Source organism: Propionispira raffinosivorans DSM 20765, from assembly GCF_000381065.1.
In the GTDB taxonomy this organism is placed as follows: Bacteria; Bacillota; Negativicutes; order Selenomonadales; family Selenomonadaceae; genus Propionispira; species Propionispira raffinosivorans.
The window spans coordinates 57,672-115,342 of the sequence record NZ_KB905849.1 but is presented as its reverse complement, the minus strand read 5'-3'; the positions used below and the strand labels follow the sequence as shown (position 1 = coordinate 115,342).

Here is a 57,671-nt window from a genome sequence, read left to right as displayed (position 1 = left end):
CCCTTGAAAAAAAGCATTTCCCGCGACAAAACTCCCCATCACTTTGTAACTATTTTCTTTAGAATCCAAAAACTGTAAATTACTACCACTAAATTTTGCTCGTTCTAATTCTTCATTGGCAAATGATTTCACAACCCGAATTCCAGACAAACTATCTTGTACACTTGAATTGACACCCGCAATTTTTTTCCGATTATCCATAAAAACTGCTTTCATTTTCCTGTTTTTATGAATACTGAAGGCGACCATACATACTGTAATGACAAATAAAATCAATGTCATTTGTACATTAAGAAACAGCAACAGCAAAAAAGACCCTAATATTTTTACAGTAGAAATAAAAATGTTTTCCGGACCATGATGCGCCAGTTCCGAAATATCAAATAAATCCGATACCAATTTGGACATCATCTCGCCCGTGTTATTTCTATCATAATACGAAAAAGACAGCCGCTGATAATGGTTGAACAAATCCTGACGCATATCACTTTCCATACGCGCCCCCATAATATGTCCCCACGTTGTAATATAATACTGACACACATAACGAATACTGTACATTACAAGCATCCCAATACCAACCCAGCTTATAATATGCCAGATTCCACTCGTTGTAGGGGTAAAGATTCCATGCGTAAGAAAATACAGTAACTGTGGAAACGCCAAATCAATAACGGATACTACAAACGCACAAAATAGATCACAATAAAATAAACGTTGATATGGTTTATAATATTGAATAAATGTTTTAAAAATAGACATAAAACCCTCCGCCATTTATAAACTTATATGGTTTTACAGAGATCCTTTAGCTGGATCTGCGAAAAATGTTGAATAAAACCATCCATATTAGTCTATCATGATAATAGTTCTTATTCCACTTTCTTTTCAAGAAGACACTGCATTTTTTTCGCTACCGCCTCAACCTGTTTCATTTTGACCCAGTTCCGGATTTCAGTTCCTTTTAATTCAGTCGGCACAACTTCACCTTTGGGCAGAGCCATATTATCCTTAAATTCTTGTAATTGTGGAATATTAAAAGCAACGGCCTGCGTAATCAAATCAAATTCTGTTACATCTAACGCACCCCGCCGCAGCTTTAAAATCATATCAACAAAATCAGCGGGTCGTCTCTGCACGAGAATACGAATGCCTTCACTGAACGTACTCGCTGCCTCAACCCAGTCTGCTGGCAAACTCATCCGCTCTGACCACGCAGAAAAACCTTCTTTTGGCAAAGCAAAACCTAGTGCAGCAAAACGAACTTTTGGATTCTGTGAAATATTGGCAACTGCATCCAGCCCCAGCATACTCGCAGAAAATTTATCCATTGGTAGTGCAGCAAGTTCTGCAAAAACAGCAGATAATAGGGACAAATCTTGCAGCACCTTAAAAAATCGGCTTGGCTCTTTCGCTTCAGACATCACCGTCACAAGTTCTGGCATCATTTCAGGAGATGCTATCTGCAGTAAATCATTTTGAACCGTTCTTGCCAACACCAGCGTGTCTGCTTCAATCGCAAACCCGAGTTGAGCGGCTTGTCCTGCCAAATGCAAAGCATTCAACGGATCATTTGTAAAAGCCGGGCTTGTTGCTTTAAGTGTCTTCGACACTATAGCCATTTGCCCCTGATATGGATCAATAATTTCTCCAGTCAAACTGTCTTTGGCCATCGCATTAATCGTGGTGTCACGACGCAATAAATCTGCTTCAATTCCAACTTTAGGTTTTGCTGATATGCGAATCTGTCCATCGTCTGTTTTCTGCTCTGTTCTGGCAAATGCGACTTCACTACGGATACCATCAACCATTAAGTAAAAAACAGGAAATGGCGTCCCGCTTTCTTTGGCTTGCGGAAACAGTAATTTAAAGTTCTTCTTGACCATTCCAACCACGGTAAAATCAATTTGCTTCGTGCGAATCCCCAATAAGCTGTCACGGACACAAGCTCCCGTCCGAAACAGGCGACCACCATTTTCCGCAATCATTTCAGCAAAATTTTTCTCTGTTAATCCAGTTGTACTCATTTGTTCTTTTTCCCCAACTTTCCTAAAAATCATCCATCTATAATGCATTAAAGAAATTACATCAACCTAATCAGTCTGTCAGGAATTGGATATAGGGCATCGTTTGCTTCCTCCGTAACGCCACGGAGCCCTATACCCAATTCCTGACGATTACCATATAAAATATTTAATGCAACTTATATATATTTTTTCTTATTTACAAAAAAAACCTACTTCTTTAATCGTATGAATTTTCCCTTTAATTTTGCTTTTTAGTAACTGCTGCATGACAAGTGCTCCTTTATCGCCTAATATTTCAACATAAGAACAGGTATCTTGTATCGTAATAATACCAATATTTTCAGCATGGACACCTTCAATTGCAGTAATCGCCCCTAAAATATCGCCCGGACGCATTTTGCTTTTTTTCCCAGCATTAATACGAAGCCGTGTAATCTGCTTATTTAATTTTTCACTGATATCCGCTTTTAAAACCGGAGCTTTTTGCGCCCTTTGTGCAAAAATTTGTTTTCCCGCTTCCACTGTTTCATAATCAGGCGGTTCAAGTCGCGGTATCGTATGATCTATATATTTCTCAATCGCCTGCAGCGCCTTATATTCATGGGAAGTCACCAATGTAACAGCCGCCCCCAAATGACCGGCTCGTCCTGTTCTGCCAATGCGATGAACATAACTTTCTTCGTCAGCAGGCATGTCATAATTGATTACCAAGGATATGTCATCAATATGCAGCCCGCGCGCAGCAACATCAGTTGCCACAAGGAATTGAAACCTGCCGCGTTTGAAATCACGGATCGAATCAAGACGGTCGATTTGCTCCATCCCGCCATGTAAAGTACCACACAAAAAGCCCTTCTGTTTCAGCTTATCCGCTAAGAGATCCACCGTATCACGGAGATTGCAAAATACAATGCAGCTTTCCGGTCGTTCCAGATATAAGATTTTTGTCAACAGGCCAAATTTATTGCCTGCTTCAATTTCATAATAGCCCTGACGAATTGCATCAAACGCAAGTTGCTTCGACTCAATTTCGATTTTCACTGGATCTTTCATATGTTTTTCACAAATCCGTTGAATTTTGTCTGGAATTGTCGCCGAAAACAATAAAGTTAACCGATTTTCCGGTAATCCTTTGATAACCGCATCTACCTGTTCGATAAACCCCATATTAAGCATTTTATCGGCTTCATCAATAATTAAATATTGTATTTCATCCAGAGAGATATTGCCGCGTTCAATATGATCCAGCATCCGCCCCGGTGTACCAACGACAATATGCACCCTTTGCTGAAGTTCACGGCGCTGCGTCTCCATCCGCTGGCGACCAAAAACGGCTGCACAACGTATCCGTTTGAATCTGCCTATATTGGAAATTTCCTCCTTCAATTGAACTGCCAATTCCCTAGTCGGTGTCAAAACCAATACTTGGGGTTTTTTCTGTTCAATTACAAGCTTTTCACAAATTGGAATCGCAAAGGCAGCCGTTTTACCACTCCCGGTCTGTGACTGAACAATACTATCTTTTTGCGCAAAAACTAGGGGTATCACCGCCTGTTGAACTTCTGTAAGCGTATCATACCCCAAATCTTGTAATGCTTTTTTTATTTCTTGGCTAAGCCCATATTGTTTTGTTATTTCCTGATCATCCATTATTGTAGCCCTCATTTTCCTCGACGATCCTGCTTATAGGTTCTTATTCGTCTCGCTCTATCTATATCATACCATAGCGACAAAGATTTATTATATAGTTGCATTAAATATTCTATATGACAATCGTCAGGAATTAGATAGGTGGTTCGTCACAGGCTGCGAATGGACTCTCGCTCCACAAGCTGAGGCGCAAATTTAACTGCCGTATTAATTTTTTCCATATGCATTAATTTTAATAAATTGATTGCCGCCATTTTTCCCAGATCCTGCTTGGGATGCGAAAATGTTGTGAGTCCGACAGGATTTCTGGTAGCTAAATCCGAATTATCAAAACTGATAATGGAGATATCTTCAGGGACTTTATATTTATACTTACGTAAAACTTCAATTACATAAATTGCAATTTTATCATTATAACAAACAACCGCACTGCATCCTGCCACTCGCTGCAAAAGAAGCTGCTCAAATGTTTTGGTACAAAAAAATTCTAAATCCTCTGTTGTAAACCAGATAAGATTTTCTTCATGCAGCAAAATGCCTCTTTTCTTTAAAGCACTCGTGCAACCTGCATAACGCAAATGACCTTGCCGATCATCAAATTTAAAAACGCCGGCAAATCTCTTATGATTTTTACTGAGCAAATACTCAGCTGCTGATCTACCACAGGCATAATCATCCATCATTACAAAAGGAAAAGCCAGCTCCTCATAATATGAATTAATAAAAATACAAGAAATACCTTTTTTATGAATCTGTTTATATAAATCCAGATTAAGCAACGGCAGCGCACTTTTTGTCGGTTCAATAATAAGACCATCAATGCCGTTTTCCATAAATACGTTTAATATTTTCATTTCATTTTCTATTTTATTATACGTAATCGACAATTGGATAGAATACCCTTGCTGCGTCAAAACACCATCAATTCCTTTAATAATACCCGGAAACAAATAATCATCTAAATAAGTTGTAATAATACCAATATTTTTCATGCTAGTCCTGATTGGTGTTCTGCTTAACGCAATATAAGTACCACTCCCCTGGCGGCGTTCTAAAACGCCTTCATTTTCCAGAATACTCGTCGCCTGCCGAACCGTCTGACGACTGAGAGAAAAATATGCGCCGAGTTCTTTTTCTGACTGTAATCGTGCCCCAGTTTCTAACGTGCCTTGAGCAATCTGCAATTTGATCCAATTGACAATTTCTAGATATTTCGGCACTTTTTTATTATTCATGAAAGCAAAATTCCTTTCGTTCCACTATTTTCAAAGCATTGCCTCCGGCTCCTCATTAAAAAAAGTTTTCATTTTCCGAAACTAGCTTGCTGTCAAACAAAATGTTTTATATAAGAAATAACGCCAATAATTGCAAATACACCCGCAAATTTAAGCAAATACCCTCTGTATTTTTTTAATTGCTTAATGAAAAAATCAATATAAGCACAAAAAATTGCGAGTGCAATAAAAATATCACCTGCCATAAGCCAACTGAAGCCATTCGGTATGTCACTAATTACATTATTCAAAAGCAGGGCTGCGCCAATTAACGCTAAATATTCAAACTTCATAGATTATCGCCTCAATCTTTTCCAGTTAAAACACTGAATTAATTTTCCTATTTTAGAAAAAAATCTGCCTTTTTATTAACTATCGCAGTTATAAAAGGCAGATTTTAATTTTCATAAAAGAAACATATCTTTAAATGTTAAGCACTTTTACGTTTATTATATAAGTCGAACGTAACAGCAGCTAAGAGCACAAGGCCTTTAACAACGCGCTGGATATCAACCGACCAACCGATCAAAGACATCCCATTGTTCAAAATTCCCATTACCAAAGCACCAATAACAGCACCTGTAATCGTCCCGCTGCCACCTTGTACAGCCGCACCACCGATATAGCAGGCCGCAATTGCATCAAGTTCAAAGGTATCACCAGCCTTTGGCGTCGCTGATGCATTACGTGCCGCCAAGACAATCCCAGCTAAAGCTGCTAACAGTCCCATATTGGTATAAACCCAAAACATGACCTTATCCGTATTGATCCCTGATAGTCTAGCTGCATTTACGTTACCACCAACCGCATATACCTGGCGCCCAGCCACGGTATCATTGGTGATAAAAGAATAAATAATGATCAATGCCAGCATAATGAGTAAAACAAGTGGTAATCCCATATAAAGAGCCAACTTAGCGGTAATAAAATTCAATACACCGATAATAACAACCATCTTAGCAGTAACCTGCCACATTGGTGCTACAACGAAATTGTGTTTCAGTTTATTACGTCTTGACCTGATTTCTAATAAAACAAGCACTACGGAAGCCAATAGACCACCTATTAATGCTAAAATTTCTATTTTAGTACCACCGACCTGCATAAAGATCTGTGGCAGATATCCAGCGCCAACCTGCGTGAAATCCTGCGGCAGAGGACCTTTTGTTTGACCATTTAATATAACCATAGTCAGCCCGCGGAAAACCAGCATATTAGCCAGTGTAACAATGAATGGCGGAACTTTAAGCACAGCTATAAAGAAACCCTGCCACATTCCTACTAAAATACCGATAAGCAATACAATTGCGAAGGTAACTGGAACAGCAATATGATAATCTAACACCATAATAGCTGCCGCCGCCCCACAAAAAGCGACAATCGAACCAACGGCCAAATCAACATTTGCTGTCAAACAACATAATAGCATCCCGATGGAAAGAATAACAACATAACTGTTTTGCATAACCAAATTATTAATATTCATCGGTGCTGCATTTTTGCCATCAGATAAAATAAGAAAGATTACATAAATAACGAATAAGGCAATCATCATACCATATTGTTTGAGATTCGCCATGGCTAGTTTTCTTTGATTCATTGTAGTTTCATTGCTCATTGTATTATTTCTCCCTTCCGATGTGATTCATAATAATCTTCATGATACGTTCCTGTGAAAACTCATCTTTGTGTAATTCACCAGCAATTTCGCCTTCATTAATGACGTAGATACGATCACAAATACCCAATAATTCCGGCATTTCGGAAGAAATTACAATAACCGCTTTACCCGCATCAGCCAACGAGTTAATTACTGTATAAATTTCATACTTCGCCCCAACATCAATTCCACGCGTCGGTTCATCTAAAAGCAATACATCTGGTTCCGATAACATCCATTTTGCCAGAACAACTTTTTGTTGATTCCCGCCCGACAATGAACCTACAATTTGTTCAATCGAATTTGCTTTTATATTGATTTTTTTTCGATACTCTTCCGTTAAGTGAATTTCATCGTTCGAATCAATCACGGAATGTTTGGAAAACCTAGAGGCCAAACTTGACAAGGACATATTCCATTTCAAATCATTAATCAAAACCAACCCGTATTTTTTACGATCTTCCGATACATACGCAATTTTATGATTGATTGCATCTTTAATGCTTTTTAAATGGAGTTCCTCACCATTTTTGATCATGGTTCCAGATATATTTTTTCCATAAGCTTTACCAAACAAACTCATCGCAAGTTCCGTCCGCCCTGCTCCCATCAAACCCGCAAAACCAACTACTTCACCGCGGCGAACATGCAAGGACACATCATTGATTACTTTTCGTTTTGAATCCAATGGACTATAAGCCATCCAATTTTTCACTTCAAAAACTACTTCACCGATTTTACTATTGCGGTCTGGATAACGATTTGTAAGTTCACGACCTACCATGCCTTTGATAATTCGGTCTTCTTCAATTGCTTTATCTGTTTTTTCGATTGTTTCAATCGTATGCCCATCACGAATAACCGTAATCGAATCAGCGACCCGGCTGACTTCATTTAATTTATGTGAAATCATAATACAAGTAATACCCTGTTTTTTTAAATTCAGCATAAGCTCTAGTAAGATATTACTTTCCTCATCATTCAGTGCGGCCGTCGGTTCATCAAGAATCAAAAGTTCGACTTTCTTTGTCAAGGCTTTGGCAATCTCAATCAACTGCTGCTTACCAACACCTAAGGTCTGAACTTGTTGGCTTAAATCTTCGCTGCCCATACCAATTGTGCTTAAAACATCGCGAGCTTTGCGATCCGTTTCGTCCCAATCAATAACCCCTTTAAGGGTTGTGTTTTCATTACCCAAAAATACATTTTCGGCAATAGAAAGTGCCGGAATGAGTGCTAATTCCTGATGAATAATAACAATACCCTTTTTTTCGCTGCTGCGGATTGTATTAAATTCACAAGTTTCACCTTTATAAATAATGTCCCCCGTATATGTTCCATAAGGATATACTCCTGAAAGAACATTCATCAAAGTTGATTTCCCCGCACCATTTTCGCCGCATAATGCATGAATTTCACCTTTTTTGATTTGTAGATTGACATCATCCAGAGCCTTAACACCCGAAAAATCTTTCGTTATATGTCGCATTTCCAGTATGATTTCAGCCATAAATTTTGTTCAACTCCCTCGATAGTAGTAGTCGGCTGAAAAAGATAGACTCCCATTCAGCCGACAACCATCTAAAACTCTACGTTACTATTCAAGTTCAGCTTTTTTATAGTAGCCTGAATCAATCAATTCTTTTTGCAGATTTGATTTATCAACAGGTACTGGGCTGCATAAATAGGCTGGAACAATTTTCTTATTGTTATTATACGAAGTTGTATCATTGATTTCAGGTTGTCCACCTTCGAGCACAGCCTGCACCATTTTCACGCATTTGTCAGCGAGTATACGAGTATCTTTAAAGATTGTCATGGATTGTTTACCAGATAAGATATTTTTGGAAGCCATAAGTTCAGCATCCTGACCACTAATCATTGGCCATTTTTGACCAACTTTATAACCAGCACCTTCTAAAGCTGCTGAAATACCATAACTAATCCCATCAAACGGACTCACTACGATATCAAGGTTTTTCCCCGTACTGTAGTAACCGGACAAAATATCTTCCATACGTTTTTGAGCAGTTTCTTGCGACCAGCGTAATGTACAAATCGCATCGAAACTAGTTTGACCTGATACGCATACGAGTTGTCCACTTGTCAAATAAGGCTGCAACACTTCAAATACACCCGTATTTAAGAAATGTGCATTGTTATCATCTGGCGAACCAGCAAAAAATTCAATGTTATAAGGGCCTTTGCCTTCTTTTAAGCCCATTTTGTCTTCGATATATTTACCAATGGCTACACCTACGCCTTTATTATCAAATGTTGCATAATAAGAAACGCTATCTGTATCCATTAATAAACGATCATAGGCAATGACTGGGATGTTATTCGCTTTGGCTTGATCTAATACATTAACGAGTGCATTCGAATCAATCGAAGCAACGACCAAACAGTTTGCACCATTGGTTATCATGTTTTCGATTTGGGAAACCTGAGCTTGTACATCATCTTCTGCATATTGCAAATCAACTGTATAACCTAGCTTTTCCAATTTTTCTTTCATGTTTTTACCATCTGCGATCCATCGCTGGGAAGACTGTGTCGGCATGGCTACCCCGATTTTTTTACCACCGGTTTGAGCTGCACTACTGCTACTACTGCTTGACGCCGGGGCGTTATCGCCACCGCCGCAGCCAGCAATTGCTAAGACCATAATACAAGATAATACAAGAGCTAACATTTTTTTCATGAAAGTGTACCCTCCTATTTCTTCATTTAGCCAATATTATATATAAGCTGATAAATAGATCAAACCTTTGTGGCTGACTATTCCCCCTCTATTGTTTTATTTTGATTATTTATTTTGCTCTATATAATAAAAACTGCTTCAAATTATTGACCACGTGCCAAAACAAACGCTATTTTTTTAACCATAAATCTGCATCATAAAAAATAAAACTCGATTCCATTGTTTTGCGTTCTTTGAAATATGTAAATATTCTAATAATTCTTTATTGAAATCATGAAATATAATCCCGCCCAAAACATTTATCTTACAACTTGAATCGATTCGTTTAATTTATCATATAACTTATGAATTCAGTATATACTGAATAGATTTAAAATTCAATCTATTTTTTAAAAATTTTTATTATTTTAATGTCTTGCTTTTTTATATAAACTAAACTCCTGCTAAAGTAGCATACTATGAACAATTACCCTTACTTTTTCACAAAAATATCAATTGAATACCGACCTTAGAAATGACCATGAAATGATTTTTAAGCGGACTCCTTTTGTTCTTAAAATGCATGCAGCAACGATCTAAAGTTATCATACAACAAGCTAAGAAAATGGCTTCGGCTTCACCTATCCAAGAAAAAAAGCAAGGATTTGTGAATCATGGTACAATAATTCTTATCCATCTAATATTTCAATTGAACCGAGAATCGATTTCTCTTATAATTGATATGCAAGCTATATGCAGACAATAGGGAATTCGTTTTACTGCTCAATGCTTTCTGGTTTTATAAAACGGTATATCATGATCAACACCCGTGATATGAATACCCGTCACGTGCAATAAAATTTATAACCGGAGGGAACAACATGATCGATCAACGCCGCATCCGCATTATACAGACTATAAAAAATTCAGCTCAAAGCGGTCCTGTCGTGTACTGGATGAGCCGTGACCAGCGTGCCGAAGATAACTGGGCACTCTATTATGCCCAGCAAACAGCAAGAAAGCAAAACCAGCCATTGGTTGTTTTATTTGCGTTAGCACCGGATTTTATTGGTGCAACACTGCGACAATACGGTTTTATGCTGCGAGGGTTAACAGAAACTGCTCAAAATTTAACTAAAAAAAATATTCCTTTTTATTTACTGATCGGTTCACCATCAAAAGTCATTGCGACATGGTTACAGACAAATTCCGCAAGTACTTTAATCATCGATTTTGATCCTCTAAAAATAAAAGCATTATGGAAAAAAGAACTTTTGCAAAAAATCAAAATCCCTTGTTATGAAGTTGATGCTCACAATATCGTCCCCTGCTGGACAGCTTCAACAAAACTTGAATACGCCGCCTATACGATCCGCCCTAAAATACAGCGTTTACTGTCCGAATTTTTATTGCCAGTCCCCGAAATATCAGTTCATCCAGCTTCAAACTTTTTCATCCAACCCTTGCCTCCGATTACGGACCTTTTAGCGCAATTAACGGTTGATACAACTGTTTCTGAAATCACCTGGCTAAAGCCCGGGAGCAAGACCGGCAAAAATACTGTCCTTAACTTCATCCAAGAAAAGCTTCAATATTATGACAAACAAAGCAACGATCCCACAAAAAATATGCAGTCGAACCTTTCCCCCTATTTGCATTTCGGGCAAATCTCTGCTCAAAAAATTGTCTTGCTCATTAAGGAAATGCACTCGACTTCCTCTGCCACCGAAAGCTTCCTCGAAGAACTTATCATTCGGCGAGAATTAGCCGATAATTTTTGTTTCTATCAAACAAATTATGACAACGCAGCAGCATTTCCAGCCTGGGCACAAAAAACCCTGCAAGAGCACCTCGACGATTCCCGTGAGTATCTATATAATGCCGAAACCCTCGAGCAGGCACTTACCCATGACCCACTATGGAATGCCGCCCAGCGTCAAATGACAGAAACCGGGAAAATGCATGGCTATGTACGCATGTATTGGGCAAAAAAGATTCTCGAATGGTCACGAACACCAGCCGATGCGATGTCTACAGCAATATATCTCAACGATAAATACCACCTCGATGGTCGTGATCCTAATGGTTATGCGGGCATCGCTTGGAGCATGGGCGGTCTCCACGATCGTGCTTGGTCAGAGCGAAACGTATTCGGTAAAATCCGCTATATGAATTTCAACGGCATGAAACGTAAATTTCCCATCCAAACATATATAGATACGTATCCACCGTTTGATCAGCCCACCATGTTTTAAAACCCTCATTCAAAAAATAAGACTCATAAAGGAAGATCTGTATTGAGAATATCCCCAGAATTTATTTGTTTGATAAAAAAATAACTTCCCAATTGAAGGGAAGTTATTTTTATGTTTTTTTATAGAAACTATTTAATTATAAGTTAAACAAAAGATTCGCGCTGGCGATCAGCCGCAAGAAACTCCCGACAAAACGTTACCCCATTCGTATGTAGATAAGTGCTGCCGTGTCATCGTTTAAACGACTAATTTATCAGGAAGTGGAATATCTGCCAAATCTTCTTGTCCTAAAACCTTTTCCGGATCCAATATAATAATCAGACGTTCGTCAATTTTGCCAATACTCTTAATATAATGATTCGCAAAACCGTTCACACAATTCGGTGGTATTTCTAAATTTTCATCATCCATCTTCACAATGTCTGTAACTTCATCTACAATCCATCCAGCAATCGAATCATAAATATTCAACATGATAAATTTGCTTTCATCTGACATCGCTTCATCCGGTAAATGAAATTTATTGCGCAAATTATATAAATACTTAATTTGTCCACGTAAATTTATAATGCCTTCAATCGTTTTTGGCATACCTGGCAATAATTGAATTTTAAATTTTTTTGCACGCAAAATTCCATTTACTGCCAAAACATCAATACCATATTCTTGATCATCTACGGCAAATACAACTAATTGTATACTAGCCAATATGGCTCCCTCCTTTACTTTTTTATTTTTCTGTTGCCAGCACCGTGAGTTCATCTGTTAAACTGTTGATTTCTTCAACACTGGCCGTAACTTCTTCAATCGCTGCGGCTTGCTGTTCAATGGTTTCCGTTGTAGCATTCCCCATAACCACTGTTTTCTCTACCGACTCTTTAATAATGGTCGTAAGTTCTTTAATTCGGCCCACCGTTTGTTTCGAATCATCCGATAATTTTCTGATTTCCTGTGCCACGACCCCAAAGCCCAGTCCTGCTTCACCGGCTCTAGCAGCTTCGATCGCTGCATTTAAACCTAAAAGTCTGGTTTCATCCGCAATATCTTTTATAAAATCCATCACTTCATCTATTTTTCCAGTAACTGTGTTTACATTTTTAATTTCGTTGTTTAAATTCGTTTGTGTATGGCTTACCGTAGATGCCGATGCTGCGAGTTCCTGCATGGTTGCCGATATTTGGCCGATCCCATCACTCAGTGTTTCAGATGCCGTCTGCAATTTCATTTTCTGATAAGCTTCGCGAGACATATTATTGGCTACAATAAAAAGTACATTGGCTGCAGCTTCAATCCGTTCTCTCGACAAGATCCGCACATCTTTAACCGCTTCAATAAACCCTTCTTCAGCAACACCTATTTCTTTCGCAACTTTCCGATATTTATCCTCAATTGGTTCTTCTGCCAAAACCTGCCCGCCTAGAATCGTTCCAATATGATGTCCCTCAAGCATAATTGGAGCCGCAAAATCTATTACACCAGCATGGCATTCATAAACAACAGGTTTACCAGTGCGAGCAGCTTCATCTCCACCTTTATGATGAGATTCCGCACAGCGCTTGTCACCACAATCAGTCGAATGGACAAAATCCATGCAAAACCGTGTATAACTACTAGGATTTGTAACAGGCTTACCATCTGCATCAACGGTTACACTTGCTACCCCCACGCCTTTGGCAAAATCATCTTGAAATTGTTGCAGAAATCCAAGATCAATTACATCGGTCAATGTAATTTTATCTAAGTCTACCTCATGCCCAGCTTTTTCTTGATACTTACTCATCTCAATCTCTCCTTATAAATACAATGTTTTTTATTTTAAAGCATATGAATTATTAAGTCCTGAAAATCATATGCTATATTTTTTTAAGCCAACAGGTGTCAAGTCTCTTTTTAGTGTAATTCCTATTTTATTGGAAGTCAATAGCAATTCTATTATTCTTGGATTAGACTCTTTTTATATTATTTTTTTTGTATCATAGACTACATGGAGGTGAAACTAATTGAAACTAGGAGATCGCCTACGCCAAGTAAGAGAAGTTTCCAAGCTATCACAAATACAAGTAAAAGAACGCACAGGCATCAACAACAAAACATTATCTAATTATGAAAACAATGTTAGCTCTCCAGATCCTTATACCCTGAAAGTATTAGCGGATTTATATGTTGTAACAACAGATTGGTTGATTTGTGGACAACAACCTATTCCATACAAAATTCCGCCGGCTCTTATCTCGATATCCACTGAGGATTGGAATTTATTAAAAAAACTAAATAAACTATCTCCTAAAAAACGAAAAGCTATCGAAATATTAATATCCGACGACGATATACTCGATACTTAAAGAGTGAGTTCTTTTATGTTAAGTTGCAACCACTTGACCAAAAGCTGAAGGAAGCACGCACAATACGCAGTGAGTGCTTCCTTCCTACTTTTGCACAAAAAAAGGTCACGAATCGTTTTCATAAACAATTCGTGACCTGGGGTTCTCCGGTTTACTTCATTAAAAATATTGGATTGTATCTCTGAATCAAATTCTAAACTTTTTAACTTCTGTTTGAAGACCAACGGCAAGCTGCGCTAACGCCTGACTAGCCGAGGCAATTTCTTCCATCGAGGCAGATTGCTGTTCGGTAGCGGCTGATACCGATTCCGTTTCACCAACAACATGTTTACTAAAGCCATCAATTTTTTGAACGGATACCACAATCTGCTGGCTGCTAGTTGCCATGTGTTCAATTGCTGTTGAAATTCCCTGTACTTTTCCAGTCACTTGATTCACTCGTTTGGCAATATCTTCGAAGGCTTGTCCAGATTCTGTAACAACTTCTGCACCGATTTTCACTTCATGGGTTCCAGTATTCATTGCCTGCACCGCATTTTCTGTTTCGCCTTGAATTTGTCCGATGAGTTCCGCAATTTGTTTTGCCGCTTCTTGTGACTGTTCCGCAAGCTTACGCACTTCTTCGGCGACAACGGCAAACCCACGGCCTTGTTCCCCAGCTCGAGCTGCTTCAATGGCAGCATTCAGTGCCAACAAATTGGTCTGTCCGGCAATTCCAGAAATCGTATCGACAATCTGACCAATTTCCTTGGACCGTTCACCTAGTTTGCTAACGACCTGCGCCGATGAAATAACCGTATTTTCGATCGATTTCATTTGTTTTACCGCTTTGCCGACTGCAATCGTTCCTTTTTTCGCCTGTTCTTCGGTTTGCAGCACTTGATGCGTAACCTCATTCGCCCCAGCCGATATTTCTTCGATACCCGCAGATATCTGTTCTACGACCCCTGAAGTATCATCGGTTGCTTTCATTTGTTCTACTGCAACATTAGCCACATCTGTAATAGAAACAGCAACCTGGGTTGAAGCCTGTGCCGACTGTTCAGCACTGGCTGTTAATTCTTCAGAAGAGGCCGCTAGCTGTTCAGCGGAAACATTGACATTTTTCATTAAGCGGCGAAGACTATCCCGCATACTGGCTAAAGCATCGGCCAGCTGACCAACTTCATCGCTGCGCACCAGCTTTCTAGGTTTATCGCGAAAATCACCATTTTCAAATTCTTTACAAACTGAGACCATGAGCCCCAGTGGTTTTGTAATAACTTTACTGATATAAAATCCACTAAACCCAAGTAAAAGAAAGGCCAGAAAAAGAATTCCCAATGAAATTCGATTTGCCTCACTGGCACTATTTTCACTGTCCACTTTCATCTGCTCCGACAAATTCGAATAATAATCTGCAAAATCATCTAAACTTTTTGCAAAAGCAATAGAAGCTGGGTACACATCCTTTTCATATAAGGCATAGGCTTCGGCATTTTTATTTTGCAGTGCTAAATCAAGCACTTTACTCCGTACCGTACGAAAGTTAGCTGTTGCTGTTTTGATATTGGCAAACAGTTCCTGTCCTTTCGCATCCATTTTCATTTTTTCCAATTGACCATACACTGTATTGGTATTACCCGCGATATCATCAATGATTTTCTTTAATTCCTGATTTTTCGAATCATCTTGCGTAATCATTAATTCCAGGAGGGCAGTATTTGCTTTGGCAATATCGGTACGAATACCATTGATTAATTTCACCGGCACTAAGCGATCCTCATATAAAACCGTCAGATTTGTATTTGCTTTTTGCAAATAGACATATCCAACACCACCGACAACACCTACAATAACAAGCGCAATAATCACTAAAATTCCGATTTTGAAACTTACTTTAATATTATCTAAAAAGCTCATGTAACTCACCCTTTCCCCTGATATCTTTTTTAAAATCTTACTTGATTCAATTGCGCATTATCCGACCATTTTACATTAATTATATCCCCAATTCACCATAAGTGCAATATTGTTAAATTTTTTTATTTCACAATAAGTGCCACACGCCTTAAATTGAAGCTATCTATAATTTTATCTGAAGGGAGGAATGTAATGATGCGAACTAGTTATGACGACCGTTATCGTCAAATTGCCAAAAAAATAATTTATTATCGAAACCTCAAAGGATTTTCACAAGAAGCCTTCGCCGCTAAAATTGGTATCAGCAAAAGCTACTTAAGTAAAATCGAAGCACCTAACTCCACAAAAGCCTATTCATTGGACGTTTTATTCGCAATTGCTGATGGCTTAGAAATGGATATTGCCAGTTTTTTCATAAGTAATTAAGTAAAGTACCACTCGTTGGTAAAAAAAAGCATACGATACACCACCTCAGCGTAAAATAGTTACATAAGAAAAAGGATAGTTACCCGTGTGTTCATAAAACGGATAGCTGTCCTTTTTCTTGCGAGATGGAAAAGCAGCTACTCAACCCCCCTCAGAATTAGTGCCGCGACAGCTTCTATTTCTATTTGCGTCAATATAATATACTCCTCTTCCACATAATAAAAATTTTATTTTGTTTTATATGCTGTAATATCATGGCAATGCAACAAACAAACATCACGACCTTCCGTCCATTGTATCCTTGAAACTGCAGCCTTGAACCACAAGTTTCGTTTTGGCAAATAAACTTCCTGTGCGACATGATCCAGTGAATCTGTGAGAAAAAGCATTGGACAATAATCGCAGGGTCCATCTTCGCAGCTAATAAACTCGTAACAGCGTCCACCAATTTTATTTGCTCCAAAAAATTCAATTGCTTTTTTATTTAAAAACAGTGTTTCGTGAGATTTTTTATCGATAACGTACACAAAGGAATCAATATTATCCAAAATTTCCAATGTTTGTAAGTGTACAACCTGTAATTTATCCATAGCTCTTTTTTTTAGCAAAAAAGTACTTAAAATTTCTGCCGTAAAAGAAAGTGATTCAATTTCATCGCTTTTCCACATTCGGGCATATTCGTTGTATTCAAAACCAATAAATCCAGCCGCAACACCTCCTTCTATCATTTGGCATTCGAGCAAAGCTCGCACGGGGGTACCTGCAAAATATTGTCGCAGTTCGTTTGGCAGCATTGCAATATTTACACAGCTAAAAATTCCGTTTTCATCAAAATATGGCTTAAATTTCTCAGCTGCTTCCTTTGGAATATCTTGTTGCTCGGCTTGTCTGGATTCAACATCATAGTTGCACCATTCAAACGTATTCACATACCCCCCACTGACGTTTGTTCGAGAATAAACATTCGACTAATATCATACTTTTCACCAATCACCTCCAAAATTAAATTAATAGCCACATTTGCATCTTTCGTGTGATAGAGAATTTTAAAAACATATTCAATAACATTTTCATGGAAACTTTTTTTACGACGTTTTGTACTATCCAATTTCTGTTTATCTATTCTTGCATTGTTATATGCCGCCTCTGGTAGTTTTTGATGATATAATGCATAATTATTTTTCCCATGTTCTTTTACATAATAAAGGGCATGGTCTGCTTTATTGAATAAATCTGTAAAGAAAGTACCATGATCCGGACAAAGGGCAATGCCAATACTCGCTGAAACCGCATAAGTCTCTCCATTACTGGAGTACGTCCGCTTTAAATATTTCAACAGCTCCTGCGCCTTTTGCTCGATAAGTTCCAGTTTACTGATATTCTTGATCAAGACGATAAACTCATCGCCGCCAATTCGTCCCACAATATCCGTCTCACGAAATGTTTTTTCAATACGCTGCGCCAAGTCAGCAATCACCGCATCCCCAAACAAATGGCCAAAATGATCATTTACTTCTTTGAATCCATCAATATCAATAATAAATAATGCCTGTTTTTTATCCGGCAGACAACTGTTTTCAAGATATTCAGTAATCAGCGTGTTGGCTGTCATTTTATTATAAAGTCCCGTTAATAAATCTTTTTGCGCCTGATAACGCAGCAGCTCAAATTCTTTTTTCTCCTCATCAATATTTGTCATCATGCCAAGCAGTCGATCAGGGTGTACATCATCAATATACCGTAAAATCAAACGCAGCCTAAACCAAACATACTCTTGGTCTTTATTTTTGAGCCGCATTTCGATTTTTAGATAATTTTGTGCAAATGACAATTCGTCAGGACTGGTTTTAATTTTATTTACATATTCAAGCAATACATCCTTATCATCAGGATGCATAAAAAAAATTTTTTCTATGTTTTGGCTAAAATTTTCCGTAATCGGATCATGCCCAAAGTTAAGTTTCCAATTCGCTGCAGCAAAAAAACAATCTGGATTGATTTGCCACTCAAACATCACCGCTTCACTAAGTTCAGCTAAAATCCGATAACTATCCACATCAAATTGCCGTAAACGCGTCATATTCTCACTTTTTCCTTCCTTAATAAATTTCATTTTAAAAACCCACTAAAAAAGGCACTTCTATAATAATACAGATTATGCCTTAAAATTTTTATTTACATAAAATACTCACTTCAATTGTTAGCATTCTACCAAAACTTATCCAAATATGTCATATTATTATGAATTATCTTTCATGTTTGATTTATACAACCTGATATAATAAGAAATTATTCTTAAATTGTAATTTCTCCATCAATAGAAAATTCCCTTTATCCTAATTTTAAACAAAAAAATAATGCCAGACTCTGTAAGAATCCAACATTATCGATAAATAAGATCATAAAAGGATTGTCTCCCTTGCCATACGAGGGCTTACCGGCATCGGATACGCAGCCGTATATCCGACCCGCAATAAAAGCTGCAATTCATGTTTCATTCCTAATTTCTCGGCTGCGACTTGCTTAAAAGTCTCTTCCTCAATTAGCTGATTCATCGGATGAATCGCAATCTTATGCTCCCGCAAGGTAAGCCAGATTCGTTCTAGTTTACGTCCGACATTAATAAGTCCTTGTCTTGATGTCGCACTTGTAATTAAAAGCCAACCACTTCCGGCAGCGGTTTGTTCTTTTATTTTTTCAATCGTCGCTTGCCGAAAATCGTGTCCAAGCACAGATTTATCCGTATAAAAATTTTTCACATACCACCTGGAAACCCCCTCAATTTCCATCGTTTCAGCAGTTAGTCCATTGCGAAATTTCATAACATCACGATTGGGCCAGCGAATCCATTTTGCCAGTTCGATCTGTGCAGCTTCTTTATAAGTCTGTGTTTTGTTAGCCTCTACTGTCATTGCAGCTAAATACTGCCCCTCCATGGATTTCTGAGAAAAATAAAACCAAGTCTCTTTCTGTTCACCGACCAAAAGATCGATGTCTTCCGGTGACAACAATGTTGGCAGCATGTTATTGCGCAGGGTACGACGCATTTCAATATGGCTACAATCCGTGGTGTAAGGTATGGTCCCTTTGTAAAACGTAATATCAATGACGGCCTGGCTCTTAGAGTTTTCTGGTACAAGTTGTGATTTTACCGCATATCCGTACTGCTGTGCAGCTAAAATAAGGTTCTCTAAAAAAGCGCCTAGTGAAATCAACATTTCTCGATTGCCGCGATCAATCACAGTCAGCCATCTCGACTCTGCTGTTCCCAAAATCCAATGATTTTCTGTTAGAATCTTCACCGTCCAAGGCTGCGCATTATGACCACTCGGTGCTAAGGATGCAAAGTATAAAATAGCGGCATGATCCGCATCAAGTCCTTCAACACCTTGAGTCAGCCCCTGACGTCCCACGGTTTTTAGCTCATTTAATGAACGAAACAGCATTGTTCCACCGCCTGCTGTGAGTAACATCAATCCACTCCGAATAAGAAAACTTCGCCGATTCATGCTTCATTCCTCCATAAAAAAGTCATTCTTTGGGGGCTAAACGTAGTTGATTGATTTTATCACCAATTATGACAGACGCATTTTGAACGGCTTTCTGAACAGTTACTTTTTTACCAACTCCGGTATATGGTATCCATGTTGTATTTTGATCTGTACCAGTCACAATCTCTCGCATGAGATATTTTTGATTATCCCGATCATATAGACAGATTTTCAAGGTTGCTTGAGAGCGAAGTTGTTTGTAGCATATAATATCTTTAAAATCAGATTTTGTTGGCAAAATTTCTACAAATAAAATTTGCTTAACATTTTTTTGTATTGCCAGTGCTTGTAGATCGGTTTGCTCTAAATTTGCTGCATCCACTGATTCAGCAAGAACCAGCCCTGGTATTTGACCTTGCAGCTGCTTATAAACCAGATCGGTAAGCTCCGCACCATAATTTTCTTGTGACAAATCACCGATCACGAGCAAAAGCTGTTGTTCCTTATGGGGGGAGGTGGCCGCAGACCCTGCGAGCACTACGGGGCTTGCCGTAACAAAAAGCAGCAACACAACTGCTGCAAAAATAAAAGCTTTTATATGCTTCATAAAAATCCTCATTTCATTAATTTAGTTTTATAAAACTAACCATTGATTTATATAAAACCCGCTGGATGCGGGCAGTATTGTTACTGTGTTATTTTGTTCAGCAACTTAACAAATTGTGTTTTTTCAACCTCGGTCAAACTTTGTATAACTTGACCGGCAAACTGATAATATCCCTGATCTTCGATTTCAATCAAACGTTTGCCTTTTTCTGATAAACTAACATGGACAACACGTAAATCACTTTGTGATGCAGTTTTTTCCAAAAAGCCACGCTGCAGAAGTTTATTCACAGCAACCGTTACCGTTGATTTTTGTACACCAAATATTTCAGCAAGTTCAGTAATCGTCGGGGTTATGCACTTTTTTATAGCATGAAGGTAATGTAGCTGTGTTATGGACAAGTTAAATAATTCCTTGCCATCTGGTACTTGCTCTTTATGTTTCCTCATACATAAACGCATTTCATCAGATAAAATGTTAATCGCCTTGACGATAAGATCTTCCGTTGCCATATTCAAATTCCTCTTTCAGTAATTAGTTTCATACAACTAATTATATAGTCATTGAAAATTTTGTCAAGCAAAAAAGATCAAATAAAATCGTTGTTGGAATGTAAATTTTTTACACTTCATTTATAATAAATAAAAGATAAAATTTTACAATAAAAATTTATCTTTTATTTATACTAGTGAAGGTGTATAATGTGATTCATACAAAAAAATTAATGGCTTAGTTCTTATTGTAAGAAGCGGAGGAACCAAAACTTTTGGGGTTAATTCTATTCAAAGGAATAGAAAGGATGTTTTTCTCTTATCATCCTACCCGTCAGCTAACTTCGTCGGCCAAAATTAGGGGTACAAGACCACCCATGGTCTTTTTTTTGTGCATTTTTTATCAGATTGACAATCCAAAATGCTATGCGTTTTTTTATAAATATATTTTTATATATTAACTGGAGGTTGACACAAACTATGATGCGTTTGCTTAGGCGATTATTAATCGGCAGGCCGTTGCACAATCAAGAAATTTCAAATGAAAAACTTTCAAATTGGAAGGCCCTAGCTATTTTTTCTTCGGATGCGCTCTCTTCGGTCGCTTATGGACCAGAGCAAATTATGATCATCCTAGCTGTTCCAGGGCTTTTAGCATACGGCTACTTAAGCCATGTTGCGATAGCAATTTTACTATTATTAGCAATTGTAACGATTTCTTATGTTCAAGTAGGTAAAGCGAATCCTGGCGGCGGCGGTTCTTATGCGGTAGCCATTGAAAATCTGGGTGAATTCCCAGCATTAACGGCTGCAGCTGCCCTATTTGCCGATTATACACTCACGGTAGCAGTTAGTGTTTCAGCAGGCACAGCCGCCATCATTTCAGCGTTTCCTGATTTATTGCAATATGAAGTAAGCATTGATTTACTGATCTTATTTTTAGTTCTCATGCTCGTTAATTTACGAGGTATACGCGAATCTTCATCTGCTTTCGTTTTTCCAACCTACGCTTTTATTTTTGGTATTTTAGCTTTGATTGCAACTGGTATTTACCAAGCGGTTACACAGCAAGCACCAATTATTCCAACTGAATCACTCGAACGCAATTTTGACTGGAGTATGGTCTTATTATTATCGAGAGCTTTCGCCAACGGCTGTAGCTCCATGACAGGTGTCGAAGCTATTTCAAACGGTGTTCCTATGTTTAAAGAACCTGCAGTTAAAAATGCAACCAAAACAACATTTTGTATGTCAGGCCTGCTTGGCTTTATGTTCATTGGTATTTCGTTTTTAATCATGCATTTTCATATTTTACCACTGTCCGATGCTACTTCTTTATCAAAAATAGCAGAATTAACCTTCGGTCGCAGCTGGTTTTATTATTATATCCAAATCACTACAATGTTAGTGCTTTATTTAGCTGCAAACACATCCTTCAATGGACTCCCTCCGCTGTTGTCTATCTTAGCCCGTGATGGCTATATGCCGCGTTATCTTGGTGAACGAGGTGAACGGCTTAGTTTTTCGAACGGGATTGTCTTATTAAGTATCGCTGCCGGTATTTTGATTTTCATTTACCAGGGAAATACGGATCATTTGATTTCTCTATACGCAATTGGTGTCTTTTTATCTTTTACCATTGCCCAAACAGGGATGATTATCCATTGGCGCCGCGTCAAGGGATCATACTGGGTTTTACGTGCTTCCATCAATACCGTTGGTGCTATCGTAACAGGAATTGTTGTCTTGATTATCGGCATCAGTAAATTCACCCATGGAGCCTGGATGGTTCTCATTTTTATCCCAGTGATGATTTTTATTTTCAAAAAAATCAAAGGTCATTATAATAATATGGCTGAACAACTCCATCTGCCAATCGAAGATATGAACCCTGCTTTTACAACAGAAATACAAGGCGGGCAAAATATCGTCATCGTTCCAATTTCTAGTCCAACCAGTGTAATCGCGGAAACCTTAAAATATGCAAAATCCATCGGCGATGATGTCATGGCTGTTCATATTGCTACCAATGAAGAAATTGGTAAAAAGGTACAAGAAAAATGGAATTGCTGGAATCCAGGTATCAAATTAGTCACAATTTATTCACCATACCGCCTCGTTGTACAGCCGCTAATTGATTTTATTGAAGAACTATCCAATGAAAAAGGTCCGAATGACTATATAACCATTCTGATCCCAGAATTTGAAACAAGAAAATGGTGGCATCGACTTCTTCATAATCAAACTGGTTTGATTTTACGAACACTGCTCATTTTAAAGAAAAATGTTATTGTCTCAACGATACCATTTCATCTAAAAAAATAAAATATACACTCAAAAATAGCTGTCGCCAGCGTTTTTTCAACGCTAGCGACAGCTATTTTTTTCGTCAGTTTCAACAAGAAAAAATCTTTTTCCAGCCATATGTAGAAAGAGCAAGGGCACCTGTGGCTCCATATTGGTTTTATAATGACTACTCGCAACTATGCAGTTTTATTTTTTGACCAAATAAGTACAATAAACTTGACATAAAGATTATTTTATTATACAATAATCTTGTAAAAAGTAGAAAGGAGTTAGAAATGACTAAATTGATGATGCAATTAAAGTTAGTGAATCGTTTACCTGTTTTTCGTGCTGAAACAAAATTGACACAAGAACAATTAGCCAAGGCTATAGGCGTAACACGTGCAACAATTGTTGCGATTGAAGGCGGCGGGTATAATCCATCTTTAGAATTAGCTTTTCGCATAGCCCGTTATTTTAAAACAGATATTAATAATATTTTTTCAATTGAGGAGGAAACAAAATGAATAAGTTGGATGGTATTTTACTAAGGGTTTTTATATATGAATTACCAATATTGCTAATTTGGTTTATTTCTATTTTTGCACTTGGTTTGGCAACTGCTGCACAAAATAATTTTTATGCAGAAATTTGGTATGATTTTGGTGGGTGTTTTATATTAAGTTCATGGATGATTATTACTATTTATTTAAGTATTCGTTTAATCGTATCCGATGTACTGCGTGATAAAATACTCTCAAAATTGATATTGCTTCGGGAGAGAGATGAACGTGAAGTTAAATTAACTGGAGAGGCCACTAAAACGACAATGCTGACCACACTAGCCGTCTTACTTCTTTTATTTTGTTTATCTTGTTTTCAGTTTTCAATTTCGTATCTACCAACAGAACAAATGATCGACGGAAAAACAAAAGAAATCTCCCTCGGGTTAAGTCTTAATGCGTCAGAACATTCGCAAGCAGCAAGTTCAGACCAAGATCAAGTAAATAATATAATATCATATAGTGGTTTGCCAGTTTCAAACACCATGCTAATTATAGGAATCATTGGCTGGCAAGTTTTATCGTATAATTATTCCATGAAGCATAAATTTAAATGAAGTAATCGTTTAAAAAGTGCAAGAAAAAATTGTATTATCTCAACGATACAATTTTATAAAAAAATAAACATCCAATAAAAAAAGCCACGGTATTGAATACCCTGGCTATTTTTATGTGAAAAAATATATGAACGAAGTACAAAGCTGTTTCGTATACTGTATGTTAGTCAAAAAATGAAGTCACATATTGATAACGCAAAGATTATCCTACTCTTTCATTGTGTTTTCAGCATAAAGACATATACTATGATAAAAATATACGTCAAGTAACTTTAAAAATTGGAGTGTATAAAATGGAATGGATTTATTTACTAATAGCCGGCTGTTTAGAAATTGTGTGGGCAATTTCATTGAAATATACAGAAGGCTTCACCTGCTTTTGGCCGTCAGTACTGACCGGTGCTGCTATGCTTGGCAGTATTTTCTTATTGGATGAGTCGTTAAAAGACATTCCCATTGGTACAGCATACGCCGTCTGGACTGGTATTGGTGCCGTGGGGACAGCCATTATCGGTATGTTTTACTTAGGTGAACCGAAAGAATTTGGCCGAGTTTTTTGTATTATTTTAATTGTTCTCGGCGTAGTCGGTCTGAAATTTAATTTTTTTACTATCAAATAAATGGGAAATCAATACTATATTTTAGGAGAGTTACTATGAATAAATATGATCTTGCCATGAAAAACTCATTACAAACAGCAGAAAAAGAACTTTGGGGCTTCGAAGATTTTGTTGAAAGCGCTGTGGATGAAGGATTTTTTCATGAACTGTTAACCACAACAAAACCAGTCGGACCAACCATCTGTTATGAAGATAAAGAAATGATTAATTTTGCCAGTATTAATATACTAGACTTTCATCAGGAAAAAGATGTTTTAGACCATTTTCATACTGCTTGCGGTACTTACGGCCTAACTACCGGCGGATCACGCGTGACGCAAGGCGTCTGTGAAGCCCATCTCTCTATGGAAAAAGAACTTTGCCATATCACAGGCAAAGAACGTTCAATTTCATTTGCCAGCGGTTTATTGGCAAATATTGGGTTTATCAATGCAATGACAAGTAAATTTAATTTCAGTCCTACCTGTAATATCAATAACAGCGACACTGTTTTTATTTTAGATCGAGACTGCCACTGGAGTTTGTGGAAAGCAGCCTCCCATTTGGAATTTGGTAAACAGCTTTTTGCTTTTCGTCATAATAAGGCCGAAGATTTAGAACGTGTTTTAGCAAAAGTATCGCAAAAGCACGAAAAAATTGTCGTCGTTTTTGAAAGCGTGTATTCAGCGGATGGCTCCATTGCTCCCCTTGGACAAATACTCGATACCTGCGAAAAATACAATGCACTAAGTTATGTCGATAATGCAAATGGATTTTTAATCTATGGTCCGGAAAATCGTTTATTCGCCGAAGAATTTGCCGCAATGCGGCGAGCCACGTTTGTTATGGTTTCCTTTTCTAAATCAATTGGTTTAGAAGGCGGTGCCATTGCTGGTCCGAAAGAATATATCCATGCTTTTGAAGTTCTCTCCGGTACCTCTTTATTTACGGCAGCTATTCAGCCGCCAACAGCGAGCACCATTTATTATATTATGCAAAAACTCCAAAACCATCCTGAAATTATGAATAATTATTTGAAACGGTCTTTGGCTTTAAGGCAGCGTTTAGAAGAAAAGAACTTCACGCTCAGCCCTGTTCCATCCTATATTACGTCTGTACTCATTGGTAATGATGAAAAAGCCGTACACGTATATGATGCGTTTTTACAGGCAGGTTTAATTGTACCGATGTTTCGTTATCCGGCAGTAAAACCAGATCATGCCTTGATTCGCATCATGCTAAATGCCCATCACAAGGCTGAACACATTGATAAGTTGATATCCGTATTAGAACATTTAAAATTTAAATATCAATTTTAAAAAAAATATTACAATACATATAAGTTGCATTAAAGAAATTGCATGTAGACTATTATGTTACCAGGAATTTGGTATAGGGCATCGTTTGCTTCCTACGTAACGCTACTCAACCCTATACCAAATTCCTGACGATTGATATAAAATATTTAATGCAACTTATACAGATAAAAAAAACAGCCGCTAGAACACTTTTTAAAAGTGTTTTCTATTGGCTGTTTTTTATCTGTTTAACTAAAATCATAAAAGCAAGATCTTTTTATAAACTTCAATATAATCTTTCACCATTCGTTTTTGGGAAAAACGTTCCTCTACCGTTTTGCGGCAAGCCAAGCGGTCAATTTTTTTAATGTCTTGCAGCCGTTCGATCATTTCAGCCGCATTCGTCACTAAAAATCCATCAACACCGTTCGTAATGATTTCCGGCATAGAACCTTTCTTGAAAGCAATTACTGGTGTGCCACAAGCCATTGCTTCGACTATAGTCAGTCCAAACGGTTCATTGAAGCCAATTGGATGTAGAAGAGCCAATGCATGTCCCAGTACGCGATCACGGGCATCTGGCCCCACCGAGCCAATATACGTAATATCATGATTCAGATATGGTTTTACACATTCATCATAATAGGCCTGATCCTGAATAATCCCCGCGAGCACCAGCTTCATTTTAGCAGAACGAGCCACTTCAATGGCTTCTTTCGTTCCTTTATCAGGATGAATTCTACCAAAATACACTAAATAATCCCCCGGTTTTTCACGCATCGTAAACCGTTCGATATCTATACCATGATAAACCGTCCCGATGTAGTCAAGCTGATCACTGCGATCCGCATCACTAATCGATACATACTGTGTTCTTTTGTTATATTTTTTATAAACCGGTAGAATTTTTTCTGAGGAAAACCCATGAATGGTTGTCACCATGGGTGTTTTGATTAAAGCACTATATGTCAACGGCAAAAAATCATAATGATTGTGAATCAGATCAAATTCATTCGCATGCTCCATCACTTCTGATATATGCATCGATTCCCAAACTTTAACATCGATGCTTCGATCTTCTTCATATGGACTCGGACAAACACCTACAAGTTTAGCCGCTGTTTGTGAATCACCCGTGGCAAAAAGCGTAACATCCAGTCCTTCTTTAACCAGACCTTCTGTCACCAACGAAACGATTCTCTCCCATGGACCATAATGACGCGGTGGCGTTCGCCACGCGATTGGTGCCAGCATTGCAATTTTCAAAATAAAAATTCCTTTCTGTTTTTAACCCGCTACAAAGTCTTTTATCGTTCAAAACAACTTTGATTCGTCATAAAGGTTGGTGTCGTAAGATTGTGTTTTGACAAAGCCAATTTTGCCATAGTGTACCCGACGATACTTTCCGCACCTTGATTTCGATTGACTCCCGTTGGGGTAATGCCATCAAAGCAGCCTCCGGTTTCTGGATCAATCAAACTCTGTCCCAACGAATTTTCGCCTAAATACCAAGCAAAACTTTTTTGGGCAAATTCAAGCATATCCGCCTGTTCTGTAATTTCAAAGGCAACCAAATGTGCCAATGTTGACATTGAAGCTTCAACTGGCTGCTGATCATACAAAGCTGGTTCTTTGTCTTTTTTATACCAGCCATCACAGCCAACAGGACGGAAAAATCCATCACGAAACGTAACTGTGTCAACAAAAGCCAAACTTTTACGGGCAATATCGAGAAAGCGCTGTTCCTTCGTCGCACGATATGCAATAAACATAGCCCATGGCAAAACTGTATTATCATAGGTCAATTCATCTTCAAACCACTGCCACTCACTCGTTTTCGTACATTTGTCAAAAGAATCTGCTAACTGCGTAGCAATTTCGCAAATTCTTAAATGTGCCGCCTCCGTCTTAAGAAAACCTAAGCCAATCAATACATAAGCCTGACTTCTGATGGATTTGATAGCAAATAATTTTGTATCCAAAGCAGCAGCAACAGCTCTGGCGCAAACATCTTGTACCCCTTTTGGCATAACCGTTGATTCCATTGTATATCCTAGTGCCCAAAGGCAACGACCAAAACAATCTTCAGACCCCTCCGCTTCGATAAACTTACGATCGTATGTCATAAAGTTACGAAAGCGTCCCGTTTCATTTTGTGAATACAATACAAATGCCAAATAACGATAAACTAAAGCCAAATAGCTCTTTTTCTGTTCTTTTTCATACAGCATGACTGCCATAATGAGCGCTCGAGCATTATCATCTGTCGTATAACCTTTGGATAGATCCGGTACACCAAACTTCGCATGCTGAAACATCCCCGTATCATCTGTCATGCGAAATATATGTGTTTTATCAAGCTGGCTTTCAAGGGCAAGTGTGTTCATGCTTTCATCCCCTTCACTTGACTGGTTTTATTAAACGAAAATGTCATTTTTTTTTCAAGTGGAACGAGTGGTATCTGGGTATCACTTGTCAAAGAATTCCTATTTTCATCAATAGTCTTTAGACATAATTCCACATATTGACTCGCTACATTTTCCCAGGTCATCGTCCGACCTACAGCCATGGTCCTGATTTCCATATCCGCTTTTCGCTCAGGATTGCCAAGAACCGTTCGTATACAATCTGCGAGTGAATCTTCATCTCTAAATCGAGCTAAGAGGCCGCGGCCTTCCCCTAGCATCTCTTGTGCATAGCGATAAGGTGTCGATATAATAACCCGTCCGTAACCCATGGCATAGGCCAATGTGCCACTGACAGCCTGTTCAGCTGACAAATACGGTGTCAAATACATATCGGATAATTGTAAATAGGTGATGACCTCTTCTTTGGTCAAATATTTATCAACAAATTGGACATGATCTCTCACGCCTAATGTTTCTGCCAAATCCATAAGGCTCTGCCGATAGGCTTCACCCATTTTTTCTTTAACGGTAGGATGTGTCTTCCCCAAAATCAAATAAATAACATCATCATATTGTTTTACTACTTTTGCCAAGGCTTGAATTCCGTATTCTAACCCCTTTGCCGGACTGATCAAACCAAAGCTGCTAATAATTTGTTTATTTTTGAGCGCCGGATAATACGACTTCAGTTGTTCACGTGATACCATTTTCATACTCGGTACACCATGTGGTATAAACATGATTTTACGTCCGGCAATATCATAGCTGCCCTTTAGCACCGGAATTGAACTTTCTGCCATCGTCACGACTTTTGTGCTCAGTTTGCCAAGTTCACGTAAAACAGATCTCTGTTTTGACGTCGGGCGAAGTAACACTGTATGCGTCGTAACGATAAAAGGGATTTGCAGTTCTTTCGCAAAATCAATAACATATTCACCTGCGGTTCCGCCAAAAATACCATATTCATGTTCAATAATAACCAAATCGACATGTGTATTGGCCCAAGCAGCGGCCTCCTTATAACTGGAACGATCTTCCTGTTTCACATGAAATGCAACACGTGAATCCGTGTATTCTTCATTTTTTGTCATTGCCATAATGCAGGTTTGCACGGAAGAAGTTTCTGTATTTTCATCAATTGCATTTACCAAATCTTCCGTAAATGTAGCCAATCCACATTCTTTCGGTGGATACGTACTTAAAAAAGCAATGCGCTTAGCGATATTTGTCTTCATTTTTTCTTATCCTTTCTTTCTCTTTTTGCTCTCTTACCGCCAAAATTTCCGTCTATTAATAAAAATCACCATGTGACGGTTCCGGACAGCGGCAGATATATTCTAACAACTCGCCGATTGTACTTGTAGCCAATGCAATACAAGTATCGGCACCGCCATAATAGATTCTGATAACCCCTGTTTTTTCATCCAACACCCAGCCACAAGAAAATACTACATTTGCAACATCGCCTTGTGTTTCATAAGGCATTTCCGGTCCAAAAATCCACTCATCGCTGCGATGCAATACTTTTAAGGGGTTTTCTAAATCAAGCAAAGCAAGTCCGAGTCGATACAAACAACCCGACCCAGTTTGCCGTACGCCATGATACAAAAGCAGCCATCCCTGAGGGGTTTCTAACGGTGGTGCTGATAGCCCAATTTTTCCACTGTCCCACCAACCGCCAGAGCGTGCATGCATCAAAACCTGCTGGTCGCTCCAATGAGAAAGATCATCCGAATAAGAAAGCCAGATATGAGCACCTGCTACATAGCTTGCAACAATCGGTCGATGAATCAAAACCCATTTATCATTAATGCGCCGCGGGAAAAGTGCTGCATCTTTATCTTCCCCGCTCGTAATCGCTCCCAGCCGAGAAAATGTTTTAAAATCTTCGGTTAATGCCAAGGACACCAGCGGACCGCTTTGTGAAAAAGCTGTATAGGTAATCGCCCATTTTCCTAAGGACTCCAAACGAGAAATACGCGGATCTTCAATGCCCCATAGTTCTTCCGGATGATCATAAATATCGGGTTCCATAGTCGGTATACTATCGATTTGCCAATGGTCGATTCCATTGTCACTAATCGCCGTTGTTAAATGTGAAAATCCTCGACGATCTTCCACCCGTACCAACAAAAGTACTTTACCTTCAAATATAGTTGCCCCTGGATTAAATACAGAATGCACTGGATAAGTCCAATTATCTGCTGTTAAAATCGGATTATTCGCATGCCTGCGAAAAAGTTCTTTAAAAGTATTATCATCATTTTTTAATTTCGTTGTAAATTTCCCTTTTCTCATAAGAAGCACTCCTTTTTCTATTTCACTGTTAACGGTGCTATCTATGTTCGAATAAAAAAACCGCCCTGCAAGATATTGGATCGTATGTGTAAACGAGTCATGCGCACACTTAATCTAGTACCCCTAGGCGGTCAAACTACAATATGGCATTAGCACTCACCGTCGTTGACTGCTAATAGTGTTGTCTTAAGTATACAAGAAAAAGTTGATTCTGTCAATTTTATCACGCACAAAAGCGTCCCCTGTTATTTGTAGAAAGCGAAAATGGGCTGTCTCAAAATTTGAGACAGCCCACCTTTTCCGTCAATAACTTTTACAAATCATTTTATGCTGCACCCGCCGTGCATAAACCGAAATAGCATAATTCATAATAAAATAAGTTGCGGCAATCATGCCAAACAACGTAAAAACTTGTTCGGTCGTACCATAACGTCCCATAATAATCATCCCTTTGCCAGTTAGATCTTCAATCCCAACCGCCCAAACAAACGAAGTATCCTTGATGACCGTCGTACACTGGGAAACGAGCGGCGGAATTACATTTCGCAAAGCCTGCGGCAAAACAATATGCCGCAAAATAGACCACGTACTAAACCCTTGTGCCGTCGCTGCTTCCCATTGTCCCTTATGAATTGATTTCAAACCACCACGGACAATTTCAGCAATAATCGCCGTTGTGAACACCGTCATGGCTGCTACACCAGCCTGAACCGGTGGCAAAGGCGTCATAAAACGAAATGCCAAGATAAACAAAAGCAACGGGGTGTTTCTGATGATTTCAATATAAGTCGCCGCCATATAACCCGGCCATTTTCCTTGAAATCGTAAAACACCAAGCAAAATACCAAAGACCAAACTGAGTACAATCGAGGCCGACGCTATATAGATGGTCGTCAGCAACCCCTGTCCTAAAAACAATAACACTCCTGGTTGAAAAAGTTCACTCATGCCGACACCTCCAACCGACGTTCCAAATATTTTGCATAGGTTGCCAGCGGCAAGCAAAGTGCAATATATAAAAGCCCCGTAATAACATAAGCCGGACCGTAATACAAATTGGAACTGGCCCAGGAATCTGCATGGTACATAAGTTCTCCACCCGCAACCATTGCCATAACGGAAGTGTTTTTAATAAGATTAACTGCAAGATTCGTAAGCGGTGGATACGCCATCCGTTTTGCCTGTGGCAAAATCACATACCGCATCGCCCCCCAATACGAAAAGCCCTGCGCATATGCTGCTTCAAACTGTCCTTTGGGTGTTGATAAAATCCCCGCCCGCACAACTTCGGCAACATAGGCTCCATGATACACACCAATTCCCAGCATTCCTACCCAAAATACAGGCAGCATAACACCTAAATAAGGCAAGCCATTATATAGAAAGAAAATCTGAATAACTAATGGTGTATTTTGGATAAATTCTACATAAATCCGATTTAAATAACGAAGCGGCTTTGTCTGCGCCGTACCCATCATCCCAAATAAAATACCCAGGACTAAAGCCAAGACCAAGGCCAAAACAGAAACGAGAATCGTCATACCAAATCCTTCAGCAAATACCTGCCAATCTCGTAAAACTGCCTGCCACTTAAATAGGGCAAAGGGACCCGGCATTTATTTCAAGCCCCATTTTGTCAAAATTTTATCCAATTCACCTGAAGATTTCATATCTGCAATGGTATCATTTGCAACTTTTGTTAAACCTTCATTCCCTTTTTTAGCCGCAACACCATATAATTGTGGGCTGTAACGAGCTGGTAAGATGACCGTTGTATCATCTAAATAACCGGCAAGAATCGCACCATCGACTGAAAAACAATCAATACGTCCAGAATCAAGCGCCGTTTTTATTTCCGGATATGTTCCAAATTCAAGGATATCAATTTTCAGATTTTGTTTCTTGATTTCATCCATTAAAGCCTGTTTGCTCGTTGCACTTTGCGCAACCCCAATTTTTTTGCCATTCAAACCAGCTAAATCTGTAATGCCTGTATCTTTTTTCACCATCAAAGCTACACCATCTTCAAAATATGGATCAGAAAAATTATAGCTTTGTTTACGTTCTTCTGTAATCGTAAAGGTAGCGATTACAAAATCAACTTCGCCATTATCCAAAAGCGGTCCACGCGTCTTAGCGGTAACTGGCTGTACTTCAATTTTACTTTCGTCACCTAAGATTTTTTTAGCTAAAGCACGCGCCAAGTCAATTTCCATCCCGTCTACTTTGCCGGTATTCGGATCTTTAAACCCAAATTTTGGTACATCCACTTTAACACCAATTTTCAAAACGCCGCGATCTTTTACCGCTTTAATATCTGGTGCATCCCCGCTTCCCGAAGAAGCTGTTGGAGCCGGATCACTGCCACAACCAGCAGCAAATACCAAACTAAGTCCCATAATCAAACTAAGTACTAACGTAATAATCTTTTTCATAATAATTCCACCCTTCATTTGCTAAAATTATACTGCATGAGCAATTCTGCTTAAAAACTGTCTGGTACGATTATGCTTAGGGTTCGTGAAAAATTCCTCTGGTGTATTTTGTTCTATAATCTCACCATCGGCCATAAAAATCACACGATCGGCTACTTTACGGGCAAAACCCATTTCATGCGTTACGACAACCATCGTTATTCCCTCACCCGCCAAAGCAATCATAACATCCAGAACTTCCTGAATCATTTCCGGGTCCAGCGCCGAAGTTGGTTCGTCAAACAACATAATTTTCGGTTTCATATTCAAAGCTCTCGCAATAGCAACCCGCTGCTGCTGACCGCCTGAAAGCTGCGCTGGATAAGCATTGGCCTTATCTTGAAGTCCCACACGATCTAAATAAAGAAGCCCTGAAGCAATGGCTTCATCTTTGCTGATGCCCTTTAATTTGATCGGTGCCAAAATCAAATTTTCTAAAACGGTCATATGCGGATATAAGTTAAACTGTTGGAACACCATCCCCATAGATTGTCGTACTTTCGCTACCGCGGCCGGTGTCGTAAGAAGATTAACCTCATCGACCACCACACTGCCCTCTTCCGGTTTTTCTAAAAGATTGATGCAACGAATGAGCGTACTTTTCCCCGAACCACTTGGTCCAATAATAACTACTTTCTCACCTTCGGCTACTTCCAGATTTACACCATGAAGTACATGTAGTTCACCAAAATACTTATGGATATTCTCTAATTTAATCAATGTCTACACCTCTTCTTTCGATACCGCAAAAAAACAAAAAGAAGCCATCAAAACTCTCAACTGAGTCTCGGCAGCTTCTTTGCTGAATAAACGTATCCATTTTTTCACACCCACACATTCAAAGCAAGCAATTAACTTTTTTCTCATGTTGATACAATATATCATAACAATCTAACGTGATTTTTGCAATAAAATCCAGTTATGTATACAGAGTACATTGTTCCGATATACCGGTGGTGCCACCATCTAGAAAATCGTCCCCATTTTTATTAAATATCCCTTGCCTGCCTTGAAACAGCCGTCTCTTCCATTGTATAATAAATTGTTATATTTATTATATTTTAATCTCAACATGTAAGGAGACTATTCCATGAATTTTCTTCGTTTCAAACAAAAAGGTTCTGTCTTCATTCTAATGGCTATTACAATCCCATTTTTACTACTAAGCAGTGCCATTGCTGTCGATGTTGGCGCTCTTTATGTCCAGCGCTCCCATATGCAAAACATTGCCGATGCCGCGGCATTAGCTGGAGCCAGTCAACTGCAAACAAGTGAGTCTGCCGCAAAATCCTTGGCGCAAAATTACGGCAAAAAAAATGGTGAAACCATTCCCGATGGCCAGATTACATTTCTCACCGATGGAACAACAAAAAAAATCCGTGTCGATATCAATAAAGATGCACCGTTATTATTCTTTAAATATTTTCAGGATATTCTAGGAACGAATATCATTCCGCCCTTCACACTCACGGTTCATGCAATTGCGGCCTCTACCGGTAACACACCAGGTATTTTTGATCATAGTATCATATCTGGTGGAACCGGAACTTTTTATCTATTAGGCCAATACGGTTCGGGTAATGAGGTCTTTAAGGGACCAATTCATGTAAATGGTACTTTTCAATTTGATAGAAACAGTGAAAATGGCTATGGAAGTGATAACCTCCCCAGCGGGGGCATACAAATCAATGCCCCCATTTCAATCTCCGCACGACAATACAATATTGGTGGTCTAAATAAGCCAGCAAATCAAGTCTTCACTTCGGACTTTACCTACGGTACTCCAACAATTGATATTACTGCAAATAATCCTGTGATAGCGGCTAAAATTACTTCTCTAACCAATACAGCCAACACATTTTCTTCCAACAATATTGCAAGTGCTGCTGGCGGTAGTGCAATCAACGCCCTAGCCGCAACCACACCACTTTATGTAAACGGAAGCTTATCATACACAAATATTATTTCAGGCCCCTATGGCAACAGTGGTATCGTTAAGAATGATCTTGTTATTGTCACCACCAGTGATATGAACCTAAGTTTTACAAGTGTAACCTTTGATCCGACCGCAACAATCACCTTGATTTCATTGAATGGCAATATCACAATTAATAATAGCCCACAAAGCAACCCCCTTCTTCATGTTAATATGCTAGCACCAAAGGGCAGTATAACAATTCAGGGCGGCGGACCAGAAACATTGGATGGTTATCTTATCGCACAAAATTTAAACCTCGGCAATGGTAATATAACCTATAAAAACTCCAAAGGTTCCACCTCCGGTTCTAGTAACGGCAATGCCGTAAGCCTGGTCGAATAAAATAAAGAGCGAAATCATAGCGATTTCGCTCTTTATTTTTGCCATTTTAATTTTTCGCCAATCTTCCAGCCGATCTGTTTGATCGTGCCACTTTTGACTTCTAAGGTATCCTGCGCATTCCAACAACAGCTCACTTGAAACGGTTTGATATTTTCTACCACTTTCAAAATCACACCATCTTTATCAAGATAAATAATATCCAGTGCATACAACATGCCAAACATATGAATACTATTACATTTGCAAAGCAGAAGCCCCTCTGTTTCCGGTAAAAACGATGTTCCGATAAGTCCTTTGAAGCGCTGCCAAAAAGTATCGGCAACCACAATATTCATTACGTTGTCGTGAAAGTTTTGTGGCATGATTTTATAAAAACTTTTCATTTCGACATCACCGTTAAATTATGCAGAATGGAAAAAACGGTTGGTAACAGAACGACCATAAATAATACTGGAAAAATGAATATCGCCAGAGGCAATAATATCTTAACAGGCGCCTTCAATGCCTGTTCCTTGACGGTCTGTCTTCTTCGTTCACGCATATTTTCCGACTGAATGAGTAAAGTTTTCCCCATACTAACACCTAAGCGATCAGCTTGAATAACCGCCGCTGTAAAAAGATATACTTCTGGTCTGCCACATCGGTCTGACATATTCGTTAGAGCCATTCGCCGTGTCATTCCCATACGAATATCCCGCAACATTTTTTGGCACTCCTCAATCAAAGGTCCTTGCATTCGTTCCACTACCTTTGCCATTGCACCATCAAAAGACAATCCAGCTTCTACACTTACACAAAGCAAATCCAGCACTTCTGGCAACTGCCTTATGATTTTTTTACGCCGCTTTGCAATCAGTGAATCAAAAAAAACAAGTGGCAATCCTCCTCCGATCAGAGCCGATGAAAAGACCAATGTAATCCCTTGTAAAAAAGACAGATTCATTACAAAAAAAGCAAAAAACGACATAAAAAGAACAGAAAACAGCGATACTATCAGCAACAAACAAACCCAATCATTCACATTCCAAATATGTTGTTTCCCCGCTTGCAAAATTCGTTCAGCGACAGTCTGGTAAACCCGTTGCGGTACGAAGCGAATGATCACTTCTTCCATTTGATGAACCATCTCCCAAACAAAACTGAAAGGTGATGGTTTGTCTGCTTTTTCTGATGCAAATGGCCCTTGTTCTGCTAAAATCGAAGCTTGCCGTAGTCGCTGCACACGCTCTTTCACCTGCGTTTTCGGGGCAATTTTAGTAACCACCAATACATAAAAAAAGAAAAACAAGAATAAACCACTCATCAAAGCAATCCATAAAGCCATAGCATTACCTCCACTCTGTTTCATTCGTTCCATTATGATCTGAAACGAATAAATTTTTTGGCATCTGAATTCCATTCATCTCAAACTTTTCCATAAATTTAGGGCGCATGCCTGTTGATTCAAAAGCCCCCAAAACTTTGTTTTTTTCATCAATGCCAGTTTGAACAAACCGGAATAAATCCTGGAGAATAATAACATCCCCCTCCATCTTTTGAACCTCTGTAATATATGTAATTTTCCGGCTGCCATCTCTAATTCTTGACTGCTGAATAATGAGATCCACTGCGGAAGAAATCTGTTCGCGAATAGCCCTGACGGGCAAATCCATACCTGCCATAAGCACCATCGTTTCCAAGCGACTCAAAACATCACGCGGCGTATTGGCATGTGCCGTAGTTAACGAACCATCATGTCCTGTATTCATCGCCTGAAGCATATCTAAGGCTTCACCAGAACGCACTTCACCCACAACAATACGATCAGGACGCATACGCAAAGCATTTCGTACCAAATCACGAATTGTAATCAACCCGGACCCTTCAATATTAGCAGGTCGACTTTCCAATGTCACTACATGCTCCTGCATAAGCCTTAGTTCTGCGGCATCTTCAATCGTAACAATACGTTCATCGCTTGGAATAAAAGACGATAAGACATTCAGTGTCGTGGTCTTGCCTGAACCAGTCCCGCCAGAAACAACAATATTGAGTCTTGCTGCTATACAAGCTCTTAAAAAAGCTGCCATATCCTCACTCAAAGAACCAAAACCAATCAAATTTTCGACAGTCAGTGGATCTTTGGTGAATTTACGTATCGTCACGCAGGGACCTATGAGCGACAAAGGAGGAATGATGATATTGACCCGTGACCCGTCTTCCAGCCTTGCATCCACTAAAGGCGAACTTTCATCAATCCGACGCCCGAGCGGTGCAATAATTCGTTCAATGATATTCATAAGATGTCCATCATCATGAAATTGCACTTTTGTAAGATGCAATTTCCCCATACGTTCAACAAATACATGTTTGGGACCATTAATCATGATTTCTGTAACCGTTTCATCTTTTAGCAATGGTTCAATCGGTCCCAATCCCAACATTTCATCAAGAATATCCGCCACAATACCCGTTTGATCAGCCCGGGGAACAGCAAATGGATGCTCATCCAAAACACGTTTACAATATCCTGCAATAATGATTTCAATTTCACGATGATCACGCTGCCCGCTTGTCAAAATCTGTTGCTGCTCAATATTCATTTCATCAACAATTCGCCGATGAATTTCGAGTTTTAAATCTTGATATTGTCCTTCCATGGAGCTGCCTTTTCTGCCCGCAAAAATTGCTTGACGTTCCTCCATACCATTTTTTTTCCCTAATCGTTCAAATAATAACATAATCACCCCTCCTTGTGCATCACCAATAAGGAAGAAATGGTCGCTGGCAATACCTTTTTCCAGTAACTTCCCTCCTGCGCTTGTAACGCAGCCTGTAAAGTAACCTCAACAGCCGATCCCGCACTCGTATTCGTATTATCTTCCGGCACTGTTGTGATTTGAATACCAGTGTTTGGATCAAAAACATAAAAATCCGTTAAAAATACTTGCCCCTTATAATCTTTTTTAATCGAATCAAGTGAAATGCCAACCGATTGCCGCCGGGCAATATCACGAGTCATCTCCGTTAAAGTGAGATAATCATGGAAAAACATTGCTAAGTAGGCGAAAGCACACAACATAAAAATAAAAAATGGTAAAATAAGTGCAAATTCAATGATAGCCTGCCCACGTTCGTTCTTGATTTGTTTTAGCATGATATCCATCGCTCCTTCCTTTTATATTATAAAGCGATCTCTCAAAAAAGAGACCGCTTTATAAGGCAATTTAGTTAGCAGTAATACGAGCTGCTGCTCTATTAAATACATTCGTATAAAGATTTTGGATAGCTGTAGCAATTGCCGCATTATTATTTGCAGCTACTGCAACACCAATCGCAACAACGATCCCAACAACAACCGCATATTCAACCATGCCCTGACCTTTTTCACTTAAATAACGTGCCTTAAAATAAGTCCAATACGTTAACATAAACATTCTCCTTTTTATTTTTTTATGTAAAAACCCGTTCAGTAGGTTTTAAACATCGATATCAACAATTTTGCGAATAACCCAAAAACCTATCAGTTCCGATATAATTGCACCAGCTAAACAGATACGGCCAATGGGTTCATCAAAAAAAGGATCGAGGTACTGCGGATTCATCACAGATGCTAAGCCTGCAACAGCAACCGGCAAAGCTGCCAGCACCCAGCTAGACAAGCGTCCCTGCGCCGTTAAAGTTTTAATTTCGCGCTTCATTTTGATACGTTCATTAATTGTCGCGGCTATTGTATCCAGAATTTGTGCTAAATTCCCGCCAACTTGGCGTTGGATGAGTACCGCCGTTATCACAAGGTCCATATCAGAACTCTCGATCCGTTTCCCAATATTCAAAAGTGCTGTTTCAGTATCAGCCCCAAGCTGAATTTCTGCAATTGCCTTAGAAAATTCAACCGAAACGGGTGGTTTCATTTCTTTCGCAATCAAATCCATTGCCTGCATAAAACTAAACCCGGAGCGCATAGCATTCGACATCATGGATAAAACATCCCCCAATTGGTTACTGAAAGCTTGTTTGCGGTGCGAAATAAGGATATTTAAATAACAAAAGCAAGCGGCTGCCACACCTATACTAATAAAAGCCGCATACTCCAGATGCATTGTCAGCATCATACCTAAGACACCTGACAGTAAGGAAACCGTACAAACGGCAGCTAAAAATTCAGACCCTAACAAGGACAGCCCTGCCTGCTGCATTTTACTATCAAAATTTTTCAATTTGGGCAGCATTTGTAATCTAAGACCAACATAGCGAATAAAATTCATCCACATTCCTAGGTAATCTATCTTTTTTTTCATAGACCGTTCTATGGTTACAGGCCCGGTATAACTGCGAACCTTACGTGTCAGCTTTATTTTTTCTCGTGACAAAACTGCAATACACATGAGAAGAATTACAAATACCAGCATACCACTGAGAAAAGCTACAATACCCATCGCTAACTCACCTGGTAGTGTCTGCCACAAATCTTGGCTGCCAATTGATCAATACTTCGCGCCAGAGGTGACTCCGGTTTAATATCGACGGCCATCCGGCCATTATTGGCCGCCGCCGAAACAAGTAAATATTCATTTGGTAAAATACTACAAATCGGATATTGCAAGGACTTTTCTAATTTATCCTGTTCTTGTTTTTCGCAAGGTTCAACTCTCGTAAAAATCGTCCTCACTTTGCTCTCATAATCAGGCCACACCTTAAAAATATCCAGCGCTCGCTGCATGTGATTTACTTCATAACCACCGCTAACCATCGAAACCAAATAAACTTTATCTGCTGATTCGGCAGCGGTCACGGAAATTGGATTAAAAGCTGGCGGAACGTCAATCAAAATATAACGAAATAAGCTGCGAGCCATCGTAATCATCTCAGCAAAGGCTTTAGGACTCACATCCTCCGCAAATTCAGGACGTTTAGTCCCACATAGAACACGAACGCTATCTGTAATCGGCGTAAAATAAGAATTTAGTGTAATCGGTGATAAAAGCTTAATATCGCGTGTTGTTTCGACAATTGTACTTTGCGGATCCAAGTTAAAAAATACGGCCATATCCCCAAATTGCAAATCAGCATCAATAATCGCCACGTTTTGTCCACTTTTTTTCGCCAAGGCCATCGCTAGATTCGCAATCAATGTCGTCTTCCCGCTTTTCCCTTTCGGACTGAAAAATGTCATTACTTCACTCATTACCCCCATACCACTGTTCCCAAAAGTATTGACGGCAGAGGTAAGCTCATCTGTTGTAAAAGGCTTAATTAAATAACCTTTTGCACCCGCTTTGACCACATCACTGGCAACCTGTGCATTCCAACGGTTGCTCAAGCACAAAATTCCGGTCTGCGGAAAAGCACGTACAAATTCCAGTACAGTTTGCGCACTATCAACGGTATCAATGTCAAGCAAAATCAAATTTGGCATAAAAACCCCGCCTTGCCCCAATGCCTCTCGCGGATCACGTGAGCGAGAAACGAGTTGAAAACCTTTCGTATTTCGCACTACACTGGATAATCGTTCCAGCATAATGTTATTTGGCTCTACGAGCAGAACATGATATTCTTTCATCTGTTTTCGCTCCTTTCAACTTGCTATTTAAACAATTTTTTCATCCAAGATGATAACGGTACATTTGGTGTATCACTTTCACGCATACGATTTGTATATTTATCAATCAAATCTTGTAGACTTCGACCTAAAGCAGTCTCATCTCGGTCAATCACCAAAGGAACTCCTTTATGCAGTGAATCAATCGCGGTAAAAAAATCATTTGGCAGGACATGGTAAAAATGTTCTTCCAGTAATTGTTCAACGTCCTGTAATTCAATATGGGTTTTCGAATTGTTCCGATTTAAAACAAAACGAATCTTATTTTTTTCATAGCCAATACTCCGCATCGTGTCATAACCAACTTTCATATTTTTGATAGTTGGAATAAAATCAACAATCCCCACAAACGTAATAATGGTACTAAGATCCATAGCCGCCAAATTTAATTCACTAAAAGCTGCGGTCGTATCCAAAACAATATAATCATATTCGCTCCTAAGGCCTGCCAAAATTGCGCTCACAGCTTGTGTTGATATATTATAAGCCTCTTCTAATTTTAGTGGTGCAGCCAATACAGAAAAACTTATCCCTTGATATTCATACTGCGTAATATAATCCTGACATCCTAATGTGCTGCTCTCATTTTCTACATTTTTTTGAAAATCATAAATCGTTTTCTGCGGTGCTATATTAAGATAGTTGCAAATATCGCCAAACTGCAAGTCCAAATCCACCACACAGACTTTGTATCCACTTTTTGCTAGTTCTGCCGTCATATTGATACTAAGCAAGGTTTTGCCTACAGCCGAAGCTGTACTGAATACTGTCATAATCGTACCGCTTTTAATTTCTTCTGCCATCTTTCGTTCACCACTTTTTATTTTTGATTCAGTCATTACTATTTTTTATCTTCCAGCATTTTTTTTATTTCATCCGACATTTTTGTCGGCGTCGTTTCATCAACCAGTGTTGGCGTTACTAAGATAATAATTTCCCTATGCGATTTACTCGTAGTCGTACTGCGAAAGAACTGTCCTATAATGGGTAAATCTCCTAAGAACGGAAACTTCAGTACTTGTTTACTTTCGTTTGAACTCAAAAGCCCGCCAATTACCATTGTGCTGCCAGAAGAAAGATGAATTACTGTTTCTGCTTTACGAGAAAGCAAGGCGGGTATTGAAATGGAACTGCTCACAGCAACCGCATTGGAACTATCCAGACTACTCACTTCAGCCTGCACTTTGCTCGTAATCTGATTATCCGCATCCACCTGTGGCTCAATGTTTAATTTAATTCCATACTCACGCCACTCTACAGTTACTTGTCCATCTGAATTTCCAGTTGGAATCGGGATTTCTCCGCCGACAAGAATATTCGCCTTTTCGCCACTCATCGTAATCATACTTGGCTGCGAAAGAATCTTGGCGTCACCATTGGTAATCAATGCCTGCAGCGTTGCGTTGATATCAGCATAGCCACCAAGTTTTGAAGAAGAAGTATCTCTGGTATTCGAAAAAGTTTGCCCAAAACCAAAAACCCCCGTCGAGCCAATCGTTACAATCCCCGTAGTTGTATCAATACTAGATGCATTTGCATATTGTATGCCAAGCTTCTTAACTTTATCCGTTGAAATTTCAACAATTTTCGCCTCTAGTCGTATTTGCGAAGGATGTGTCATTTCCAATAAGTCAACTACCTTTGCTCCATACATTTCAGCGATTTTTTCCGCCCGGTTTTTTTCCAACTGATTGAGAACAGAACCCTTGAGTAAAACTTTATCGCTGATTTTTTCTACACGAATATTTGGATACCCGATCATCTTGGCAATCACTAAGGAGGTTTGCGTATCGTGATCTTGGATCGTAACGGTATATTCCTGCCTGATTCCATCCATCGTCCATATGTAAAGTGTTGTCGTTCCCGGTTTTTTTGCTACAACCAGCATATCTTCTTTTGACAATACCGTAACATCCGCAATTTCTGGGTTCGCCACAGCAATACGATCAATCGGCGCACCAGCATTCAGATACAACGATTGATTGGCATCCATCGTAAGATTCCCTTCCGCCTGAACCGTACCAACCGTGTAAAACACAAAACAAATTGCCACAAACAGACATTTATATGTGTTGGTCATTATCCTCATCAATTTTTTTCTCCTTATCGTACTGCTACTGAACTCATTGTATTGCCACGAATTACCGTTACACTATCCACTATCGGTTGCTCACGTGGTACCTGCTGGACAGGTGCGCCTTGCATCGGAACTGCAGCCGGAGTATTTTCCCGTGCAGTTCGAGAATCAAATGGTGGCGAAGTATTTGTAGCTGCATTTTGATTCATCAGTGGTGCCGTTGTTCCTTCATCAAATTGATGAGTCACGACTTCGGTTGTCAATATAAAACTATCCTTTGGTTTAAATGGACGAAGTACCAAATAAATTGTACCTTTCGTTTGTGCTACAGCCAAACGAATTGCATCTTCCGGTGAAACAGCCATTGTTGCCGTAGCCATTTGATCTTTTTTGTCATCTTTTTTACTGTCAACCGTATCACTATCTTTATTAATCGCCAGCAATAATATATTTTGCAGAATCATTTCGCCTGAAACCGTATTTTTTTGTTTTTTATCATCAATTACCATAACATCGACATACTCACCCGGTTTAGCAAAACCGGAAATTCCGGTTATATCCGTAATAGCAATGGAGATGGCTCGTTTATCGGCAGGAATACTAGCAATAAATCCCTCTTTCGTTACATCACCAAACAGTTTATTTGCCGTAATAGAATCCCCCTGCAAAATTTTAAGTTTGGCAACTTTTCCTGCAGCTGCCGACATATCTTTTATTGCATCGGTTTGAACAAGCTCATTGGGCATATGAACCGTCTTTAACATTTCTTCACGAATCACGGTTCGTTCGGGGATATCAACAGCCGCTACAATTACATCCGTAAACGATTCAGTTGCTGTATCCTGTTTGGTCTCTAAACCAGATAGATATGTATAAATCAATAAACCTACAATAAAGCTTGCACAAAAAGCCAATATGATAAGCTGCTTTGGAGCCATCATTTCTAGCTTTTCCAGCAAACGCTTTGGTATTTCAGGCAAATGCAAAATAAATCCTCCTAACGCAATCACAAATAAACTATAGTATAAAAAATAAATTTGAAAGACACGCAAAAATGCCCGGCAGCATGAAAAAGTATACAGCTAAAATACTGTACAAGTTTACGAATGCAGCCAGGCAATCATAGATATAAATCTTTAGACCCAGGGCTTTGCGTCCTTATCTTTCAATAAGTTTGCTCCATATGAACTCACGATTTAAATTCATTCACAAGATAATCTAAATCGGTTTTTATTTCTATAGTTATAATAGCGTATTCCACTAAAATTAACAAGCCTCTCCAGGTAAATTTAAAAAAAAATTAACAATATCGGGACACTTTAACAAATTGCCAAAATAAAAGTCCAGCTACCATAATACTTTTATGATCTTAAAAAATAAAAATCTATTTATTATTTCAAAACCAGGCTCTTAGTCCTATAAGCAAAGATTGTTATGAATTGCAGCACCTTATCAACGTTAGAAGAATTTATATATGCTTCTATATAAGTTGCATTAAATATTCGATAAGGCAATCGTCAGGAATGGGGTAAAGGGTTGAGTGGCGTTACGGAGGAAGCAAACGATGCCCTATACCCCATTCCTGGCAGCCTAATAGACTAGATGTCATTTCTTTAATACATTATATATATTCTAAAATATCAGTCACTGCTATTTTTTTGTATACGAATCCTAACCAAAAATGCTATGCTATATAAAAACAAATTCATACGAAAGGTGGGCTCCTATGCTTGAACAATTTTCCTATTTCAGTACCTTTTTCATGCTTTTCATTCTAACAATCCTTTTAAGCAAGCTGTGTTCAGAACTATTTCAATCTCAACTAGCTTCTATCAGTGCTATTTTAGAAAAACCAACGCTATTATTTCATTCGACAGCAAAACGTGAGGCATGCTTGTGTTTGCTCTTTTTTGCTGCTTATATCTTAACAGCACCGCTTGCCGTTGACCCATTTAATTTATTAATTTTATGGATCTTTGTATCCTTTTTAATTTTTATCAGCATCATGGATCTGGAACAGCAAATTATTTTAGACAATGTTCTGTATTGTTTTTTCTTTTGTGGGCTCTTTTTTTCATTTTTTTTACCAGAACTCTTTCTTAATCGTCTGCTAGCGGCATGCAGCGGTGGTCTGCTTTTGTTGATCTTAGCTATTCTTACCAGAGGAGCCATCGGCGGCGGCGATATTAAATTGCTATTTGTTCTAGGATTTTGGCTCGGTATTGATAAACTACTGTTTACACTATTTTTTGGTTTTATCAGCGGTGGTTTTATCAGCATCTTGCTACTCCTTAGTCATCTAAAAAAAAGACATGACACGATTGCCTACGGTCCATATTTTGCTTTAGGTGCCATACTGTCCATGTTTCATTAAAGATAAAAAAAAGAGGAAGAACATCTCCTGCCTGCACAAGATATTCTTCCTCTTTTTTATATGGTTTAATATGGTCCGATTGAAATTTTATCATCCTCTTCTTCTACAAAAAAAGTGGCATGTTTGACAGAATCTGCTAGAGATTTCAGATGGCGGCCAATCATAATTTTTACGCCAGCATAAGCTGTGTCATCGACACGAATTTTTCCGTCAGCCTTGATGTTATTTATCATCTCATCCTCTATTTTATTTTGGTGTTCCTTAACATCATCGGGGGTTGCACATACTTGTATTTTTTTGCCAACTTCTAATACCGTACCAACTTCTGATCGAGTTCCAAAGATTGCTGCTTGTATTTCGACACCAGCCGTAATTGTTCCACCAATAATACGACCATGCTGCCCTGCAACAATAACTTTTTCACCCGCATTCACCAGACTATGCAAAATAACATCCATTACATATAAATCAGTACCCGCAAATACATTTGCTTTTTCAATAAATTTAGCACTTATGGTTTCAGTCGCTTTCACATAACCGTGTTCCATACCAAAGACACCCATGCCAACCTTAATATTTTTACCTTCAACCTGAGCACCACAGATACCACCACGGATATCAATATCACCTTCAGCTTTTACATAAAAGCCTTCTTGAACGGAACCACGAATAATGATACTTCCCGGGAATTCAATGTTGCCCGTACTTAAATCCACATCACTCTTTATTTCCATCACAGGAAGAATTGCCAGTTTATTATTCTCCCATACGACTTCGCCGGCTAATCCAGCCATCATCAAATTGTTTTTTACAATATTAACATTTTTTCCCACCGGCAGAATCAAATCTTTTCCATCTTTGATAATAACTTTCTTACCAAAAACATCCATGCCGGGGATACTCTTCGTCGCTGGTATTTTTTCTGCTAACAATTGATTTTCCGTGGCAACAAAAAACATTCTGGTATTTTTAAAATCAACCGTTCCATCTTCCAGTTCAACCGGGCGGCCTTTATTGGCAAAATCCACATAATATTTAATACAAGCATCGGCCCCTGGTATCGGTGCAACACCTCTTGCACAAACAACTTTCATTTCCGGATCTGCCAAAAACTTTTTCACAGCCACACCATCAATACCAAAGGAAACACCAGCTTCTTTTAATTTTCCAATAACATCCTCTAATGTCAGGGGATTATCTCCCTGATTCTCTTGACTTTCCAGCACAGCTACCATACGATCTCGTGTGACTTGAATCTTAATCTGTCGTGTGACCAGCTCCTCTTTTTTTTCCACAAGTTCTGCTATCTTAACCGGAACTCCAGCTGCTTGATTTATAACTTGTGAAATAAGAAAATGATTGGTTTTATCAATAGAATATGTGTTCAGCTCTTCTTTAATAGCTGCGGCATCAACCGGCCTGCCACGTTCTTTCGGCGGAAATACAAGCAAAAAGATATCCTTATCCTTTATTGTGATTTGATAAAAACCATCGTCATTCGGCAGAACGGTCCCTGCTCCTGCTGTTACAAGCTCTGCATTGTCTTTCATTTTGCGACGCTCCTCAGATTTCCGAATTAACTGACTTTAAAAAAGCATTTTAATCAGGAAAATTTAAATCTATACCTATTATTAGAACGAACGTTGTCAGTTAAAGTTCAAATTCAACCATAATCATATAAAGAAATACCGGCCATAAAACATGCTGGTATTTTGTGGTAAAATCTATGAAACTTCTATTGACATGCTATTCAGACCCTACTCACCAGTTTTTCTCCGCTTGTAAAACAATACTCTAAAACTAATTATTCTACTTAATTTAAATATTCTGTTAAATTTGCATACACTAAAAAGCAAAGTAATAATCTTATTTAATTTTATCATAAATATTAAAGTTTTGTCAAAAAATAATTATGCGAACTACTTTTAATTTTTCGAAGATAACGTGTATTTTTCTCCATAGAAAAACAAACAAAAAACAAGGGCTGCTATCGTTTTCATTTCACGATACCCGCCCTTGTCTTTTTCGTTTTCTTAAGAATCAAAACGCTTTGATCTTATTCTATTTTGCCTTTTTCCCAAACACCATTTTCTAGATCCAGCGCAATTTTTTTATAATTATCATCTGATAAATTATATAAAATACTAAGGATGATCGCTGCCACACCTAATGCGACACCTGGATAGAGTGTCATCGCAGCTTTAATTCCTGTTAAAGTAACTTCCGTTTGTACGGCATTCGCTACGTAACCAGTTAATGCGAGAATCCCCGAACTTACCACTGCAGCTAAAGCCTGGGCAATTTTGCGAGAGAAATTGAAGGCTGCATAGGTGATACCTTCTTTTCTGATACCATTATGCCATTCGCCATAATCAATTACGTCGGACACAAAGGCCCACGTTACACCATTTGGTATAGCTAAAGCTGCATAACCAATTGTTACCAAAAATACAAAAGAATAGATATTTGTTGGAATGATAAAATTTAGTATATTGGCAAAACAGCCAATAAGAAGCCCGCCAATCGCTGTTTTCTTTTTGCCAAATCTCCGAACTAGTTTTGGCATCAACAAAATACCTAAAACGGAACACCCCATCATGATTCCATTAATAATAGGCTGTAAAGATAAATTTCCTAAATTATATTGACAGAAAAAAATCATCATTTGCATATTTGTATTCATTGCCGAAATTGTGAATAATGTCATTAAAATGAGACAAATTAATGGTCTATTGGTAAAAATAGTCTTCGCATAATCCTTAAACCCTGCGTTTTGTTCAGCCGTTGTATTGCGATTTACTTTTACATGTTCACGAGTGTTGCGATAACAGATATAAAAGCCAAGAACCCCGATAATAGCCATAATAATTGATGCAACCAAAAACCCTTGATGTGGATTACTGAACATGAGTAAAATCGGGACAAACCCAATTCCGGTTAAAAGCTGTGCTCCTACCGAACCAACTTGTCTGGTCGTTGCCATTTGACTTCGTTCATTTACATCTCTTGTCATTACGCTGGCCAGCGATCCATAAGGAATATTCGTAAACGAATAAACAAGTCCCCAAAGCATATAAGCACCATAAGCAAAAAACACTTTTTCACCACCGGACAAGAAATCAGGCATGGTAAAAGTAATAACAGTTAAAATACCAAGAAGAATACTGGAAATCATCATGACTGGTCTAAATTTCCCCCGCGGACCGATGTTTTTGCGCCGATCAATCAATGACCCCGCGATTGGATCCATAAATGCATCAAAAATTTTAGTAAAGGCAAAAATACCGGCAACTGCAACAGCTGGTATCATACAAACATCAATCCAGTATTTCGTCAAATAAGCTTGTCCCAAATCAAACATGAACCCATTGCCACAATCCCCAAAACCATATGATATTTTTTCTTTCCAAGATAATTTTTTATTTCCTGCATCATTTTGACCCTGACCATCAATAGGGGGCTCTGAAGATTCATCTATTATTTTTTCCACTATTTCAGACATTTTTCTTCCTCCTGCACCTTATATTTTCCCCGTTTAAAAAGAGCACCTAACAATTTGATGAAAAATATTATTTACGAAAAGATTTAAACTTTCTGACTTTTCACAGCAGCATTCATATGTAAACGACAAAACCCTCCCGCTTTTTCTTCTATACGATTTACAAAAGATGGATGAGCACAGATGTTGATGCCTATAGTTTCGATTGATATGAATTTATAGCAAATCAAAACCTATGCTCCCCACAATTTTTAAGCTTTATCTAAATTAAAATATCTGTGGGCATTATTATAAGAAATATCTTGCACCAGCTTGCCTAAGGCTTTGATATCATTTGGATATTCACCATTTTCTACCCAAGTGCCAATGAGATCGCATAAGATTCTTCTGAAATATTCATGTCTTGCATAAGACAAGAAGCTGCGAGAATCCGTAAGCATACCGATAAAGTTACCCAGAATAGACAGATTGGCCAGACTGATAAGTTGTTCCTGCATACCTGTTTTGGTATCATTGAACCACCATGGGCAACCATGTTGAATTTTGCCTGCCACTTCCGGTCCCTGAAAACTACCAATAATGGAGCCAAGCATTGCATTATCATTTGGATTCAAAGAGTATAAAACAACTTTTGGTAAATTACCTGTTTTATTTAAAGCATCTAATAAATGAACAAGACCTTCACCGCAATTATATGACGCAATACAATCAAACCCCGTATCAGGTCCTTGTTTTATAAACTCTGCCGTATTATTATCGCGCAATGCACTATAATGAATTTGCATAACCCAGTCATATTTTTTATATTCTTTGCCAACAGCTAGAAGCAATGCTGTTTTATAGATTTCAATGTCCTCCGTTGTTAAAGCTTGACCCGCTAAAGCTTTTTGCAAAACTTGATTCGCATCACCTTCACGATAGAAAACATATTCTAAGGCATGATCACTCGCACGACCGCCAACTTCATTAAAATAGGCAATTCGTTTTGCAAGAGCTTCTTCCAAAGCTGTCATTGAATTGATTTCAATACCGCTGACCTCAGCTAATTTTTTTATGTATTCGCTAAATTCAGGTTTTTCAATCCGCATAGCTTTGTCCGGACGAAATGAAGGAATAACACTGGCACTGCATTTGCCTTCTGCTTTGATCTTTTTATGCCATTTTAGATCATCAATCGGATCATCGGTTGTACCAATTGTTTTCACATTGGATTGTTTAATTATACCTAATACAGAAAGTTCATCTTTTTCCAATTGTTTATTGCACGAAGCCCAAATTTCATCGGCTGTATCAGCGGATAAAGGCTTATCACAATGAAAATAGCGCTGTAATTCGAGATGTGTCCAATGATATAAAGGATTACCAATTGCTTTTGGCATAGCTTCCGCAAATTTTTGGAATTTTTCTCGAGCGGAAGATTTTGTACCCGTAATGTATTTTTCAGCTACGCCATTAGCGCGAATCATCCGCCATTTATAATGATCGCCACCCAACCAAGCTTCCGTAATGCTTGAGAACTTATGGTTTTCCGCAATTTGCTGCGGATTGATATGGCAGTGATAATCAATAATTGGCATTTGTTTCGCATACTCATGAAATAAAACCTTCGCGGTTGGTGTTGATAACAAAAAATCTTCATCCATAAAAGTTTTCACGATAAATCCCCCTAATTTTTACAAACCGATTCACATAATCGGTTTTTTATTTTTTAAAAGCAAGATAAATATAGTATTACTCGCTCACGAACTGTTCGATAAATTGCTTCATCCCTAGCGTTTTGATGGCCGTTAAATCTTTGCTGACTTCATCCACAAAACCATCATATACCGTTAAGTCTTCACCCCAGAATTCAGTTTGTTTCGCAAATAAAGCCGTAAACTCTGCTGCTGGTTTATCGAGTCTTGTACCAATGAATTCCATTACTTTTGGATCATCTTGAATTACATAAGATTCGCCATCGCGGCTGCCAATCAGTTCACCATTTATAAAAGAACCACTACGATAAAAGGCAATCAATGCAGCAAAAGAGAATGTCAAGAATTTAGGCACCGAATGCTGCGCACGATAATGATCTTTGAATGTCGGTAAAATCCTCGTTCTCCATTTGGAAACAGAATTTAGCGCAATTGATAATAACGCATGTTTTACAAACGGATTTTGGAAACGTTCAAAAACGGAATGGGCAAACTGAACCGCTTCTTCTTTCGATAATTCTACCGTTGGTACAATTTCGGTCATAACTGTTTTGGAGATGAATTTATACATCGTTTCATCTTCCATACATTGTCTTACATAATCATGTCCTGCCAAATAAGCACCTAAAACCATTGATGTATGTGTTCCATTTAAGATGCGAACCTTCGTGTCACGATATGGTTTTAAATCTTTGGTCAGAACGATTGAGATTGTATCACTGTTCCAAGGGAGCTGCGCCGCAAGATCTCTTTCTGGTTCTACCACCCACAGGCCAAAAGGTTCGGCAGCCGTAAGCAAATCATCTCGATAGCCAAATTTCTTCTGCATTTCAGTCGCTTCATCTTTCGGGTAGCCTGTAACAATCCGGTCAACCAAAGTATCACAAAATGTATTAGCACTGCAAATCCACTGGGCGAATTCTTCTTCTAACTGCCAAAGCTTACTATAACCCAAAATACATTCTTTTAATTTCTGACCATTACCCTCAATGAGTTCAAGTGGCAGTAAAATAAGACCTTTCGCTTTATCACCATGAAACGCTTGGAATCTTTCATATAAGAACTTCGTTAATTTTGCCGGATACGAAGTTGGTGGTGTCGCAGCCAATACATCAGCTGCATCATATACAATCCCCGCTTCCGTAGTATTTGAAACAACATATTCAAGTGAATCAAGTTTAGCCAAAGCCATAAATTCATCATATTGTTCATAGGAGCCGATTACTTTTTGAATACAGTGAACAAGACGATTTTCAACATATACTTTGCCATCTTTTAATCCCCGCAAAGATACCGTGTAAATATTTTTTTGTTCATTGAATTTCTCTAAAGTACCTTTACGAGGCTTAACAATAGCTACATCACCCTGGAAAAGACCTTTTTCATTAGAAACATCAATCAAATAATCAATAAAACCTCGCATAAAATTGCCTTCGCCAAATTGAATTACTTTGATCGGATTCTGCGGCTTTTTGTAGAATTCTTTTATTGTTTTCATATCACTTCATCCTTCTTTGGAATATTCTCATTATTAAAATCGTTCCGAAATGTAAGTGCTTTATAGAATACATCACATTTCGTTTATTCACAAAAGACAAAAATGTTAAATGTACTATTAAAACACTACATTTTACGTGTATCCATAAACTTTTAGGTAAAATAGATATCCTGTTATGTAAGTACTTACAGTTACTATATTAATCATTAGTAATATGTATGTCAAGATAAAAAAAATAAATTCTATAAATATTTGCAATTCCGTCAACATTGCAATTTTAAGCAAAAAAAGGTTTTGTCAGGTACCCTAAAAATACCCGACAAAACCTTGCTAAAATGAGAATTTTGATCCACTATTTCATTCTATAAATCTAAATTATAAAACTAACCCTATCCATTTCCAATACGTTGCCCCTAACACTAAAATAAGCAGATATGCAATAATCGTTAGTGGAATCCCTGTTTTTATAAAATCCTTTGCCTCAAACGTTTCAGTCCCAAACGCCACCATATTTTGTGGAGCATTGACTGGCAGTATAAAACCAAAGCAAATAACATATTGTAGAATCATCGTCATTCCAATAACATTCATTGGTGAATGGCTTGATGCACCTTGCAGAATAGAAATAATAATCGGAATCATCGCTGCTGACAAAGCAGTCGCACTGGCAAATCCTAGATGAATAATAATCAAAAAGGCCGCTAAAATTGCTAAAATATAAAAAGCGGACATATCATATAAACCAAAAACCGAAACGATACCGTTAGCAATCCAGCTGGCAGCCTTCGTCGACAAAATCGCCGAGCCCAAACTGATTCCTACACCAAACAAAACCAAAGTTCCCCAGCCAATACGAGCCTGAGCTTCTTTCCAGTTCATAATACCAAATCCCGGCAGCATCATCAATGTAATCGCTACCAGCGTTGTCGAAGATGTATCGAAATTATGCAGAATTTTTTCCGTAGACCAAAATCCCAGTAAGATAATCGATATAACCATCAACTTTTTTTCGCTGCTTTTCATGGGTCCAAGTTCTCTTAAAGCTTTCTCTACGGTTTCCTTACCACCAGCTATTTCATCCATTTCTGGCGGCATAAGTTTCAATAAAACATAATAAAGAGCAATTGACATAATTAGTGAAAACGGTGCCGCCGCAACAAACCAATCCAGCCAGCTTATATATTGACCCAATTGTTTTTCAATAAAGCCCAAAGCAATCATATTTTGCGCAGCTGCTGTTTTGATTCCAACATTCCAAATACTATCAGCCTGCGCAATGGCTATCATCATGACTCCGGCAAACCGACTTTTTTTATCGACACCAAATGCGGCAATAATCCCCATGACAATTGGTACCATACAAGATACACGAGCCGTAGTACTTGGCACAAAAAAGCTCAAAATAAAACCAACGATAATGACCCCCGCCAATACTCGATTGGTTTTCGCACCAATTTTCGATAAAACAAACAGTGCAATTCTTTTATCCAGTCCCGTCTTCATCATCGCCGCAGCAATAAATAAAGCTGCCCCGACCAATGCTAGAGAGGAATTGCTGAATCCAGCCAAAGCCAGTTCAAGACCTTTACTGGTTCCTAATATTTTATCTGGTTCATTCACATTTGGTGCCGTCCCTAATAAAAAAGCCATTAAACTCATAATAACCGCAGCACTAACTGGATATGATACCGCTTCAGTCATCCAAATCACCACTGAAAAAATCAGGATACCAAGCATTCTATGACCGGCAGTGGATAGACCATCGGGTGTCGGTATCAACAGAATTCCCGCTAAAATTAATAATCCAAAAATAAGTCCATGCCGTTTGTATACTGACATATAAATCCCTCCATTTGTATAAATATACAATAATATTTGTAAAAGCAAATAAAAAAAGCTCCAGAAAAAATCTGGAGACCGCCTTACAGTTTTTATGTAAAAACTTGCAGCATCAGGTTTTGCGTTCATCTTTGAACAATATAGTTTCTTAATATGCTATATATTATATACTTTGTATACCTATATATTATATCACAAGGTAATGATTGTCAATAATTATTCATTATGCCTCATGCGTTTTTTACGAAAAATCTCTAAACAAAAACGAAGCGATGCCAACATAAAAGTTCATTGGCTATCACTTCGTTTTCTCTACATTAATGATACTTGAATCATATATATTCCGAATTTTACAAGCTGCCTATCGGATAAATTGATCGACATGCTTCGTTAACCTATCAGCCATATTTGTTAATTCCTGACTGGATGCAGCAATTTCTGCCATAGCTTCTGATTGTTTTTCAACCGATCCGGAAACATTTTTTGTTTGTTTGACCGCTTCGGCACTCACTTGATTAATCCGTTCAACCGACTGGACCATCTTTTCACTATTATTTGTCATCTGCTGACTAGCGGAGGAAATTTGCGTTACTTCACTTGCCACGGCCTTAACTGAAGCAGCTATATCCATAAAGGCACTACCTGCAGAAGCCACCGCATCGGTTCCCATCTTCACCTCGCGCGTCCCCTCCGACATTGATAATACTGCTAAATTGGTATCCTGCTGAATTTCGTTGATTAGATCCGCTACATTTTGAGCCGATTCCTGCGATTGTTCAGCAAGTTTACGTACCTCTTCCGCGACCACAGCAAAACCGCGCCCCTGTTCACCAGCTCGAGCAGCTTCAATCGCCGCATTCAAAGCCAGCAAGTTAGTTTGCCCCGCAATTCCTGCAATCGCATCTACGATTCCGCTGATCTCCTTAGATCGTTCACCTAACTTTGTGACTACATTAGAGGCCTGAATTACAGCCGTTTCTATTGTATTCATTTGTGTAACCGCACTTGTCACTGCACTACTGCCCGCTTGCGAAAGGGAAATTGCCTGATTCGTCAGCTTTGCGGCATTGCCAGCATTATGTGCCACCTGTTCAATTTTTTGTGCCAGCTGCCCAATTCCATTTGAGGTATCTTCTATCGCCGCCCGCTGTTTTTCAGCTCCGCTTGTCAATTCCAGAATTGAGTCCGCGACTTCACTAACGGCTTGTGAAGATTGTTCCCCACTAACCGTGAGCGACCTTGCTGCCTCCGATAAGTGCTGTGCTGAACTGTTTACATTATCAATCAAGACTTTCAAATGCTCCAACATTTTATTATAACCAATTGCTAAAGAACCGATTTCATCCGTTGCCGTCGTTGCTACGGCCTTGCTCAAATCGCCCTTCGCGACATATTCCATAGCCATAACCAATTCACGAATTGGGATGGTAATCCGTTTGGCCAGCTGCGTTGAAAAAAGCAAAATAATTATTAAAACAAGCACGGAAATCCCGCCCACTGTCAATCCTACTTTGTGTTGTGTATTGGCAATTTCGTCCAGACTTTTCCCCACAAAAAGAACGCCTATTACTTTTTTATCTAAGCCCAAAATCGGCTTATAACTTGTCGTATACGAATTGCCAAGGATTTCGGCTTGCCCTGTATATTCCTGCCCTGCCCCAATTACTTTTGCCGCAATTGTCTCATTGAGTTTTGTATTCAAAACACGCTGCCCATCTTTCATAATCGTCGTAGCAACACGCGTATCACCTAAAAACAAAGTCACATCTGTCCCGAACATCGTCTTCACTTGATCAACCAACGTATCATTGCTAATATAATAACCTACTGAAATAACGCCAATTACTTTTCCTGTTTCATCCTTGACTGGTGTACCCGCCCGAGCCGAAAATTTCACCACGCTGCCCGATTCAACCGCAGCAAAAGCACTTCCCTTTAGCGCCTTTTGAACATTGGCCTGCTTAGCTACATTATCACCGCGCGTTGCTTCATGTGTCCTCACAATAACCGTTCCTGTTTCATCCGTGATTGTAGCAAAATCTAGTTTAGACCTTTGCAGCATAGGTCCTACCGTCTGCAGTACTGCATCTGCATCTTTATTTTTAATTGCAGTCACAACAGCTGGCTGCATCGCAATAAGTGCGCCAAAATTCAAAGCATTGTTTTGATATTCATCAATTTTAGTAACCAACCCCTGCATACTCTGCTTCACTTGATCATCCATCAAATCTTTATTATGCTGATTCAACAGATAAAGTGCCGGAATTACCGTTGCAAGAACCGCTGCAAAAGTTAAGCTCACGGTAAATAAAACCAATTTTGTCTTAATACTTGAAATCGTAAAAAAAGACCGTTTTAGTCCTGTTTTCAATAAACTATTCATCTACCATCACTCCTAAAAAAAATTGTTAAAACATCGTATATCAAACTATCTTGTAATCAAGGCTGCCGCAATTGTTCAAGCTCCGTAAAAAAGCTTTTCGAGCCCCAATAAGCTGCAATAAAAACGGATACCGAAACAGCTCCCACCAGCATAAACGCAACCATAATTTGATATTTAATGGCATCGGTTGGTGGCAGACCAGCCAAAATCAGGCCAGTCATCATTCCCGGAAGTTGGACAATTCCCAAGGTTTTCATTGAATCAATACTAGGCAGCATCGCCGACCGAATTGTTTGGCGAATAATGCTCGTCGCTGCTTCCCTCGACGTGGCCCCCAAACAAAGTTTAATTTCAATTTCCTCACGACGTCGCAAAAAATTTTCTCGCAGGTTATTAAAAACCAAGCTGGCAGCAATCATGGAGTTACCAACAACCATCCCGCTGATGGGAATCACTTGACTTGGTTGATACTCCACAGCGCCAAAAACCAATAAAGCCCCAAGCGTAATAACTAAACCAAACAGCAGCGCAAAAAAAGCAATTCGTTGTATATGATAGATCCCCTGGCCTCGTTTCGCTGAGACAACAGATGCATTATAGACCATCAACCCTAAAATCAAAGTAGTAACAAAAATATTATTCAAATCAAAAACATACGTTAAAATAAAACCAATGACCGTTAACTGCAAAACCGCCCTTACGCTGCCAATCATAATATCTTTTTCCAGACCTATTTTATCTTTATAAGACAAATACAGCGCCAACAAAACCAAGGCAAACGTCATAGCCAAAGAAAGATTTGTCATACATCCACGTCCTTACTGGTAAAATAGGCTTCTTTTGTTCCATAAAAAGCAATTTTACCTTTTTCTAAATGTAAAATTTTCTTCGCTAAACGTTGCGCTTGCGCCGCTTGATGTGAAATAAATAAGACTGTCACATTCTTTTCTTCTTGTTCTGCTAAAATCATTTTTTCCACAGCAATGGTATTTTCTTCATCAAGGGCCGCTGTAAATTCATCTAAAAGCAGGATATGCGGCTGAATCAGCAAAGAACGAATCAACGCAATACGCTGCTGCTCCCCTCCCGAAAGTTCTGTTGGTTTTTTTTGTAAA

Annotated in this window: 52 protein-coding genes and 2 riboswitches (2 of these 54 cut by a window edge); of the genes, 10 read left to right on the top strand and 42 right to left on the bottom strand. The window is 38.7% G+C overall.

Annotated elements, in window-relative coordinates; translation table 11 throughout:
* The 8 genes from F606_RS0110435 to chvE form a co-directional block, all read right to left on the bottom strand.
* Positions 1-762 carry the beginning of an ABC transporter ATP-binding protein gene (locus F606_RS0110435; RefSeq protein ID WP_019553828.1) on the bottom strand. Its footprint begins 993 nt before the window's first position, so only the first 762 of its 1,755 coding nucleotides appear in the window; it begins with the start codon at positions 760-762; its stop codon lies beyond the left edge, outside the window.
* A gap of 110 nt (positions 763-872) precedes the next feature.
* On the bottom strand, positions 873-2,027 hold the full coding sequence (locus F606_RS0110430) for a hypothetical protein (RefSeq protein WP_019553827.1): 1,155 nt from the start codon (positions 2,025-2,027) through the stop codon (positions 873-875).
* 192 nt (positions 2,028-2,219) lie between these two features.
* Positions 2,220-3,677: a DEAD/DEAH box helicase gene (locus F606_RS0110425; RefSeq protein WP_019553826.1), complete on the bottom strand. Its 1,458-nt coding sequence runs from the start codon at positions 3,675-3,677 to the stop codon at positions 2,220-2,222.
* A gap of 149 nt (positions 3,678-3,826) precedes the next feature.
* Positions 3,827-4,912, bottom strand: a complete 1,086-nt coding sequence (locus F606_RS0110420; protein WP_019553825.1) for a GntR family transcriptional regulator — start codon at positions 4,910-4,912, stop codon at positions 3,827-3,829.
* A gap of 92 nt (positions 4,913-5,004) precedes the next feature.
* Positions 5,005-5,244 carry a hypothetical protein gene (locus F606_RS0110415; RefSeq protein ID WP_019553824.1) on the bottom strand — a complete coding sequence of 80 codons (240 nt, stop codon included), beginning with the start codon at positions 5,242-5,244 and terminating at the stop codon, positions 5,005-5,007.
* Positions 5,245-5,381: 137 nt separating this feature from the next.
* The gene (gene mmsB, locus F606_RS0110410) at positions 5,382-6,569 is read right to left on the bottom strand and encodes a multiple monosaccharide ABC transporter permease (RefSeq protein WP_019553823.1); all 1,188 of its coding nucleotides are present in this window, start codon (positions 6,567-6,569) and stop codon (positions 5,382-5,384) included.
* A 4-nt stretch (positions 6,570-6,573) separates the two neighbouring features.
* The gene (mmsA, locus tag F606_RS0110405; RefSeq protein ID WP_019553822.1) at positions 6,574-8,121 is read right to left on the bottom strand and encodes a multiple monosaccharide ABC transporter ATP-binding protein; all 1,548 of its coding nucleotides are present in this window, start codon (positions 8,119-8,121) and stop codon (positions 6,574-6,576) included.
* A gap of 87 nt (positions 8,122-8,208) precedes the next feature.
* Positions 8,209-9,315, bottom strand: coding sequence for a multiple monosaccharide ABC transporter substrate-binding protein (gene chvE / locus F606_RS0110400; RefSeq protein WP_019553821.1), 1,107 nt, complete (start codon positions 9,313-9,315; stop codon positions 8,209-8,211).
* An 860-nt stretch (positions 9,316-10,175) separates the two neighbouring features.
* Here chvE and F606_RS0110390 point away from each other — a divergent pair.
* On the top strand, positions 10,176-11,549 hold the full coding sequence (locus F606_RS0110390; RefSeq protein ID WP_019553819.1) for a deoxyribodipyrimidine photo-lyase: 1,374 nt from the start codon (positions 10,176-10,178) through the stop codon (positions 11,547-11,549).
* 237 nt (positions 11,550-11,786) lie between these two features.
* Here F606_RS0110390 and F606_RS0110385 read toward each other — a convergent pair whose 3' ends face one another.
* Both F606_RS0110385 and F606_RS0110380 read right to left on the bottom strand, forming a co-directional pair.
* Positions 11,787-12,257 carry a chemotaxis protein CheW gene (locus F606_RS0110385; RefSeq protein ID WP_019553818.1) on the bottom strand — a complete coding sequence of 157 codons (471 nt, stop codon included), beginning with the start codon at positions 12,255-12,257 and terminating at the stop codon, positions 11,787-11,789.
* Between the two features lie 22 nt (positions 12,258-12,279).
* Positions 12,280-13,329 carry a PocR ligand-binding domain-containing protein gene (locus F606_RS0110380; protein ID WP_019553817.1) on the bottom strand — a complete coding sequence of 350 codons (1,050 nt, stop codon included), beginning with the start codon at positions 13,327-13,329 and terminating at the stop codon, positions 12,280-12,282.
* 220 nt (positions 13,330-13,549) lie between these two features.
* On the opposite strand from F606_RS0110380, the gene F606_RS22320 reads away from it, so the two are divergent.
* A complete protein-coding gene (locus tag F606_RS22320) occupies positions 13,550-13,891 on the top strand; it encodes a helix-turn-helix domain-containing protein (RefSeq protein ID WP_019553816.1) in 342 nt (113 codons plus the stop codon).
* A gap of 186 nt (positions 13,892-14,077) precedes the next feature.
* Here the strand turns inward: F606_RS22320 and F606_RS0110370 are convergent, their stop codons facing one another.
* Positions 14,078-15,793 (bottom strand): methyl-accepting chemotaxis protein, encoded by a 1,716-nt coding sequence (locus F606_RS0110370; protein WP_019553815.1) that lies wholly within the window; start codon positions 15,791-15,793, stop codon positions 14,078-14,080.
* A 195-nt stretch (positions 15,794-15,988) separates the two neighbouring features.
* Between F606_RS0110370 and F606_RS0110365 the strand changes: the two genes are divergently transcribed.
* Positions 15,989-16,219: a helix-turn-helix domain-containing protein gene (locus F606_RS0110365; RefSeq protein ID WP_026329343.1), complete on the top strand. Its 231-nt coding sequence runs from the start codon at positions 15,989-15,991 to the stop codon at positions 16,217-16,219.
* A gap of 227 nt (positions 16,220-16,446) precedes the next feature.
* On the opposite strand, the gene F606_RS0110360 is transcribed toward F606_RS0110365, so the two are convergent.
* From F606_RS0110360 to F606_RS0110340, 5 genes are all read right to left on the bottom strand, one after another.
* A complete protein-coding gene (locus F606_RS0110360) occupies positions 16,447-17,148 on the bottom strand; it encodes a PAS domain-containing protein (protein ID WP_026329342.1) in 702 nt (233 codons plus the stop codon).
* Complete coding sequence (locus tag F606_RS0110355) at positions 17,145-18,332, bottom strand: sensor domain-containing diguanylate cyclase (protein WP_026329341.1); 1,188 nt, start codon at positions 18,330-18,332, stop codon at positions 17,145-17,147. Before F606_RS0110355 ends, F606_RS0110360 begins: the two co-directional genes overlap by 4 nt.
* Positions 18,333-18,618: 286 nt before the next feature.
* Entirely contained in the window at positions 18,619-19,728 is a 1,110-nt protein-coding gene (locus F606_RS0110350) for an Acg family FMN-binding oxidoreductase (protein ID WP_019553813.1), read from the bottom strand.
* Positions 19,729-19,750: 22 nt separating this feature from the next.
* Complete coding sequence (locus tag F606_RS0110345) at positions 19,751-20,317, bottom strand: hypothetical protein (RefSeq protein WP_019553812.1); 567 nt, start codon at positions 20,315-20,317, stop codon at positions 19,751-19,753.
* An 80-nt stretch (positions 20,318-20,397) separates the two neighbouring features.
* Positions 20,398-20,829: a MarR family winged helix-turn-helix transcriptional regulator gene (locus F606_RS0110340; protein WP_019553811.1), complete on the bottom strand. Its 432-nt coding sequence runs from the start codon at positions 20,827-20,829 to the stop codon at positions 20,398-20,400.
* A gap of 204 nt (positions 20,830-21,033) precedes the next feature.
* Positions 21,034-21,176: riboswitch (cyclic di-AMP (ydaO/yuaA leader) on the top strand.
* A gap of 112 nt (positions 21,177-21,288) precedes the next feature.
* Between F606_RS0110340 and F606_RS0110335 the strand changes: the two genes are divergently transcribed.
* From F606_RS0110335 to F606_RS0110315, 5 genes are all read left to right on the top strand, one after another.
* Entirely contained in the window at positions 21,289-23,133 is a 1,845-nt protein-coding gene (locus tag F606_RS0110335; RefSeq protein ID WP_019553810.1) for an APC family permease, read from the top strand.
* Between the two features lie 257 nt (positions 23,134-23,390).
* Positions 23,391-23,621: a helix-turn-helix transcriptional regulator gene (locus F606_RS0110330; protein WP_019553809.1), complete on the top strand. Its 231-nt coding sequence runs from the start codon at positions 23,391-23,393 to the stop codon at positions 23,619-23,621.
* Complete coding sequence (locus F606_RS0110325; protein ID WP_019553808.1) at positions 23,618-24,214, top strand: hypothetical protein; 597 nt, start codon at positions 23,618-23,620, stop codon at positions 24,212-24,214. Before F606_RS0110330 ends, F606_RS0110325 begins: the two co-directional genes overlap by 4 nt.
* Positions 24,215-24,507: 293 nt before the next feature.
* Positions 24,508-24,834, top strand: a complete 327-nt coding sequence (locus tag F606_RS0110320; protein WP_019553807.1) for a DMT family transporter — start codon at positions 24,508-24,510, stop codon at positions 24,832-24,834.
* 35 nt (positions 24,835-24,869) lie between these two features.
* A complete protein-coding gene (locus tag F606_RS0110315) occupies positions 24,870-26,132 on the top strand; it encodes an aminotransferase class I/II-fold pyridoxal phosphate-dependent enzyme (RefSeq protein ID WP_019553806.1) in 1,263 nt (420 codons plus the stop codon).
* 237 nt (positions 26,133-26,369) lie between these two features.
* Here F606_RS0110315 and F606_RS0110310 read toward each other — a convergent pair whose 3' ends face one another.
* The 8 genes from F606_RS0110310 to F606_RS0110275 form a co-directional block, all read right to left on the bottom strand.
* Entirely contained in the window at positions 26,370-27,377 is a 1,008-nt protein-coding gene (locus F606_RS0110310; protein WP_019553805.1) for a glycosyltransferase family 4 protein, read from the bottom strand.
* A gap of 41 nt (positions 27,378-27,418) precedes the next feature.
* A complete protein-coding gene (locus tag F606_RS0110305; RefSeq protein WP_019553804.1) occupies positions 27,419-28,498 on the bottom strand; it encodes a hypothetical protein in 1,080 nt (359 codons plus the stop codon).
* Entirely contained in the window at positions 28,495-29,754 is a 1,260-nt protein-coding gene (locus F606_RS0110300) for a glycosyltransferase family 4 protein (protein WP_019553803.1), read from the bottom strand. The genes F606_RS0110305 and F606_RS0110300 overlap by 4 nt, the downstream gene beginning before the upstream one ends.
* Positions 29,755-29,809: 55 nt before the next feature.
* On the bottom strand, positions 29,810-30,817 hold the full coding sequence (locus F606_RS0110295; RefSeq protein WP_019553802.1) for a glycoside hydrolase family 130 protein: 1,008 nt from the start codon (positions 30,815-30,817) through the stop codon (positions 29,810-29,812).
* A 303-nt stretch (positions 30,818-31,120) separates the two neighbouring features.
* A complete protein-coding gene (locus F606_RS0110290) occupies positions 31,121-31,765 on the bottom strand; it encodes an amino acid ABC transporter permease (protein ID WP_019553801.1) in 645 nt (214 codons plus the stop codon).
* Positions 31,762-32,433, bottom strand: coding sequence for an amino acid ABC transporter permease (locus tag F606_RS0110285; RefSeq protein WP_019553800.1), 672 nt, complete (start codon positions 32,431-32,433; stop codon positions 31,762-31,764). The genes F606_RS0110290 and F606_RS0110285 overlap by 4 nt, the downstream gene beginning before the upstream one ends.
* Positions 32,434-33,252, bottom strand: a complete 819-nt coding sequence (locus tag F606_RS0110280; RefSeq protein ID WP_019553799.1) for a transporter substrate-binding domain-containing protein — start codon at positions 33,250-33,252, stop codon at positions 32,434-32,436.
* Positions 33,253-33,279: 27 nt separating this feature from the next.
* A complete protein-coding gene (locus F606_RS0110275) occupies positions 33,280-34,011 on the bottom strand; it encodes an amino acid ABC transporter ATP-binding protein (protein WP_019553798.1) in 732 nt (243 codons plus the stop codon).
* Positions 34,012-34,381: 370 nt separating this feature from the next.
* Between F606_RS0110275 and F606_RS0110270 the strand changes: the two genes are divergently transcribed.
* On the top strand, positions 34,382-35,611 hold the full coding sequence (locus F606_RS0110270; protein WP_019553797.1) for a pilus assembly protein TadG-related protein: 1,230 nt from the start codon (positions 34,382-34,384) through the stop codon (positions 35,609-35,611).
* Between the two features lie 32 nt (positions 35,612-35,643).
* On the opposite strand, the gene F606_RS0110265 is transcribed toward F606_RS0110270, so the two are convergent.
* The 10 genes from F606_RS0110265 to cpaB all read right to left on the bottom strand — a co-directional run bounded on the left by F606_RS0110265 (position 35,644) and on the right by cpaB (position 44,255).
* Positions 35,644-35,994: a DUF192 domain-containing protein gene (locus F606_RS0110265; protein ID WP_019553796.1), complete on the bottom strand. Its 351-nt coding sequence runs from the start codon at positions 35,992-35,994 to the stop codon at positions 35,644-35,646.
* Positions 35,991-36,935: a type II secretion system F family protein gene (locus F606_RS0110260; RefSeq protein WP_019553795.1), complete on the bottom strand. Its 945-nt coding sequence runs from the start codon at positions 36,933-36,935 to the stop codon at positions 35,991-35,993. The genes F606_RS0110265 and F606_RS0110260 overlap by 4 nt, the downstream gene beginning before the upstream one ends.
* A gap of 4 nt (positions 36,936-36,939) precedes the next feature.
* Entirely contained in the window at positions 36,940-38,331 is a 1,392-nt protein-coding gene (locus tag F606_RS0110255) for a TadA family conjugal transfer-associated ATPase (protein WP_019553794.1), read from the bottom strand.
* Between the two features lie 2 nt (positions 38,332-38,333).
* Positions 38,334-38,747: a TadE/TadG family type IV pilus assembly protein gene (locus tag F606_RS0110250; RefSeq protein ID WP_019553793.1), complete on the bottom strand. Its 414-nt coding sequence runs from the start codon at positions 38,745-38,747 to the stop codon at positions 38,334-38,336.
* A gap of 70 nt (positions 38,748-38,817) precedes the next feature.
* Entirely contained in the window at positions 38,818-39,021 is a 204-nt protein-coding gene (locus F606_RS0110245; RefSeq protein WP_019553792.1) for a hypothetical protein, read from the bottom strand.
* A gap of 48 nt (positions 39,022-39,069) precedes the next feature.
* Positions 39,070-40,029, bottom strand: a complete 960-nt coding sequence (locus F606_RS0110240) for a type II secretion system F family protein (RefSeq protein ID WP_019553791.1) — start codon at positions 40,027-40,029, stop codon at positions 39,070-39,072.
* Between the two features lie 2 nt (positions 40,030-40,031).
* Positions 40,032-41,153: a CpaE/TadZ family protein gene (locus F606_RS0110235; protein WP_019553790.1), complete on the bottom strand. Its 1,122-nt coding sequence runs from the start codon at positions 41,151-41,153 to the stop codon at positions 40,032-40,034.
* A gap of 23 nt (positions 41,154-41,176) precedes the next feature.
* Positions 41,177-42,031 carry a CpaE/TadZ family protein gene (locus tag F606_RS0110230; RefSeq protein WP_019553789.1) on the bottom strand — a complete coding sequence of 285 codons (855 nt, stop codon included), beginning with the start codon at positions 42,029-42,031 and terminating at the stop codon, positions 41,177-41,179.
* 2 nt (positions 42,032-42,033) lie between these two features.
* Positions 42,034-43,281, bottom strand: coding sequence for a type II and III secretion system protein family protein (locus tag F606_RS0110225; protein WP_019553788.1), 1,248 nt, complete (start codon positions 43,279-43,281; stop codon positions 42,034-42,036).
* Between the two features lie 14 nt (positions 43,282-43,295).
* Positions 43,296-44,255 carry a Flp pilus assembly protein CpaB gene (gene cpaB, locus F606_RS0110220; RefSeq protein ID WP_019553787.1) on the bottom strand — a complete coding sequence of 320 codons (960 nt, stop codon included), beginning with the start codon at positions 44,253-44,255 and terminating at the stop codon, positions 43,296-43,298.
* 118 nt (positions 44,256-44,373) lie between these two features.
* Positions 44,374-44,458, bottom strand: a riboswitch (cyclic di-GMP riboswitch).
* A gap of 537 nt (positions 44,459-44,995) precedes the next feature.
* Between cpaB and F606_RS0110215 the strand changes: the two genes are divergently transcribed.
* Positions 44,996-45,643, top strand: a complete 648-nt coding sequence (locus F606_RS0110215) for a prepilin peptidase (protein ID WP_019553786.1) — start codon at positions 44,996-44,998, stop codon at positions 45,641-45,643.
* Positions 45,644-45,708: 65 nt separating this feature from the next.
* Here the strand turns inward: F606_RS0110215 and F606_RS20965 are convergent, their stop codons facing one another.
* The 8 genes from F606_RS20965 to F606_RS20955 all read right to left on the bottom strand — a co-directional run.
* Positions 45,709-47,193 carry a flagellar assembly protein A gene (locus F606_RS20965; RefSeq protein ID WP_019553785.1) on the bottom strand — a complete coding sequence of 495 codons (1,485 nt, stop codon included), beginning with the start codon at positions 47,191-47,193 and terminating at the stop codon, positions 45,709-45,711.
* Between the two features lie 506 nt (positions 47,194-47,699).
* Complete coding sequence (locus F606_RS0110205; RefSeq protein ID WP_019553784.1) at positions 47,700-49,145, bottom strand: glycoside-pentoside-hexuronide (GPH):cation symporter; 1,446 nt, start codon at positions 49,143-49,145, stop codon at positions 47,700-47,702.
* Between the two features lie 248 nt (positions 49,146-49,393).
* Positions 49,394-50,797, bottom strand: coding sequence for a glucuronate isomerase (uxaC, locus tag F606_RS0110195; RefSeq protein WP_019553782.1), 1,404 nt, complete (start codon positions 50,795-50,797; stop codon positions 49,394-49,396).
* A 76-nt stretch (positions 50,798-50,873) separates the two neighbouring features.
* The gene (locus F606_RS0110190; protein WP_019553781.1) at positions 50,874-52,334 is read right to left on the bottom strand and encodes a tagaturonate reductase; all 1,461 of its coding nucleotides are present in this window, start codon (positions 52,332-52,334) and stop codon (positions 50,874-50,876) included.
* 375 nt (positions 52,335-52,709) lie between these two features.
* On the bottom strand, positions 52,710-54,173 hold the full coding sequence (locus F606_RS0110185) for a DASS family sodium-coupled anion symporter (RefSeq protein ID WP_019553780.1): 1,464 nt from the start codon (positions 54,171-54,173) through the stop codon (positions 52,710-52,712).
* A gap of 361 nt (positions 54,174-54,534) precedes the next feature.
* Positions 54,535-56,556 carry a methyl-accepting chemotaxis protein gene (locus F606_RS22315; RefSeq protein WP_019553779.1) on the bottom strand — a complete coding sequence of 674 codons (2,022 nt, stop codon included), beginning with the start codon at positions 56,554-56,556 and terminating at the stop codon, positions 54,535-54,537.
* A 56-nt stretch (positions 56,557-56,612) separates the two neighbouring features.
* On the bottom strand, positions 56,613-57,362 hold the full coding sequence (locus F606_RS0110175) for an ABC transporter permease (RefSeq protein ID WP_019553778.1): 750 nt from the start codon (positions 57,360-57,362) through the stop codon (positions 56,613-56,615).
* Positions 57,359-57,671: the 3' end of an ABC transporter ATP-binding protein gene (locus F606_RS20955; RefSeq protein ID WP_019553777.1), read on the bottom strand. It continues 437 nt past the right edge of the window; the window shows 313 of its 750 coding nt (coding positions 438-750); its start codon lies off the right edge, out of view — the gene reads right to left on this strand; its stop codon occupies positions 57,359-57,361. Before F606_RS20955 ends, F606_RS0110175 begins: the two co-directional genes overlap by 4 nt.

What these genes read in the sequence shown, in the direction of transcription:
- F606_RS0110430 (WP_019553827.1), bottom strand. Translation starts at nt 2,027, where the DNA reads ATGAGTACAACTGGATTAACAGAGAAAAATTTTGCTGAAATGATTGCG.
- F606_RS0110425 (WP_019553826.1), bottom strand. Translation starts at nt 3,677, where the DNA reads ATGGATGATCAGGAAATAACAAAACAATATGGGCTTAGCCAAGAAATA.
- F606_RS0110420 (WP_019553825.1), bottom strand. Translation starts at nt 4,912, where the DNA reads ATGAATAATAAAAAAGTGCCGAAATATCTAGAAATTGTCAATTGGATC.
- F606_RS0110415 (WP_019553824.1), bottom strand. Translation starts at nt 5,244, where the DNA reads ATGAAGTTTGAATATTTAGCGTTAATTGGCGCAGCCCTGCTTTTGAAT.
- mmsB (WP_019553823.1), bottom strand. Translation starts at nt 6,569, where the DNA reads ATGAGCAATGAAACTACAATGAATCAAAGAAAACTAGCCATGGCGAAT.
- mmsA (WP_019553822.1), bottom strand. Translation starts at nt 8,121, where the DNA reads ATGGCTGAAATCATACTGGAAATGCGACATATAACGAAAGATTTTTCG.
- chvE (WP_019553821.1), bottom strand. Translation starts at nt 9,315, where the DNA reads ATGAAAAAAATGTTAGCTCTTGTATTATCTTGTATTATGGTCTTAGCA.
- F606_RS0110390 (WP_019553819.1), top strand. Translation starts at nt 10,176, where the DNA reads ATGATCGATCAACGCCGCATCCGCATTATACAGACTATAAAAAATTCA.
- F606_RS0110380 (WP_019553817.1), bottom strand. Translation starts at nt 13,329, where the DNA reads ATGAGTAAGTATCAAGAAAAAGCTGGGCATGAGGTAGACTTAGATAAA.
- F606_RS0110370 (WP_019553815.1), bottom strand. Translation starts at nt 15,793, where the DNA reads ATGAGCTTTTTAGATAATATTAAAGTAAGTTTCAAAATCGGAATTTTA.
- F606_RS0110365 (WP_026329343.1), top strand. Translation starts at nt 15,989, where the DNA reads ATGCGAACTAGTTATGACGACCGTTATCGTCAAATTGCCAAAAAAATA.
- F606_RS0110355 (WP_026329341.1), bottom strand. Translation starts at nt 18,332, where the DNA reads ATGAAATTTATTAAGGAAGGAAAAAGTGAGAATATGACGCGTTTACGG.
- F606_RS0110350 (WP_019553813.1), bottom strand. Translation starts at nt 19,728, where the DNA reads ATGAATCGGCGAAGTTTTCTTATTCGGAGTGGATTGATGTTACTCACA.
- F606_RS0110345 (WP_019553812.1), bottom strand. Translation starts at nt 20,317, where the DNA reads ATGAAGCATATAAAAGCTTTTATTTTTGCAGCAGTTGTGTTGCTGCTT.
- F606_RS0110340 (WP_019553811.1), bottom strand. Translation starts at nt 20,829, where the DNA reads ATGGCAACGGAAGATCTTATCGTCAAGGCGATTAACATTTTATCTGAT.
- F606_RS0110335 (WP_019553810.1), top strand. Translation starts at nt 21,289, where the DNA reads ATGATGCGTTTGCTTAGGCGATTATTAATCGGCAGGCCGTTGCACAAT.
- F606_RS0110330 (WP_019553809.1), top strand. Translation starts at nt 23,391, where the DNA reads ATGACTAAATTGATGATGCAATTAAAGTTAGTGAATCGTTTACCTGTT.
- F606_RS0110325 (WP_019553808.1), top strand. Translation starts at nt 23,618, where the DNA reads ATGAATAAGTTGGATGGTATTTTACTAAGGGTTTTTATATATGAATTA.
- F606_RS0110320 (WP_019553807.1), top strand. Translation starts at nt 24,508, where the DNA reads ATGGAATGGATTTATTTACTAATAGCCGGCTGTTTAGAAATTGTGTGG.
- F606_RS0110315 (WP_019553806.1), top strand. Translation starts at nt 24,870, where the DNA reads ATGAATAAATATGATCTTGCCATGAAAAACTCATTACAAACAGCAGAA.
- F606_RS0110305 (WP_019553804.1), bottom strand. Translation starts at nt 28,498, where the DNA reads ATGAACACACTTGCCCTTGAAAGCCAGCTTGATAAAACACATATATTT.
- F606_RS0110300 (WP_019553803.1), bottom strand. Translation starts at nt 29,754, where the DNA reads ATGAAGACAAATATCGCTAAGCGCATTGCTTTTTTAAGTACGTATCCA.
- F606_RS0110295 (WP_019553802.1), bottom strand. Translation starts at nt 30,817, where the DNA reads ATGAGAAAAGGGAAATTTACAACGAAATTAAAAAATGATGATAATACT.
- F606_RS0110290 (WP_019553801.1), bottom strand. Translation starts at nt 31,765, where the DNA reads ATGAGTGAACTTTTTCAACCAGGAGTGTTATTGTTTTTAGGACAGGGG.
- F606_RS0110285 (WP_019553800.1), bottom strand. Translation starts at nt 32,433, where the DNA reads ATGCCGGGTCCCTTTGCCCTATTTAAGTGGCAGGCAGTTTTACGAGAT.
- F606_RS0110280 (WP_019553799.1), bottom strand. Translation starts at nt 33,252, where the DNA reads ATGAAAAAGATTATTACGTTAGTACTTAGTTTGATTATGGGACTTAGT.
- F606_RS0110270 (WP_019553797.1), top strand. Translation starts at nt 34,382, where the DNA reads ATGAATTTTCTTCGTTTCAAACAAAAAGGTTCTGTCTTCATTCTAATG.
- F606_RS0110265 (WP_019553796.1), bottom strand. Translation starts at nt 35,994, where the DNA reads ATGAAAAGTTTTTATAAAATCATGCCACAAAACTTTCACGACAACGTA.
- F606_RS0110260 (WP_019553795.1), bottom strand. Translation starts at nt 36,935, where the DNA reads ATGGCTTTATGGATTGCTTTGATGAGTGGTTTATTCTTGTTTTTCTTT.
- F606_RS0110255 (WP_019553794.1), bottom strand. Translation starts at nt 38,331, where the DNA reads ATGTTATTATTTGAACGATTAGGGAAAAAAAATGGTATGGAGGAACGT.
- F606_RS0110250 (WP_019553793.1), bottom strand. Translation starts at nt 38,747, where the DNA reads ATGCTAAAACAAATCAAGAACGAACGTGGGCAGGCTATCATTGAATTT.
- F606_RS0110245 (WP_019553792.1), bottom strand. Translation starts at nt 39,021, where the DNA reads ATGTTAACGTATTGGACTTATTTTAAGGCACGTTATTTAAGTGAAAAA.
- F606_RS0110240 (WP_019553791.1), bottom strand. Translation starts at nt 40,029, where the DNA reads ATGGGTATTGTAGCTTTTCTCAGTGGTATGCTGGTATTTGTAATTCTT.
- F606_RS0110235 (WP_019553790.1), bottom strand. Translation starts at nt 41,153, where the DNA reads ATGAAAGAATATCATGTTCTGCTCGTAGAGCCAAATAACATTATGCTG.
- F606_RS0110230 (WP_019553789.1), bottom strand. Translation starts at nt 42,031, where the DNA reads ATGACTGAATCAAAAATAAAAAGTGGTGAACGAAAGATGGCAGAAGAA.
- F606_RS0110225 (WP_019553788.1), bottom strand. Translation starts at nt 43,281, where the DNA reads ATGAGGATAATGACCAACACATATAAATGTCTGTTTGTGGCAATTTGT.
- F606_RS0110215 (WP_019553786.1), top strand. Translation starts at nt 44,996, where the DNA reads ATGCTTGAACAATTTTCCTATTTCAGTACCTTTTTCATGCTTTTCATT.
- F606_RS20965 (WP_019553785.1), bottom strand. Translation starts at nt 47,193, where the DNA reads ATGAAAGACAATGCAGAGCTTGTAACAGCAGGAGCAGGGACCGTTCTG.
- F606_RS0110205 (WP_019553784.1), bottom strand. Translation starts at nt 49,145, where the DNA reads ATGTCTGAAATAGTGGAAAAAATAATAGATGAATCTTCAGAGCCCCCT.
- F606_RS0110190 (WP_019553781.1), bottom strand. Translation starts at nt 52,334, where the DNA reads ATGAAAACAATAAAAGAATTCTACAAAAAGCCGCAGAATCCGATCAAA.
- F606_RS0110185 (WP_019553780.1), bottom strand. Translation starts at nt 54,173, where the DNA reads ATGTCAGTATACAAACGGCATGGACTTATTTTTGGATTATTAATTTTA.
- F606_RS22315 (WP_019553779.1), bottom strand. Translation starts at nt 56,556, where the DNA reads ATGAATAGTTTATTGAAAACAGGACTAAAACGGTCTTTTTTTACGATT.
- F606_RS0110175 (WP_019553778.1), bottom strand. Translation starts at nt 57,362, where the DNA reads ATGACAAATCTTTCTTTGGCTATGACGTTTGCCTTGGTTTTGTTGGCG.